This is a genomic window from Niabella aquatica, assembly GCF_054779315.1.
This window is the reverse complement of sequence record NZ_BAAGYM010000003.1, coordinates 230146-286591: the sequence shown is the minus strand read 5'-3', so window position 1 is coordinate 286591 and position 56446 is coordinate 230146. Positions and strand designations below refer to the sequence as shown.

The following is a 56446-nucleotide window of genomic DNA, read 5'->3' as shown; positions in this document are numbered from 1 at the left end:
ACCGCCAATGATACTGTCCCGGCCTATTATGGTATTTCCTCCTAAAATTGTAGCGCCTGAGTAGATCACTACATTATCTTCAATAGTGGGGTGCCGCTTTTTCGCGGCCAGCTCTTTGGTAACGCTCAATGCCCCTAAGGTTACACCCTGGTAAATTTTTACGTTTTTACCAATCACAGTAGTCTCTCCGATCACAACGCCTGTGCCATGGTCTATACTGAATGAAGGGCCAATGGTGGCACCGGGATGAATGTCTATACCGGTTTTACCATGTGCATATTCGCTGAAGAGCCGGGGCACTACAGGAACAGCGAGCTCGCTGAGCTCATGTGCCAGGCGGTGCACCGCTGTTGCATAAAATCCCGGATAGGCGGCCATCACCTCTTCCAGCGATTTTGCTGCGGGGTCTGACCGTAACAGGGCTTCAGCGTCTTTTAGCAACATCGTATAAACAGAGGGAAGCACTTCGAAATAGCGGCCGCTGATGGCATATATCCGTTCATCTTCCTGTATCACGTTGCGCAGCAGGTGCGCAAATTTATTTTTCAGGGAAATAAACTGCTCCCTCAACTGTGCTTCGCATTTGTGGTCAATATCGTTGGGTAGAAATAACAGCGTATATAATTCATCTATAAATCCTTCTACAGCACCTTTATCAGGAAAGCCTGAAAAGCACCTGGAGTTACGTTCAAAAAGCGACTTTATAAAATCTTCACTCATCCTTTATCCTATTAAAATGGTGGACAAAGTTAACTGATATACCGTGAAATGGAAAATGTAAGATTTAAAAAAAATATTTTGGATTTCGATAACAAATAGTACATTTGTTGTGTACTACTTAAATAGTACACTAAATAACTAATTATGATTAATATTAGAGACCTTCATTTTTCTTATAAAAAGAAAAAAGTGTTCAATGGCCTGTCGCTTTCTTTTGCTCCCGGCCACATTTACGGTTTGCTTGGAAAAAACGGAACAGGGAAATCCACTTTGCTAAAAAACATTATTGGTTCCTTATTTCCTGGTGAAGGAAGTATTAACGTACTGGGGTTTGAGCCAGGTAAAAGACAGCCGGCCTTTTTGCAGGATGTATTTATAGTGCCGGAGGAGTTTTACCTGCCAGATGTTCCCATTGAAAAGTTTGTGGTTTGTAATGGGCTTTTTTACCCAAAATTCAACAGGCAGCAGTTTAATAACTATTTGCAGGAGTTTGATGTTCCCTCCGGAAACAGCCTGCAGCAAATGAGTTACGGTCAGAAGAAAAAAGTGCTGATCAGCTTTGCTTTAGCTTGCAATACCTCTGTACTGCTTATGGATGAACCATCGAACGGGTTAGATATTATGAGCAAAAGCCAGTTCAGGAAAGTGATCGCTGGCGCTGTTGATGAAAACAAATGCATCATCATCAGCACACACCAGGTAAAGGACCTGGAAAGTCTGATCGATCGCGTTACGATCATTGATGAAGGAAAGATATTGTTTGACCAGAACGTTGATGCTATCAGTACCGCATTATCCTTCAAAATATCTTTTGACGATGAGGAAACCAGGGCTGCGTTTTATAAAGAAGAATCGCTGAAGGGTAATGCCATCATTGTCCCCAATGCTTCCGGCGGGGAAGGTAAGATAGATCTTGAAATGTTATACAAAGCAATTGTTACCAATGGCGATGCACTCAATAAGGTTTTCACGAAATCAGCTAATCAGTAAACGAATTCTTATGAGCAATTTTAGTTTTAAAAGAACCGGGCAGTTAATAAAAAAGCAATGGGTTGAAAACCGCAGGTTATACAGCATGTCTGTATTGGCACTGACAGGAATTTTGGGCGTTACTTTTGTTTTATGGTTAAGTATGTCTGGTACCCGCTATAATGAAGAGTCAGCATATATATTTGGCCTGATTGGCCTGTTTATTACAGGGGCCATTTTTGCAAGTACTACATACAATATGCTGAATGCAAAAGATACGGGCATTTACTGGATCAGCTTTCCTGCCAGCCATCTGGAAAAATTCCTGGTAACTTTATTTTTCAATGTGGTGGTCTTTACCGTGGTATATACGGCTTTATTTTTTGTATTGAAGTTGATCAGCGAAACCTATATTAACTATCTTATTGAAAATGGTCAGCGATTATATTCGTACAGGAAGATAGACTGGTCTCGCAGCGAAGGATTCTCAGAAGCGATTCCTGTATTCTGCTATGCTTTTTTTGTTGTTCAGGCGGCGTTCCTGTTGGGTTCAGTTTCCTTTAAAAGATTTTCTTTTATTATTACCACCATAGTTATTATCGGGACCCTTTTCCTTCTCGGCTGGTACTCTTTCAAGATCGGGAAAATAACTTTTGGGAATGAATATAATTTTAATCCATTCAGGCTTCATTCCCACTATGAAAATGGCACTTACAAAGAGTATGAGCTTAATGCCTCTTTAAAAGCATTCATAGAGCTGTTCCTTAAGTTTTTACTGGCGCCGTTTTTATGGCTTGTTACTTGGTTTAAGCTTAGGGAAAAGCAACTATAATTATTAACATACAGAAACGATATTATTTATGCAATTCAATAATAATGCACAGGCTATTTATTTACAGATAGCAGATTATGTGTACGAAAAAGTACTTTTAAAAGAATGGCCGCCGGATGCTAAAATACCCAGTGTACGGGAACTGGCCATGCAATTGGAGGTAAATCCTAATACTGTTGCCCGTTCCTATGATTTTTTAAAGCAGCAGGATATCATTTATGATAAACGGGGCATCGGCTATTTTATAACAGCAGAAGGCATTAAAAATGCATCGGCATACCGGAAACAGGAATTTCTTGAAAAAGAGCTGCCCCTGTTCTTCAGGAATATGTACCTGCTGGGTATAGAGCCAGACGACCTGAAAACGAAATACGAGAAATTTAAAAAGCAATACGGTTAAAAAATTTACTAATGAAAATTTTATACATGGTAAGTTCCATTCGACCGAGTTAAACAACAAAAAATTTACGAATGAAAACCAGCAGCAAGCTATTAATACTCTTATTGGTATTGTTATTTTTAATTCCACTGATGACAGTAATGGGATTCAAAGCAGCTATAAAAAACAATCAATATGTGGTGAAAAACACCTACGGAAATAGTGTCTCAGATTTTAAAGATCTCAGGCCTTTTAAGGTTATAAAGATGGATGGAGATTCGCGGGATAAGTTACTGAAATGTAATATCCGGTATGGTGATAAATATGGATATAAGTTTAATAATTATGATCCGCAGCGGCTTGAAGAGGGGAGGTCAGATAGCTGTAAGATAGGTTTAGCCGGAGATACCCTGGTTATCAGCTACGGAGTGAGGGCAAATGAAGCGCTAAAAGCAAACAATTACCATTATGGTGTTGAAGTTGAGATTACTATTCCTGAAACGATGCCCATAATTGCCAGTGCTGCTATGGTAAATATGGATAGCAGTGCGGCACGTTTCAGCACTTTAAACTTTTCGCTTACTGACAATACGTTATTGAACATAGTAAATGCAGATTCCCGTCGGGCAGAAAATTCAGATATTCGCAAAGCAGTATTTCCTAAAATAGTAATTGATGCAATTACTTCACAAATTGACCTGAATGAAAACAGCGCTGTCAAAAATCTGCAGGTCAGTTTAAAAGAGCAATCCAGGCTTAATATTAATGAAAAGACTGCGGTAGATACATTAAACGGCAGTATTTCTGATGAGTCGGTTATCAATGCGCCCTATAACCTTGTGAAAAAACTTAAACAGTAAGGTGGCTTTTGTTTTGGTGTTATCTTAGCTGAAACTTTTTAGCTATGATACAACTGTCCACTTTTCAATTCTTAAAAAACCTTAAGCTCAATAACAACAAACCCTGGTTCGATGAAAACCGTAAAGCTTATGAAGCGGCTAAGCAGGATTTTGCTGCGTTTATTGATACGCTGATCGAACAGTTTGGCAGAAAAGATCCGTCTGTGGCACATTTGAAAGCAAAAGATTGTATGTTCCGTATTAACCGCGACATTCGTTTTTCAAAAGACAAAACGCCTTATAAGACCAATTTTGGAGCTTTCATTAACAGTGAGGGGAAGAAATCGATGACGGCGGGATACTATTTCCATTTATCTCCCGGTGAAAGCTTTACCGGTGGCGGCATATGGCAGCCCCCGGCCGATATGCTGGCCAAAATAAGACAGGAAATAGATTATAACCTTACAGATTTTGAAAAGGTCCTCAACAGCAAAAAATTTAAAGCCACATACGGTGGGCTTGCCGTGGAAGACGGGCAATTGTTAAGCCGTGTACCTAAAGGCTATGAGCCGGATAATCCCGCTTCGGAATATTTAAAACACAAAAGCTTTATTGCTATATTAAATATTAACGATACTGAATTAACCAGCAAATTACTCATTAAAAAAGTGGTTAGCGCATTCGAAACCCTGCAGCCACTTAATACTTTTTTTAACAATGCCCTGCAGTAGCGGCAGGCATCCGGCACATCATATAAGTGCAAGCATTTTAAAAAAATTACCGGAAAATTAACCTATATTAATTGGTGTTGTAACAATGAGTAGTAGCTTTGTACTATTAAAAAAACAATAAAAATAAAATTCTTATGGCAACCTGGACAATAGACGCAATGCACTCCGAAATCGGGTTTAAAGTAAAACACCTGGTAATTTCAACCGTTTCAGGAAAATTTAAAGCTTTTGAAGGAACAGTAGAATCAGCAAAAGATGATTTTGCCGATGCAACAGTTTCTTTCAGCGCTGATGTAGATAGTATAGATACCGGTGTTGAGCAAAGAGACGGGCACTTAAAGTCTGCTGACTTTTTTGAAGCGGAGAAATACCCTAAGCTGACATTTGAATCCACTTCAATTGTAAAAGACGGTGATGATTATAAACTGACAGGAAATCTTACTATTAAAGACGTAACAAAGCCGGTTACTCTAAATGTAGAGTTTGGCGGTGTAGGTCCTAATATGTATGGTCAGACTGTTGCAGGTTTCGAAATAAGCGGAAAGATCAACCGTAAAGAATTTGGCCTCACCTGGGGTGCTGTAACCGAAGCTGGTGGCGTTGTGGTAAGCGATGATGTAAAATTGCATGCAAATGTAGAGCTGGTAAAAGAAGCTTAATCTAGCTATTATATTATACAGGAAAGGTTGCTTCAGGGCAGCCTTTTTTATTGGCCGGATACTTGTGCTGGCTAACTAAAAGAAGTAATAGGAAAATTAAGTTCTTTAAAATGACAGTAGCGGCGCTCTGCAGATTTGTCACAGTAAGCCTGTCGAGCTGTTGACGAAGCCTTTAGCGATGGATATTAATGTCCTTCTTCAGGCTCAGGGGCGGCGCTGACTTTCATTGATCTACATTACTTGTTATTAACAGCTTCGCGAAGGCTGACTTCTTGATCGTCTATATGCTGGAAGCTCTCAATATGACAATCAAAAAAGCCTTTGTGGTCAGACACTTCTATTTTATCGTTTGGCTTAATCTGCCATGCCGAATACGTACGCTTACATTATGGCAAGCTGCCCCATCGCAAATATTCTTTTGCTATCCTATCTTCGCCATAGCAGGGCCAGACCCTGTATATAAAATGAAATTGTTTTCCATCAAAGAAAATTCTTTTGTCGCAAAGCTTGCTGCGCGCCGGCTCAGCAGCAAAAGAGTAGCTATTGTTTTTGGTAGCTGTATTCATTTGTATGGAGTGCCGAAAACTGATTTTTTATCTGATAAGCGCTGGCTGCGGCACGAGTTAAAGCATATTGAGCAATACGAACGGTTAGGCTTTTTCCGCTTTATTTTTATATACCTATGGCAAAATATAAAAGTAGGATATTACAGGTGCGGACTGGAGTGCGAAGCGCGGGAGGCAGAAAATGATGAAACGATTATTGGCAGGTTTACAATTAAGTAATACAGGAAATATCCCTCTTTTTCAAGAGTAAAACGCTAACTTGCTGTTCATTTTAAAGCTTTTTTAATTATAGTAGTATATGAGCCGGATTGTATTTTTACTTTTTTGTTTTGTAATTATTTTTAGTAGTTGCCAGGTTGCAAACAAATCGACAGCCACTCAAACGCCTTTTATGAACAAAGTGATTGCACACCGCGGCGCGTTTAAGAATACCGGCGCTCCCGAAAATTCCATAGCCTCCCTGAAAGCGGCTATTTCGATGGGCTGCGGCGGAACCGAGTTTGATATTCATATGACAAGTGATGAGGTATTGGTAGTGAATCATGATGATAAATTTTTAGGAATGGCAATAGAAACCAATACTTACCGGGATCTGCTTACCAAAACACTGTCAAACGGGGAAAAAATACCAACGCTGGAGGCTTATTTAAAAGAAGGCTTAAAGCAAAATAAAACAAAGCTTATAGCAGAAATTAAAACCTCTACGATCAGTAAAGAGCGCTCTTTGAGCCTTGCAAAAAAGGTAGTGGACATGGTGCATAAATTGAAAGGGCAAGCACAGGTGGTTTATATAGCGTTTGATTACGATGTGTGTAAAAAAGTAAAAGAAATAGAGCCCAATGCGCCTGTGCAATATTTAAACGGCGATGTTTCGGCAGAAAAGCTTAAGGCCGATAAGCTGGATGCAGATTATCATTACAGCGTTTTTCAAAAAGATAAAAACTGGATCGCGGGCGCTAAAAAACTGGGAGTGCTTACCAATGCCTGGACCGTAAACGATGAAAAAATAATGGACGATCTTTTAGCGCAGGGTATCAATTTTATTACCACCAATGAGCCGGAGCTGCTGTTGAAAAAGCTGGGCAAATAAAAATTACTATGAGAGCCGATAATAAATTTTTTGTTCTGAGCAATGGCCGGGTTGCCGCAATCGATAAAAAATCGGGCGAAATAGCCTGGGAAGTAAAACTGAGGCAATATACCAAAGCAAGTCTGAGTTATGCTGTAGGGCAGATCGTGCTTGAAGGCGATAAGCTGATAATTGGTGTTTCAGGCATCCTGTTTTGCTTAAGTGCCAGGGATGGCTCGCTCATCTGGAAAAACGAATTGAAAGGGTGGGGCTATGCTTTTATCAGTATTGCCAATACAAATCCTGGTGCTTCCGCACAGGATCATACCAGTTCCGCTGCTGCAATGGCAGGCACTATAGCTGCAACCTCCGCCGCTGCTTCTTAATAAAGACCACTTTAGATATAGTTATTGAATACTGACTTTTAGTAGATGGGTTAAATACCACATTAAAAGCCTGTTACCCGGAAGCCCAGGCCCAGCTCTGCCTGTAATGGGCGGCTTTTTTCATGAACATTGGTTTTATAAAAATTGTTGAGCGGCTCTTGGTTTTTATAAAGAGAAGTGAAGATCTTTTGGCTGCTCACTCTTACATAAAAACGTTTACCCATATCGTATTGAGCTCCTAATACAGCACCAATGAGTAATTGGCTGGCATTTCCTTTAGCATCACTCACAGAAGATATGTATTGCTTACTGTTTTGGACTGACTGCCATTGCCAGGTTACTGTAGTAACATATTTTTTGCTGAGCAGGTAACTTAACTCCGGTCCGGCAATCAGGGAGAACCGGTTCCACCTTTTGGAAATATTGACCAGGCGTGTTGTAAGATAGAGCAGTTTGACATTACCCATTTTGCTGAGTTCATTATTCAGGACTGGGTCGGCAATAGTGATTCCAAAATCCGGGGTTTCATAGCTATAGGCTATTTTATTAACACCCAAAGACGCGCCGATACCCCAATTGTTTTTAAGGTTGCGTTCCATTTGCACATCCGCAAAAAAGCCAAGTTTATTTCTGGTCTTTGTATCTTTAATCTCCACGCCACGGATAAAATTATCCGTACCCATACCCGGATCGAGTTCGTAGTCGAATTCCAGGGGTTTTTGGGCATAAGTATATGCGTTAACAAACTTTGAAATAAAAGAAGTATTTCCGCCTGCCTGTACACTTACGGTATACTTTTGCGCATTGGATCCCATCGCAGTACTCATTAATCCTGCAAGCAATAAACATTTTCTCATCAGGTATTTTAATTTGGAGCAAAAGTAGGAAATCAGTCAACAAAGATGGTTTAACCGTTTATCCATTTTACTTCTCCGAAATCAAATCTTAGTTCCCTGTCTGCACGGGCTACCAGCTGACCGCCGGGCAGTACCTCTTTTACGATTGCTTCAAATAATTGACCGTTTTTTTCAAAGACCGCCTTTGCATTCTTTTTATACAAAAACCTGTTATATTCAGCTAATACACCGGCAGCATTTGCATTGTAGTTATCGTATGCCAGCAATACTGCATTTCTCAGCGTTTGGGCCAGCTCAAAACAATCCATATGTTTGCCCGTGATCTGTTTTAGCGAAACCGCTTTTTTCGTAATATCAGGTGCAAAGCCTGTCTGGTTAATATTAAGACCAATGCCTGCCACCGCCCATTTCCATTCGTTGCCGCTGATGATATTTTCAATTAAAATACCACCAGCTTTCCGGTCTCTGAAATAGATATCATTAGGCCATTTAATGCTGATATCGCTTTGCGCATACTGGTCAAAAAACTCCCGTACCGCCAGTGCAACTATTGCAATAAGAATAAATTGTTGCTGTAAACCTATTTTTCGGGCATCAAGTACCACACTTAAATGAATATTTTCTCCTTTTTTTGATTGCCATATTTTCCCACGCTGGCCTTTGCCGGCATATTGCTCATGAGCAAAAACAGCCGTCCCGTGCCCTGCAATTTTCTGCCGCTCCGTCAGTTTAGGAGGCTTTAAAAGGCTTAGGGCATAATTATTGGTACTGTCAACTGATAAAAGTTCAATTAAGGGCGGAGCAGCCTGTCCTTCCGGCAGGCGGGCGCAATTATCTGTTGATTGTTGTGCCAATATTCGTTATTTTTGAGCAAATTAAATAAGGAATTCTGATACATGAATAAAGAAAGCAGAAAATCTGCATCAGTTACCATTTGTCATATTCCGTATTTTACGTATAAATGTCTTCTTATTAATTAAAATCGCTTTTTATTTGGAACCATTAGCTTCGCTAACGAAACGCAGGAATACTGCATCTGTAAAACTTACTAAAAAATCTAAATTATTTAAGACCATTATTGCCGCCATACAGGAAAAAAAAGGCGAAAATATAGTGTCGCTTGATTTAAGAAAGATCCCTGAAGCCGTAGCAGATTTTTTTATTATATGCGAAGCCACCAGCGGGCCGCAGGTAAAAGCTATTGGGGATAATGTAATAGATAGAGTAAAGGAAATTTGCGGAGAGAACGTCTTTCATAAAGAAGGCTTTCAAAATCTGCAATGGGTACTGATCGATTTTGTAAACGTGGTAGTACATATCATGCATCCCGATATGCGCAAATTTTACAGCCTTGAGGAGATGTGGAGCGATGCTGTAGCAGAAGAGCACCAGTAATTTTATAACAACTTAACAAACAATTTACAAGGTTTTCACCTTATCATCAAACAGAAAAAATGGCGAAGCAGGAAAAGAGAAATAATCCGTTTTCTACAAATAATAAAAATACTACTCCCGGTGAGCCCAAGAAAGCTCCCAAATTTGGCAGTTATTGGGCATTTATCATTATTTTGGCCATTATGCTGGCCTTTCAGTTTTTAAATCCACTGGGTTCTGCAGGCAGGCAGGAGATCAAGCTCAGCGATTTTCAGAAAATGATCGAGCAGGGAGATGTAGATAAATACACCGTGATCGGAAATAAAGATGTCGTACGCGTATGGGTTAAAAAAGAAGCTATTTCCCGTTATCCTAATATTGATAAAACGCTGGTAGGCAATGGTGATAATGTAATGCCGCAGTTTTATTTTAAAATCATTGACGGTCCCACCTTCGTAAAGCAGATGGATGACTTTTATAAAGCGCATCCTGCCGTTGCAAAAATGGAACCTGAAGCAGATACCGATAGCGATTTCTTAGGGAAAGCCATTGGTTATTTACTTCCGTTTGTATTACTGTTAGGGGTTTGGATTTTGCTGATGCGCAAAATGAGCGGCGGCGCTGGCGGCGCCGGTGGTCCTGGTGGTATTTTTAGCATCGGCAAATCAAAAGCTACTTTGTTTGATAAAGGTACCAAGGTCAATATCACATTTGCCGATGTTGCAGGTTTAGATGAAGCGAAAGTGGAGGTAATGGAAATAGTAGATTTTCTTCGTAATCCTAAAAAATATACCAGTCTCGGTGGTAAAATTCCTAAAGGGGCTTTACTGGTGGGCCCTCCGGGTACCGGTAAAACCCTGTTGGCCAAAGCAATGGCCGGAGAAGCGCAGGTGCCGTTCTTTAGCCTTAGCGGCTCCGATTTTGTGGAAATGTTCGTGGGAGTAGGAGCCAGCCGCGTACGCGACCTGTTTAAACAGGCACGCGAAAAGGCGCCGTGTGTGATCTTTATTGATGAGATTGATGCCATTGGGCGCGCTCGTGGCAAGAATGCGATGATGAGCAATGATGAGCGTGAAAGCACCCTGAACCAGATGCTGGTGGAAATGGATGGTTTTGGTACCGACTCCGGCATTATTGTATTAGCGGCAACCAACCGCCCCGATGTATTGGATTCTGCATTGTTGCGCCCGGGCCGGTTCGACAGGCAGATATCTATAGATAAGCCAGACCTTGCCGGCCGTGAAGCGATCTTCAAAGTACATCTTAAAGAGATCAAAACTTCTCAAAATCTAGACATTCACAAGCTGGCAGCCCAAACTCCTGGTTTTGCCGGTGCGGATATTGCCAACGTATGTAACGAAGCCGCCCTTATAGCCGCCCGGAATGGTAAGGCAGAGGTTGAAATGCAGGATTTTAATGATGCTATTGACCGCATTATAGGAGGCCTGGAAAAAAAGAACAAGATCATTTTACCGGACGAAAAACGGGTGATCGCCTATCACGAAGCAGGCCACGCCGTTACTGGCTGGTTTTTGGAACATGCGCATCCGTTATTAAAAGTAACCATTGTGCCAAGAGGTACGGCCGCACTGGGCTTTGCCCAGTATTTGCCCAAAGAAAAATACCTGACCCTTACCGAAGAGCTAGAAGATGATATGTGTATGACCCTTGGCGGAAGAGCCAGTGAAGAGATTTTCTTTGGAAAGATCTCTACAGGGGCATTAAGCGATCTGCAGCAGGTAACCCGCACTGCTTATGCCATGGTGAGCATTTATGGAATGAATGAGCGCATCGGTAATATTTCTTTTTATGACCCTCAAAATGAGGGAAGCTTTCAGAAACCTTACAGTGAAGAAACAGGTAAGCTGATTGATGAAGAAGTTAAAAAGCTTTCAGATACAGCTTATGCACGTGCGAAGGCATTGATTGAAGAAAAGAAAGAAGCTGTTAGAATTATTGCAGAAGAATTGCTGGAGAAGGAAGTGTTATTTAAAGATGACCTGGAACGGCTGATAGGTAAAAGACCGTTTGAAGAAAAGAAAGCATTGAGCGATGTGGTGTTGCCGACTACCAGCGGAGATGCCGACGTAAGCGCACTGCCTCCTTACAGCAACAATGCTAATACGGCGTCAACCAATCCGGAATAAACAATAACGTGCAATCGGCAAAAGGAAATATTCTGAAAAAAATCCGGGAGGCGTTAACACAGCCAACACCGCTTCCTTTTCCTAAAAGTGAAGGACAGTCTTCCGTATTTCAGCCCCTGGAGCAGGATATTGAAGTAGAGTTTGCAGAAGTATTTACGGCCCTGCAGGGCCAATTTGCCTTTTGTTTTAATGAAAAAGACCTTATAAAACAGTTGAATCAGCTGGCTGTAGCCCGGGGCTGGAAATCGGTTTATTGCGTAGAGCCAAAGATCAGCAGCCTATTTAACGGCAGCTTCGGGTTTTTGAACGATTTAAACAGCCTGGCCACATGCGATGCAGCTGTAACGGGTTGCGAATATCTTGTGGCAAGAACAGGCAGTATCGTAATGAGCGCTGCCGGGCCCAGCGGCCGCAATACCAGCGTTTATGCACCTGTACATATTTGCATTGCCTATACCAGCCAGTTGGTGTACGAGGTAAAAGATGCCCTGGAAGCGCTTAAGGACAAATATGGAGCCCACTTACCTTCACTGATAACTTTTGCTACCGGCCCCAGCCGCACCGCAGATATAGAGAAAACGTTGGTAGTAGGTGTGCACGGGCCTAAAGAGGTATATGTTTTCCTCGTTGATGATAAAACCTTATAATAATGCCCTTCAACTCAATTTTATGCAAGCGCCAAGTAATTTTCTTTTTGTATATGGTTCCCTGCTTAGCGGCTTTAAAAGCCCTGCTTACGAATATGTTTCGAGGTATTTTGAACTAAAAGGGAGTGCCGTGGTTAAAGGTACTATTTACGATATGGGAACTTTTCCCGTAGGAGTGCCCAATGATACCGGCCGCCTTATAAAGGGGGAGCTTTACGCGATCCGTAATCCCAAAGAGCTGTCTTTTGTGCTGGCTCAGCTGGACGATTATGAGGGCCTCTACCCCGACGAAGGTGAAGAAGTTTACTATAAGCGTGAACTGGTTAATGCCACCCTGGAAAATGGGGATATTATTAACGCGTGGGTATACTGGTATAATAAAGAAATAGAAGGGAAACCGGTTGTTGAGTCGGATAATATGCTGAATTACAGGCCGCAGAATCATAATTAACCCGAACGCGGTGTAAGGTAAAACCTGTTTTTTGAAAACGCTGTATGAGGCGTCCCGGGGTGCTATCGGCCAGGCGGCTTGCCTCCTGGCATTCATCAAATATGAAAAGCAAAATTTGTCATTTCCTGGAAATATGAACCTCAATGGTTTTATCTGGTGGTTGGTTCATTATTGTTCGCAGTGTTGTTGGTGAAAAAACAATGATCGCCCTGCTGCTTCCTTTGATCAACAGTTCAATCATAAGAAATAAATTAGTGGTATAGGTATGCCCGAAACTTTAGCAGATTGTTTTCAAATAGCCTTATTTTGCAGCTATGCAGTTTAAAGACGTTATTGGCCAGTCGCATTTAAAAAAAGAGCTTACAGAACTGATGCAGGAGAACCGCCTGGCCCATGCTATGCTTTTCCTGGGGAAAGAAGGCAGCGGTGCACTGCCTCTTGCGTTAGCTTTTGCCCAGTATATTGTTTGTGAAAGAACGGGCATTATTCCGGCCTCCGATGGAGCGAACACTCTCTTCGGCGATCTTACCCCCTCTCCGGCTTCGGAGGAGGTTGGGAAAGGACCTGATTCCTGCGGTGTTTGTGCTGCCTGCCGGAAAGCTGCCGAACTCGCACACCCCGATATCCATTTCAGCTACCCGGTAGTCACTAAAAAAGCAGGTACCCCGCCGTTAAGCACCGATTATATTACCGAATGGCGGGAGTTTATAAAAAGTCATCCTTATGGAAATGTATACGACTGGCTGCAGTTTATAGGTGCAGAAAATAAGCAGGGAAATATAACTGCTAATGAGTGCAATGATATCATCCGTAAACTAAACCTCAAAAGTTTTGAGGGAGGCTACAAGGTATTGATTATGTGGTTGCCCGAATACCTGGGGAATGAAGGTAACAAGCTGCTGAAGCTGATAGAAGAGCCTCCTGAAAAAACCGTTTTTTTATTGGTAGCAGAAAATGAGAGCCTGGTCTTACAAACGATTCTTAGCCGCTGCCAGCTCATCAAAATACCACAGCCTTTAGACAGGGAGATAAAAGACGCCTTGATTACCCGGAATATGGCCGATGAGTCAACTGCAGCACGGGTAACCGCTATCAGCGGGGGTAATTATCGCGAAGCGCTGCAGGTAATGCAACATTCTGATGAGGACTGGCAGAACCTGCTGCGCGACTGGTTGAACAGTATTATGAAAACAGGCCCTATAGCGCAGGCTAAATGGGTGGATGAAATAGGACAGTTGGGACGAGAAGCTCAAAAGCAGTTTCTCAGGTATTTTGGCCACTTATTACAATTAGCGCTGCGTATAGAGGTAATGCCGCAAATGGCGGTGCAATATCCCGAAAAAGAAAAGGATTTCGCCTTGCGGCTAAACCGTATTACCAGTATCGAAAAGCAGCAGGCCATAATTGAAGAGCTGGACAAAGCGGCTTATTATATAGAAAGAAATGCTAATGGGAAGATACTTTTTATGGCACTTACCATTAAAATTTATCATATCATTCAGGACAATGTTGTACTTTTGAATGATTGAGGCGCTAGATTTTTAGTGGGGCATATTATATTTTTGGAGGGGAAGCCAGTTGTGTAAAAGAAGGTGAGAGCGAATAAATTATAACCCTGTTTTTGAAAGGGTTTTCATAATAAACTGATTAACAGTTTTTTATATTTTTATCGGCAGGATATTCTCTATCCGGCTGTCATTATACGCTGTAGATCTGCCTGCGCTTTCCGTATTTAAAGAACATTTACAAACAATGGGTTGTACAAGCTGTGGTACTGCCAATGGCGCCAAGCCGGGTGGTTGTAAAAGTAATGGTGGCTGTAGCACCGGGGGCTGTAATCGTATGAATACGTACGACTGGTTGCGCAATTTGCCGATTGCGGATATGGATAGTTATTGCAATGTAGTAGAGGTTAGCTTTAATAAAGGTACACGCAAAGATTTTTTCAGAAATACAACGGTTCACGTTTTTGAGAAGGGCGACCTGGTAACAGTAGAAGGAGTAAGTGGGTTTGATGTAGGTGAAATTTCGCTTACAGGTGAGATTGTACGCCTGCAGATGAAAAAATACGGCGTGAAGGAAACGAACGCCGATATGAAAAAAGTGTTGCGCATAGCCACTGAGCGTGATCTTGAACAAAGAACTATTAATAAACAAAGAGAGCCTGAAGCAGTAATCAGAAGCCGCGCTATTGCCCGCCAGCTTAAACTGGATATGAAAATAAGCCAGGTAGAAATGCAGGCAGACGGGCGAAAAGCCACTTTCTATTATATCGCAGATGGACGGGTCGACTTCAGGGAACTGATCAAAGTGTATGCGACCGAGTTCAAGGTAAAAGTAGAAATGCGCCAGATAGGAGCCCGGCAGGAAGCCGGTAAAGTAGGGGGTATTGGCAGCTGTGGCAGGGAGCTTTGCTGCGCTACATGGCTTACCGACTTTAAATCGGTAAATACATCTATCGCCCGGTACCAGAATTTATCGATTAACCAAACCAAGCTAAGCGGCCAGTGCGGACGCCTGAAATGTTGTTTGAATTACGAGCTGGATACCTATCTGGATGCTTTGCAGGGTTTTCCCAATGATTGCGATCAGCTGGAGGTAACCAAAGGCAGAGCCTATTTAATTAAAAAAGATATTTTCAAAAACCTGATGTGGTATTCGTTGCCCGACAGTAATAAGCAGTATCCTTTAACGATCGAACGGGTTAAAAAGATTAAATCACTTAACCGGCAAAATATTATTCCGGAAGAGCTGGAAGCGGTGGAGCTGGTATCTAAAAAGGCAGTGGAAGTGGAGGCCGAATTTGTAGATGTTGTGGGCCAAACCTCTTTGCGCGCCCTGGAACGGGCAGATAAAAAACGCAGGCAGCAGCATAAAAACAGTCCGTCACAGCCGGTGCAAACCGAAGTCCGCCAGAACCAGGGACAGCAAAAGGGGAAAAGCGGAGGCAATAACCGGCCGCAACAGATCCAGCGCAACAACGCGGGTAAAGGGCAGCAGCACAAGCGGAAGGAAAACAGGGGAAATACCGGCAATAAGCAGTCTTAACCGGCACAAAAAGATTAACCTTCTATAATTACCACGGCAGCGGCAATATTTTTAAGATGGCTGATGGATATTTTTATTTTTGAAAGATCAAGATCGTTTAAAGTCTCGGCAGTTTCACCGGTTAGATGTATTTCCGGTTTGCCTGCATCATCTCCCAGGATCAATATTTCATTGTAGGCTGTTCCGTTCATCCAGCCGGTTCCCAAAGCTTTAAATAAAGCTTCTTTAGCTGCAAAGCGGGCCGCATAATGTTCATATTTATGTGTTTTGCGCTCGCAATAGGCAATTTCTTTTTCTCCAAAAACAAGCTCCCGGAATCCCTGCTCTTTTTCTATCTTTTCCTGCACCCGCTCTACTTCAATTACGTCCAATCCAATACCCGTTATCATTATTTAATATTTAGCATTTGATATTTGTGCATACAGGATGACATTTTTTACCTCCAACCAATCATTCAGGAACGTTCAATTGATATCTGAAACGAATGCCCAATGAATATTGATTGAGCATTGGTTGTTGATTATTTAAGTTTTAAGGTACCGGGTCATACCCGCTTCCGCCCCAGGGATGGCACCTCGATATTCTTTTTACAGATAGCCAGAATCCTTTAAATATCCCGTACTTTTTGAAAGCTTCCACCGCGTAGTGCGAACAGGTAGGCGTATAACGGCATTTGGGACCTAACCAGGGGGAAATAACCCATTGGTATATCTTTATCAGGCCTATAAAAGGCCAGCTAAGTATTTTCAGCACCAGCCGCATGTAAAATTTTCAGCAATTTCTGTAAAGCTACCCCAACATTTTCATATATGGTCTTATATTCGGGCAGTTCTTTTCCTGTGTATAGGATAAATACGGAAAAAAGGAGCCCGGAATCGACTGCATAGCTGTTAAGTATGTGCTGCTGGAGCCGGTACGATTCCCTTAGCAGGCGTTTGATCCTGTTACGGTCTGCTGCCTTTTTAAAATATTTAGTGGTTAATCCTACGCCACATTTTACTTCAGGAGCCGCTGTTTTTTCTGTAAGATACACCAGCCTTACAACAGTAGTGCGCACGCTTTTCCCCTCTGCAAAAATCTGTTGTAGTTTTTTGCGGCTTTTAAGGCGTTTCGATTTGGGAAAAGTATGCTGTTGTGGCATTGGCAGAACAAAAAATAGCCCCGAAAACGGAGCTACTCAATAGTTTAAAGCTATAAAAATCTTATTTCAGTCTTCTTTCGTCAGATACTGTCAGCTTTTTACGGCCTTTTGCACGGCGGCTTGCTAATACTTTACGGCCATTAGCGGTTTGCATACGCTTACGAAAACCATGAACAGTTTTACGGCGGCGGCGATGCGGTTGAAAAGTACGTTTCATCTTATTTTAATTTTTCACTTCATTAATTGCATGGGAGAACATGCCTGTTTAATTTTTCCGGAACAGAAGATCACCACATCCCCTGTTTGTGAAAGGATGGCAAAGGTAGGGAAAAGTTTAAAAGTTTAGCCGTTTGCGGGTTTAAAAAGTTTAGGTCTCCTCCAAATTTATATGTTCGCTACGTATCGCACCCCCGAAAAACACCGACCCTTGCTCATTAAAATCCTCAACCGAATCCGTGGTGAAGAACTGTAAGCTGCTGTTTTTGCTGCATTTTTCTTCTATTTCAGGATGGCGTTGCAGGTAATCGGCAAGGCTCGCTGCTACTATTTCGCCCTGGGTTAAAAGTGTAGCCTGTACCGGTACATATTCTTCAATTTGCCTGCGCATCAGGGGATAATGGGTGCAGGCCAGCAAAACGACATCTATATTCTCTCCTTTATGAAAGAGTGCATGAAGGTTTTTCTTAATAAAGTGGTGCGTGCCGGGATTATCCATTTCGTCATTTTCAATAATCGGCACCCACATGGGGCATGCTTCCTGGTAAGTTTTGATGCCCGGGAAGAACTTGGCAATTTCTATAGGGTACGACTCTGAGGCTACAGTGCCTTTGGTTGCTAAAATGCCTACCTCTTTGGTTTCGGAGTATTGCCCTATTATTTCGGTAGTAGGCCGTATAACGCCCAAAACCCGCTTTTGTGGAGCCAGATGAGGCAGATCGTTCTGCTGAATAGTACGCAGCGCCTTTGCCGATGCCGTATTACAGGCCAGTATAACCAAATGGCAACCACGGGAAAAAAACCATTTTACAGCGTCCAGTGTATAACGGTAAACAGTATCATACGACCGGGTTCCATAAGGAGCGCGGGCATTATCGCCCAGATAGAGATAATCATACTGGGGAAGCCTGTTTACCAGCTCTTTCAATACCGTTAACCCCCCGTAACCTGAATCAAATACGCCAATAGGAGCACCTTGTTGCATTCGTTATAGTTGTTATATCAAAAATAAAAAAACCACCCCAATTTGGGGCGGTTAATATTTTTTAATGATATTTATTTATTTTCCTGCGGCCGGTACTGCTCCCTGGTGAGGTGCTGCAGTGCCCTGGCTGTTTATCTTTATACCTAATTTGGGAGCCACTGCCATGCTTATATTATCTGCGTCTGGCGCCTTATAAATATTATCAGAATGCAATACATAAGTATATCCTTTTTCTTTTATATAGGCATCTACTACATCAGTCACTTTTTTGTATAAAGGACTGAACATTTGTCCCTGCTTTTGCTGCGACCATTGTTGCGCTTCCTGCTGCCAGTTGTTTAATATCTGCAATATACGGTTTACATCGTTTTGCAAAGCACTTTTTACCGATGCATTGGTGGCTGCTTTAGCAAGACTGTCTTTTTCCTGGTATTCATTCATCAGCCTTGTATACGTTCCTCCTATTGAGTCTTGTTGCCATTTTTCAAAATCCTGCTGAACCTTTTGCGCTTCAGGCAGTGCAAATACTAATCCATCAATATTTACATACCCGATTTTTTGAGCATTACCTGCAAACGAACCTGCAATTACCAGTACTAAAGCAACTGCGAGAAATTTTACTTGTTTCATTCTTCTTTTTTAAAAAATAATTGTTTTATTGTTTTATTTCAGCCGCAGCTCTCTCAAAAGCTCTTCACTTTTATCCAGCTTTGGGTCGGCAAAGATAATGGTTTTGTCCTCACTTTTGTCCAATACCAGGTCGTATCCATTCGCCCTGGCCAGCCTGCTTACTGCGTCTGCTACTTTCTTCTGCAAAGGCTCCATCAGCTCCTGCCTTTTTTTAAACAGGTCGCCTTCAAAACCAAAGCGTTTTTTTTGCAGATCGCGCAGCTCTTTTTCTTTATTGAACAGTTCCTCCTCTTTTTTCTTTTTTAAGTCTTCGCTCATCATACTTTCTTCTGCATCATAGCTGTTATACAGTTTGTCCAGAGTAGCCTGCTTGGCATCAATTTCTTTTTGCCAGGCAGCAGCCTGCGATTCCACCTGCTTTTGAACCTGCTGGTATTCGGGCATCTTCTCAAAAATATAGCGGGTATCTACGATCGCATATTTTTGGGCAGAAGCATTTACTGATGCGAATAAAGCAATAATTGCAATAATCAAAATCTTTTTCATATCTGTTATTTATGTTTGATATGTGACGTTAAATATAAAGATTCCGTTGTCTTTATATAAATATTATTCCGGCTCAAATCCTAGCATAAAGGTAAACTTACCGGCGCCTTTCAGGCCGCCTCCAGGGGTTAACCTGTCTAAGCCAATACCGTAGTCAAACCCTAATAAACCAAACATCGGCAGGTAAAACCTCATACCCAAACCTACGCTGCGCCGCAACTTAAAGGGGTTATAATCTTTATAATCTTTCCATCCGTTTGCCGCTTCGAAAAATGCCAGACCAAAAATAGTACTGCTGGGGTTGGTTACCACCGGGTAGCGAAGTTCTGCCTGGTACTTGTTAAAAATAGTAAAGAAGTTGGTATAATTGCCGCTACCGGAATTGTCTGGATTAATAGTTGGGTCAGACGTATTGTAAATAGGATACCCCCTGTGCGCAATAATATCAAAGCCGGTGAGAGAGTAGGTATTGTTCAAACCGGCATCGCCCAGCTGGAAGCGCTCGAAGGGTGAATATTGCAGTTTGGAATTATATTTTCCCATAAAGCCGTATTTCGCCGCCAGCTTCATTACAAACTGCCGGTCTTTGTTCTCTCCTTTGCCCCTGCCCAATGGTACATACCAGGTAGAGTTGAAGCGCCATTTGTGGTATTCTACAAATTTATACTGGTCTGTATTAGAGCCCCAGAGTGAGTAAGGAGGAGTGGCCTGTACACTGAACATCAGGTCGCTGCCGCTTCGCGGGAAAATAGGATCAGATACAGAGTTGCGCTGTATGGCGATTTTCAGGCTGAGATTATTGGAAATACCGGTATTGAAAGGAAGGCTATAGATATAACCCATTTCCTTTACATTATAACGGGTTAAAGCTGCCGTATAGGTCATGTAGAAATAGTCATCGGGCCAGTTCAGCTGTTTCCCCAAACCTACAGAGAACCCGTTAACGGTAAGAGACTTATTCTTATCGTATTCATAAGTTCCGCGTGATGTGAACCCTGCCAGGTTATAATACTTGCTGTTATTATATGATAATATCAGTGAGTTTCTTTTTTTACCGCCTAACCAGGGTTCGGTAAATGCGAAATTGTAAGAGCGGAAGGCGCGGCCATTGGATTGTACGCGCAGGCTCAGCTTTTGACCATCGCCCACAGGTAGCGGGTCCCACGCTTCTTTCTTCCATATATTTTTTATAGAGAAGTTATTAAAGGTAACACCCAGGGTGCCTGTAAGGCCAATACCGCCGCCCCAACCGGCAGAAAGCTCCAGCTGATCCGAAGATTTTTCTTTGAGGTTCCAGTTAATATCTACTGTTCCGTCATTTTGATTAGGTACAGGCTGCGGGTTAATAGACTCCTGCTCAAAGTAGTTCAGTGCGTTTAGCTCACGAATGGTACGCATTAAAGAGGTTTGGCTATACAGGGCACCCGGGTAAGTACGCATTTCCCGGCGTATAACATGCTCTTTAGTGCGTTCGTTACCACGGATATTAATATTTTTAATACGCGCCTGCGGGCCTTCAATTACTCTTATTTCATGATCTATGGTATCGTTATATATCTTTGTTTCTACTGGTACTATCTGTATAAAAAGATACCCCTTATCCCTGTAAGCCGTTTGTATATCCTGGGCATCCTGGCTGGGTTCCAACCCCAAGGCTTTATTTAAGATGCTGGCATCGTACGTATCGCCTTTATTAATACTCAATATCTGGTTTAGTATAGTATCATTGTAAACAGAATTGCCTTTCCAGGTAGTGGTACCAAAATAATATTTATGCCCTTCTTTCACTTTAATGTCGATGTACATTTTGTTGTCCTTTACTACCTGGGTATCTGCCAGTATTTGTGCATCGCGATAACCTTTGGCATTAAAGTAATTCAACACTTTTTCCTTATCCTCTGTGTATTTTTTCTGGTTGAATTTTGAAGAAGAGAACTTAAAGCGGAAGTAAGGATCCAGCACTTCAAGCGATTTGGTAGGGGTAAGAAATCCCCAGTCTTTCAGGTACTCATTAAAACTGTAGGTTTTAATAGGGCCATATGTGCTTGTATAGTCAGAACGGTAAAGGGTCATCTTGGTCATTTCCTTAGTACCCTTCATTTGTTTTTTAAGTTTTACACTTCTTATATTGTCGTTACCAAAAAAATGGATCCCATCTATCTTAACTTTTTTGCCTTTGACTACTTTAATAGTAAGTGAGTTAGAGTTCTTAAAAACAGGGTCAGGTTTTTCTAGTAGTTCCACGCCTACATCATGAAATCCCTTCTCTTCGTAAAAAGCCTTAATGACATCTGTAATGTTACGCCGTGTATTTTCTGAGAGAATAGTAGTCTGCTTCGCAATAGCTGTTTTTTTAACCAGCTCTTCCTGCTCGGTTTTCTTTACTCCTTCAAACTTAAAATCACCCAGTCTGGGCATTTCCTTCACAGCCACTTCAATACTAACATTAGTACCAACAATATCGGTGATATATATCTGGATATCAGCTACTAATTTCTGCCTCCACAGGTTTTGAATGGCGCGGGCAAAAATATCAGACCCCGGATGGGTAAATTTTTGTCCTTTTTGCAGGCCGGCTACTGAAAGAATAATAGTGGAATCCAGATAACTGGCACCGCTAACTTTTAGATCGGCTATTGTATACTCCCGGGGTTGCCTGGGATTTTGCCACTCCTCCATTTCGGGAGAAAGGGGCTTGCCCGGAAGCGTATCCGTTTGAGCAAAAACATGGTTTACCGTTGTAAAAGCGATGATTGTAACGCAAAACCTGTAAAGAAAAAAACGCATAAAGGATTTAAATATCGGTAATCAATTTTGTTTTTGCAAAAGCAGGAAGTTAAATAGTTATCACCAAGCTACTGCACTATATTCCTATTGCGGCGGCAAATTAAAGGTAAAAATTGGAAAACTCATGTTAAAATAGAATGGTGAGCATATTGCGCTGAAAGAAATGATATAATTTATAATTGCAATTTTTTTCCATTTTAACGGGCTTCTTTGATCTGCTTGGAGGTTTTGCCAAACCTGCGTTCCCGTCCCTGATAATCTATCAATGCTTCATAAAGATTGTTTTTTCTGAACTCCGGCCATCTTACATTGGTAAAGTACAGTTCTGCATAGGCTAACTGGTAGAGTAAAAAATTACTGATTCGGTATTCCCCGCTGGTTCTTATCATTAATTCCGGATCCGGGAAATTGCTGGTACAAAGGTACTTCTGCAGCACTTCCTGGTCAATGGCTTCTACCTGTAACCGGTTGTTTTTTACCTCATTAGCAATATTTTTAACAGCGTTTAAGAGCTCCCAACGGCCGCTGTAGCTTAATGCCATAATCAGGTTAAGGCCGGTGTTGCATGCGGTAATTTCCAATGCCTCGCTCAGCTCCTGCTGTGCATAAGAGGGTAACATGCTTATATCCCCTATAATGTGCAGGCGAATATTATTTTTGTGCAGGGTCTCTATTTCCTTCCTGATAGTGGCTACCAAAAGCTCCATTAATCCAACCACCTCGTATTCGGGCCGGTCCCAGTTTTCAGTACTGAAAGCATATAACGTTAAATATTTTATGCCGATCTCCGCACAGCCTTCTACAATGTCTCTTACGCTTTCCACACCGTGGTAATGACCAAAAAGACGATCCTCTCCCTGATCCTGTGCCCAGCGACCGTTACCATCCATGATGATAGCAATGTGTCTGGGTAAATTCTCTTTATCTATTTGACTAATTAAGTGGTCCATACCGTTGAAAAGCGGCGACAAAAGTAATTAATATAAACAAAGTTTAAAATAAAAAGCAATCTTTGTAAAAAGCGCTGCTGTGAAAATATTATTTAACTTTTTTCCCATATCCATAAAAACAGCAATAATACCTGCTATTCTTTTGTCTTTTACAACTACGGCAGCACAAACCTTATCAGGAGAATTGATCTACAAAAACAGCCAGCCTTTTGCCATTGTAGCAGGAGGCAGCAAGGGAATTGGGTATGCTATTGCAGAAGCGCTTGCAAAAAGAAAATATAATTTAATATTAATAGCCAGGAATGAACAGCCACTGCAGGATGCAAAACAGAAACTGGAATCCGCATACGGCATACAGGTAGAAATACTTTCAGCTGACCTGACCAATGAATCCGTAGCAGCACAATTATCCCAATGGTGTATAGCCAATCAATTACCGCTCAAAATACTATGCAACGTAGCCGGCATGGGTGGCTCCAGCGATTTTTTAAAGCTGCCGGCTGATAGCCTGCGCTATATGATAAAAATCAACCTGGAATCGCCGGTAACCATGGTACAGGAGTTATTACCTGTTTTGGAAAAAAATAAACCGGCTTATATCCTGAATGTTTCCAGCATGGCAGCTTTTGGGCCCATACCCATTAAAAGTGTTTATGCAGCTTCAAAATCAGGGCTATTATTTTTTAGTTACGCCTTAAGATATCAACTAAAGGAAAAAGGCATTAGCGTCAGTTGCCTGGCCCCGGGACCTGTTTACACCAAGCCTGAGATTAAAAAAGAAACGAAAAAAAGGTTGGGCAAATTGGGCGACTGGATGGAAGTGCCTGTGAAGCGGGTTGGAGAAGTGGCTGTAAAGAAAACATTGAGAAAAAAAATGGTTATTGTGCCGGGAACCACTTCCCGCTTTGCATCTAATGTAATAAGGGCCTTACCCCGCAAATGGGTGGCGGGCATTTACCACCTGCTGGGCAAAGGAGATAATTGATAATAACGAGCAGATGAAAAAGTTATTCTTTTTTTTAGTATGTCCTATCTTTTCCATCATGGCATTGGCACAACTACCGGCTACAAAATTTGAGAGAACGAAGGGCATAGAAACCCCTGCCTATCCTGAGATTATAGATTGGTGGCAAAGAGCGGACGCTGCATCTTCAAAAATTAAAATGCTCACCATGGGGATGACAGATGCCGGTGAGCCTTTGCACCTGGTAGTGATATCAAATACCGGTTTGGCCGACTTTCAGAAAATAAGAAGAGAAAATAAGCTGGTGATACTGGTAAACAATGGCATCCATGCCGGTGAGCCTGACGGAATAGATGCCAGCATGCTTTTGGCAAAAGATATTGTTTCAGGCAAAATAAAACTGAACGATAAGGTAGTGTTAGCTGTCATTCCCGTTTACAATATCGGGGGATGCTTAAACCGGAGTGAAAAATATCGGGTTGACCAGAACGGGCCGCAGGCGTTTGGTTTCAGGGGCAATGCCCAAAACCTCGACCTGAACAGGCTGAACTGGAGGCCAAACGCAGGCAGGATACAGCCTTTGCAAAAAGCGCTGATGCCCAGTTGAATTCTGTTTTTAAAAACTCTCCCTGGATAGAACCCGATTACCTGACTTATCCGGTTTACCGGGTAAACTAATACTTAGCCGGCATTCCGGCTTTTGGAATAGCATTACTGATAAACTCGCGAAGATGCCCGGTGCTTACTTTTAGATCATCTCTTCTCAGGTACATCATATGCCCGCTTCTGTAGCCTTCCCAGCTAATGCGGTTTTTCAATTTACCTGAGGGGTCCATCTGCCATAAATTATACTTCGCGTTAAAATAATCGCAGGCCCCGTCATAGTAACCGGATTGTACCAGTAAATGCAGGTAAGGATTGATGGCCATTGCCTGGCGCAGGTTTTCACCCGTTCTGTTATTTTTGTCGTCCCAGGGCCATACATTCCCAAACATATTATACGGATAATCTGTCTTATAATTCAATTCGTTTTTAATGTACATATTAATGGGCGGCGTGAAAGCATGCAGCCATGCCGTAAGCTCTGCATTGAAATCCGGGCTAAGACCGGCATCTTTTTTATCAATGCCTTTGTATCTTGAGTCCAGGCGGCCGATGGTAAAACCTTCATCCCTTAATAATTCCTTCCAGAATAAATTAGTGCTGACAGCAAGATTGTTTTGCAAAATAATCTTTTCAGTTATTCCCGAATAGCGTGCCATTTTAGCGGCAATGGCCTGCCTGGTGGCATCATCTAAAAGGCTGCCTTTGTTAATGGCAGGAATAAGCTCATTCATAGTAAAATTTTCCACTTCGGGCAACATAGCTGTTAGATCTTTTTGCTGCAGGTCTGCCGGTTGTTTTTTATGATACCAGGCGGTTGCTGCATAATAAGGCAGCAGTAAGGCTGCTTCTGTAGCGGTACCCCGCTCAATGCCCAGATCAGTTGGAGATACCAGTATCACACCGTTCAGGTACATCCAGTGCGATTGTTGCAGCTCTAATGCAAGGCCCGAAACACGTGTGGTTCCATAGCTTTCGCCTATTAAAAATTTAGGCGAAGCCCAGCGGTTATAACGGTTTACAAAGCTGTTGATCCATTCTGCCAGGTATTTTATATCTGCGTTCACTCCAAAAAACTTTTCTTTAGGCGCATTGCCAACAATTCTGGAGTAGCCGGTATTTACAGGGTCAACATATACAATGTCTGTTGCATCTAAAATGGAATAAGGGTTTTCTTTATAGCCATAAGGCTGCACAGGATATCCTTCATCATCAATATTCAGCAATACAGGGCCCGTATAGCCAATATGCATCCATGCAGATGCAGAGCCGGGGCCGCCATTAAAAGAAATGGTAAGCGGGCGGGTACTTTTATCCTTAATATCTGTTCTTTCATAGTATGTAAAAAACAACCCGGCAATGGCTTTTCCATTTTCATCCCAAACCGGCAGCGTGCCGGTCACCGCTTTATAAGGAACCTGTTTGCCGTTAATGGTTACGGTATGGTTGGTAACAATTACTGCATCCGGATTGAAGCTGAGATCACTGGAGCCGGTCTTTTTTTCAGTACTGTTTTCCGGTTTGCCCGGATGCTCTGTTGGTTTTGGAGATTGCGCATTAACACCTGTAATAATGATCAATGCGGCACAGCTGCAAATAATATTTTTAAGCATAAATATTTTTTACAAATAAGGAATATTTCAAACCTAATCATTTTAAGAATGACTACCAAGCATTTACAGATGGACGGCAATAAAACATATTACAGTTTGTTGAGGAAGTAGTATAAACCCTGCAAATGATCAACATGGTCCGGGGCTGAATTGCCCGCAAAACCAAGTATTTTACAATTTCCTTTTGATGCTTCGCTGATCTGCTGCATACCACCAGGGCCCCATTTTAAAACAGGAGCTGTTTTCATCTGCAGCTCTTTTAGTAAATATTCAGCGGCTTCTGTAGTGCTTACAAATGTGCCGGGGAAAATTTCGGAATGCGTGAACAAAAATTTTTTCCCGTGTAGTTGATCTGCGCTTTCTTTAGCAAAATGTATAAATGGCATTAACCCGGCTGAATCGATACTACCACCATCAGCTAACACTTTTCTTTCAGGTATGTAGCTGGTGTGCAAGCCATCCAGTAGCAATACCGCATTTACCTTGCTGAAATATTCCGGCCGGGAAAGGATGCTGCGTATAGCGCCATAGCCTGCGCTGAAACCACTTAAAATAATGTTGCCTTTACGAAGTGTAGCGCCAGGTTTTGCAGCAACAGTATTCCATATTGCGCCTTCAAGCAGCGCGAATGCTGAGTCATTTTTAAAAACATCGGAATAGACGCCCGAACCGGAACCCAGGTTAACGGTTACCGCAATCAGATTACCTTTATACTTTTCTGCAGCAAATGCAACAATATTGCCGCTTCCGTGAAAATGGATCAGTAGATCGGCCTTTTTTGTTTTCTTTATTTTCCGCGATAAATAAATGACCACCGGCTTAGGCAACACAATATCCAAAGTAATAACAGTTCCATGCTTAGTGTCGAAAGCAATACGCTCGTGCCTGCGAACTATTTCTTTCATAGGCGATGGATATTGAGCCATTTGGGGCGCCGTTTGCGCAACAGACGACAAAGTTGCTGTAGTACAAACAACAAACAGCATATATTTGAAATATGTAACCATTGCATTATAAAAGAAGGTTGATGATATCTGTTAACTTGCCAACCAGTTAACTTATCAACTAACCTTCAGCACCCCCAGCTCTCTACCTACTTTAGTGAAAGCCGCGATTGCTTTATCCAGATGCTCCTGCTCATGGGCAGCGCTCAATTGTACGCGGATACGCGCCTGCCCTTTGGGTACTACCGGGAAGAAGAACCCGATAACATAAACCCCCTCATCTAACAGTTTAGCCGCGAAATTGGCCGCCAATACAGCATCGTACAACATAATGGGAACGATCGGGTGGTCGCCGGGTTTAATGTCGAACCCGGCAGCAGTCATTTTTTCGCGGAAATATTTAGTGTTGTATTCTAATTTATCACGCAAATGTGTAGACGCCGAAAGCATATCCAGCACAGCAATAGAAGCGCCTACAATGGATGGAGCCACTGTATTGCTGAACAAATAAGGGCGCGATTTCTGGCGCAGCATATCGATGATCTCTTTACGCCCGGATGTGAACCCGCCTGATGCGCCACCCAGCGCTTTGCCAAGGGTACCTGTAATAATATCTATTTTTCCCATCACTCCCCGGTACTCGTGGGTACCACGACCCGTTTTCCCTAAGAAGCCCGAAGAGTGGCATTCATCTATCATAATTGCTGCATCATATTTTTCAGCCAGCGCCACTATTTTATCTAACTGTGCTATAGTACCGTCCATACTGAAAGAACCATCGGTTACGATAATCCGGTTACGGCACCCCCCCGCTTCCTCAAGTTTTGCCTTCAGGTCTTCCATATTATTATGCTCATACCTGAAGCGCTGTGCTTTACAAAGCCTCACGCCATCGATAATGCTGGCATGGTTTAATGCGTCTGAAATAATGGCATCCTGGTCGCTAAACAGTGGTTCAAATACACCGCCATTGGCATCAAAAGCTGCCGCATAAAGTATGGTATCTTCTGTGCCCAAAAATTCAGATATCTTTCTTTCAAGTTCTTTATGAATGTCCTGTGTACCGCAAATAAAGCGCACGCTGCTCATGCCATAACCATGCGTGTCAATAGCTTCATGCGCTGCTTTTATTACATCCGGGTGAGACGATAAACCCAAATAGTTATTGGCGCAAAAGTTTAAAACGGTTTTACCATTTACTTCTATTTCAGCTCCCTGCGGACTGTTAATGATACGTTCGGATTTATATAATCCGGAAGCTTTTATTTCTTCCACTTCGCTGGCGATACGTTGCGTAAACTTTTCGTTCATAATCTTATAAATTTTGATGGTGTTGGGAGTGTATACAAAATAAATTCATTTTTGGCATACGATGCAGGTTGTTTTTCGGGCAAACGGTTGCACAAGCTTTAAGGAAAACATGAGGAGGCCTGTGAGGTCTGTTTGCCGCGGAATAAAGATCTCATAGGCCTTGCCCCTTTAAACAAAATCCCTGAAGTTTTGCCTGCTGATTAAATTGATACCTGCCTTATAAGTGTCTTTGAAAGTATGATAGGCTTTTAATTTCGCATTGGGGTTCGATTATAATTGGGGATTACGATCCCTGAAAATGATAATATTTTGGGATTATGATCCTTAAAAATCATAATAACTGGGGAACAGACAAGAAATGAAGGATGCTATTCAGCTTTTTTCCTGCTCACCACGGCTTTGGTAACAGTTTTGTCTCCGAAACGGTTTTTAATATCATCTACGGCTTTGTAGAGATTCAGCCTTGTATCCTGGCTATTGAATAGATTCATCTGCATACCGCTGTTTGTCAGCTGGCTGAAACGTACGCCGATTAATCTTACCGGCCGGCCCTGCTGGTAAAATTTATCAAAAATTTCTTTCGCCTTTTCAATCAGTTCATCGTCTAAAGACGTATAAGGAATAGTTTCCTGCTTGCTTGTGGTTTCAAAATCAGCATATCTTATTTTTACGGTAAGGCAACCTGTAAGTTTTTCATCCTGTCTCAGGCCGTAAGCATTTTGTTCGGCAAGTTTCACCAGTTGGGCATGCAAAAAATCAACATTGGTTTGATTTTCGTGAAAGGTAGTTTCGTGGCTCATACTTTTCTGGTTCCATTCCGTTTCCAGTTCCGCGCTGCCTATCCCGTTTGCTTTGCGCCACAGGTCGCGCCCCCATTTGCCTAACCTTGTTTCCAGTATCTCAACAGGAGTATTGGCAATATCCTTTATGGTATGCAAGCCTATCGCCCGCAGGCGCGGTTCCGTTTGTTTGCCGATACCATTTATTTTTTCTATACCTAATGGCCATAGAAAATCTTTTTCTTTACCATGTGGTATTGCTAAAAATCCGTTGGGTTTGGCTTCGTTAGTGGCCATTTTGCTGATGAATTTGGCAGATGATAAACCACAGGAAATAGGAAGACCGGTTTCTTTTATAATAAGCTCCCGTAGCTGGCGGGTATAGCTGCTTACGTCAAAATAACGGTCCATCCCTGTAAGGTCGCAGTAAAACTCATCAATAGAAGCTTTCTGAAACAGCGGCACTTTTGAAGCAATGAGATCAGTAACTTTTTTGGAGTAATAACGGTATTCGTGATAATTCCCCTTTAATATAATGGCTTGCGGGCAAAGCTTGATGGCTGTTTTCATGGGCATAGCGGAGTGAACGCCAAATTTTCTGGCTTCGTAGCTGCAGGTGGAAACAACCCCGCGGTTCACCGAACCGCCAACAATCACCGGTTTACCCTTTAGCTCCGGCCTTAGCAGCAACTCTACCGAAACGAAAAAAGAATCGAGATCGAAATGGGCGATATAGGATAGAGGCTGGCTCACACTTCAAAAGTAAAATTTTTATTTCGCTGCTGCGCTTTAAAAAAAATGCGGGTATCCCGGCAATTAAAAATTCAGAGGTGACATATGCACCCGCTTGTTGATCTGCCAAAACAATGAAAACTAAAGCTATGGCAATACTTTTACTGGCGTTCAGTGGCAATATACTGTTTGCGCAGGAGCTCAGGAGTTTGAACCAGCATGCTTCCGGGAGCAACCCCGCAACACCACATACGCGCATGGGCCCGCTTATCAGCTTGTCTGCAGCTGCCAGCAATTCCCAAAGCGACCTGCCCGGCAATGGTAAAAGCATACAAGCTGATGCCTTTGTTCCATTTTACCAAAAAACTGGGGCAATGATGCCTTTGCGCTTGGCGTGAAGCAGGCGAATACAAATTACGGGTAACCGTTTTCGAACCCAACGCAAAAATCATCGATCAAAAAGGCATGACTGGAAGAAAGCCTGCAAAATAGAACAAGAAAATACCGGTGGGAAAATGTATAATCATATCTATGTAAAACTTTTGGCGAAATGAAATAACAGTTGGCCCGCACCTGTACCTTGTAAAACAAAAGCAGACCCGGTAATTTTTGCCGGGTCTGCTGCAAAGATGGCTTTTCCCCTGATCGTATTTAATGTTCCGGGGTTTGGGGGGTAGCAATGGCTGTGTTTACCGCAGGCTGCCAGCCTTGTTGCGGGGTCAGCATTAGCCGTATTTCAAGAGGCTGCATTGGCACTTTTCCCTTTTTCGATTCTGGCTTTACTATGGGCTGCAGGCTTACTTCGAGATAGCTGGTCATTTCCGGGTCGTTTGTATAAAACGCTTCAGCCTGTGGCCAGTATTCATTCTCCACGGGCGGCGGCAATAAATGGGTAATATTGTTACGATCGTATAGCAACATCCCGTTTTTATGAACCCAGTTAAAAAACAGGTTGCCTTTGTTTAGTTGCTGCAGCATAAAGGCCATAGGATGAATGGTCATGTTCACCTGTCCAAAATGCGCCGTAAGCTCCTGTACTTCGGCTATCTTTTCGTGGCTGATTGGTACTGCATCGGGCGTAATGATCAGCAGGTTGCAGGTAAACTGCCGCTCTTCGTTAAGTTGCTTTTTACTGAAAGCGGTACGTTTAATTGTGCTTACGGTTTGGCAACCAAAACAGTAAATGATCTGTGCGTGCAGCTGGTTTGTAATAAGTTTTTTAATACAATGCACGGCATTTTGCTCTTTGCCTTTTAAATGGCTAATGTAGTTTTTCATGTGTTTTATTATTGAGTGAAAAAATAGGCATTCATTTTCTATATCCGGAAATTGCATAAAAGGCGCTCCCCAGCATATAAATTTTTCTACATGTTTTTTTCGGGGTATACAAATTGGCACAGCAGGTATGCGGCATACACCAGTTTACGCATATGGTCTATAAATGGAAGCAGCGTTTCAGGCTCCAGCTCATCCTTTACACTGCTGCGCGACAGGGCGTTTTCTGTCCATACCAGTAACTGTCGCTTCCATTCCGGTAAGGGTGCATGGCGGAAAAAAGATTTAATGACCCGTAGCGGGTGGCGAAACTCACGGGCTGTAAGTGGCATTGGCAGCATTTTTACCAGCAGCTTTTTAGGAACAGGGTTTTTCCTGCTTTTGAATGTTTTTTTGAGACAACCTTCTTTAACCAGGTAGCAGCATTCTGTTAGCAGCTCCAGCCTGCTAAAGTAATACAGGCAGTTTCCCGGGCTGCCTTGCTGCCAGGTGTAGGCTTCATTCATTGCTGCCGAGCAAATAAGGTTCAGCTCTTCCAGTAGTTGCTGCACGGGAGTGTATTCAAAAATATACCGTAATTTTAAAAGCGGGTTTGTTTTTGCCGGGTCTTCGCCAGTGTCCATAGCCAGCCGGTTGAGAAAATGCCGGGCAGCCGGTGTGTTGCATTGATGCATGACCAGTTATTTTATTTGTATAAGTTTCTCTTTTTCTGTAAAAAGATGCCGCGTGTAGGCGGCAGGGTATTAGCGATCGCCTGTGACAAAAGGATTAGATGACGATATGATTAACAATCACAGGTGTTAGTGGTATTTTAACAAACAGAAGTATAGAAAACCAGTACTAAAGTATAGATAGTATTTTAATATTCCAAATAAATCATGTGTTTTTTTTATATTTTAGTATCTTTAAATAGTATTATTGTATAGAAAACGCTAATAATCAATGACTAAACTTGGTTTGTACCTGGCACAAAAATCGGTGAACAAATCTGAGGTAGCCCGCAGAACCGGTCTTTCAAAAGCGCGTATGAACGAGCTTACGCTGAACGACCGCAGCCACTTAAGGGTAGAAGAGCTGTACCTGATAGCTCTGGCTATAGATGTAAACCCCGGCGATCTGTTAGAATATGTTTGTGCTGAGCTGGCATTAAGGCACCAACTGCCTATGGCTGCAGAAGATGAAACACCTTACGGAATTCAAAGAACGAAGAAACAGAAATAAGAGCGGGCACACCTATAAGGTTTTCAAAATCTTATAGATCTTAGCCTGGTCCGGCGCGGTAGCGGTTGCCGGTTGGTGCATCTCTTATAGCTATACATACGAGTAGCCCTTGTTGTTTTTTAAAAGTGTTTACAGGTGTAGTAACGGCGTGCATAGCGATGGTTTTTAGCAATTGGAAAATTAAAATACCCGACCACCCAGCGCATAAAAGAAGCGTGGGTTAGTCCTTACCGTCTCCGAGGGCTACGACACCCTGAACCAGAATAAGAACGCCCACGCAACAACGTGAGCGATTTACCTTATTTCCCGGTTCATTTCGAAGGTCGTAGTTTCGGAGAACGAGAATAAAGCAAACACGCTATAATAAAGTATGTGCTTGCAAATGTAAAGTATCGTTTATGAAGAATCCCAAAGAATCATTTCAAGTTTATTTTAGTTGAGCAAATATATGAAAAGTTTACTTAAAGTTAATTAATTAATTTTAAATATTCCAAATTTTTCTTTTTACCTATTATTGCTATTTTTTCCGTTAGTTGCTTGGGATAAATAATTCGCTTATTGAAAAAAGCTCTCATGACTGCACGAAAAAGGCGTTTCAACCGAATAAAGATTGTCCTTATTGAAAAAGAAAAAACAAATATCTGGCTTTCAGAACAGGTAGGTGTTAGTAAAGCTGCTGTTTCTAAATGGTGTACCAATGATAATCAGCCTACGGTTGAAACCTTGTTTAAGATTGCGGAAGTGCTGGGGGTGGAGGTTTGTGAGTTGTTGGTGACGGGGAAGAAAAGTTAATTATGGCGGAAAAACGAATACTCAACCGGATCAAAAGTGTACTGGCTGATAAGGATAAAACTAATTTGTGGCTTGCTGAACAATTAGGAAAAAATAAAAGCACTATCTCAAAATGGTGCACTAATGATCAGCAGCCTACACTGGAAACCCTATTTGATATTGCTGCAATTTTGAAAGTCGATGTACGTGAGCTATTAGTAAGTACGAAAAAGTAAGTGCCTGTTTTTTGTTAGTATTGTAATTACCGCTCATGGCTGCACAAAAGAAACGTTTTAACCGGATAAAGATAGTGCTGTTAGAAAATGAAAAGACCAATATATGGCTTGCCGAAGCATTAGGCGTAAGCAGAACGACTGTCTAAATGGTGTACCAATGATAACCAGCTTGCGGTTGAAACCTTGTTTAAGATTGCAGAAGTGCTGGGGGTGGAAGTTTGTGAGTTGTTGGTGGCGGGGAAGAAAAGTTAATTATGGCGGAAAAACGAATACTCAACCGAATCAAAAGTGTGTTGGCCGATAAGGACAAAACGAACCTGTGGCTTGCTGAACAGTTGGGGAAAAATAAAAGTACCATCTCAAAATGGTGCACTAATGATCAGCAGCCTACACTGGAAACCTTGTTTGATATTGCTGCAATATTGAAAGTCGATGTACGTGAGCTATTAGTAAGTACGAAAAAGTAAGTGCCTGCTTTTTTGTTAGTATTGTAATTACCGATCATGGCTGCACAAAAGAAACGTTTTAACCGAATAAAGATTGTCCTTATTGAAAAGGAAAAAACAAATCTTTGGCTTGCAGAACAGATAAGAGTTACTACCACAGCAGTATCTAAATGGTGTACTAATAGAAATCAACCTACGGTTGAAACCTTGTTTAAGATTGCGGAAGTGCTGGGAGTGGAGGTTTGTGAGTTGCTGGTGACGGGGAAGAAATGATAGGCTATACCGGATTGCTTTGACTATTGATTTGAAATATTAAGTATTTTTGAGACTAAGCACATTTCAATAGAGCTAACTTCAGCAGGAAAGCATGAATATGCAGACTATTGCGCGCCGAATACTGAAGTTACTCCACCTGTATACAGCACTCACTTTATCCCAAACAATGAAAGAGGATTTTGGACCGTTTTAATTAATGCAATACAAGATCAGATAGCAGAATATTCTTTTGGTGATAGGGTTGGTACATTTAAGGCAATATGTAAAGTTGTGCATACACCGACTAAATGGAATTTTTGGCATTTTTCGATTCGTTGGCATATCACTGATAAAAACGCCTTTTTAAATGATATTGACGATTTAAAAGAACAAAAGAAAATTATTAAACGCCTCAAAAGTGAAGCACGAGCATTGATTGCTAAGTTTGCCTCAATAGAAAAACCAACCTATAACCAGTTAGACAAAAATTGCTTCTCAGTTTAAGTATATTGATTAACAAAAAATTGCATTTGCAGAAATCTTTCTGTACATAACCTGTCTAAAATGGCAACCAATATATCCGAATTAGAAGTAAACCATGAGCATTGAGCGGTCTGGATTAATGAAAAATGCGGTCTTGGTTATTTTACCATTAGATATATTAATATTGGCGGAACTATAATCAGAAAGTGATACAGAAATATTGAGCTAAAATAATACCGAAGGTTTATAAATAGGACATCAACCTTACTTAATTTGAAATAATCATTTTTAGTTGTCTGAAATTTCAGAAAATCAATAAAATGATGATTTTCATATTTTTTCAAAACTATTGAGTACTCTTCAGAAAGTTGCTCAGATAATTTATTTACTTCTTCCGCGGTTTTAGAACTGGTCTTTAGAGATCTGAGTTTGTTATATAAATCACCAATTTCTAATGCACAATCATGGTGTTTTTCGGCTCTCAGTCTATAATCATTCGCACCTTCAAGTTGACTAAAAACCAAAATTAATATTGACAGACCTGTTGAGATAAAGGCCAATTGATCGGGTGTTATAACAACTTTAGTCTCAATCTTAAAAACGCTAAGCAAGCCAACTATTATCAAATATCCCGACAAAAAACCTATCGAATAAGAAGATAATCTGTTCATTTTCTTTAATCGGTGGCTCGCCACAAATCTGGCACCTTTTGTTGTCCAGAATTTGTAATTTAGCTCTACACTAAAATCCTTATCTAAGTAAAGTTGTCCTGATGTAGTTTTGATATCATCTTCCATACCCTTAATAAAACATTTAAGTAAAATATATTAGTTGTTAACAAAGATATTCAGCCTTGGGATTTATATACTACATAATTAATTCATCAATTTTCGATAAAAGAAATCTATCAATCAAATGTTCACCTTCCCTGCTTTTTAGCTTTAATAAGTGTTTGATATCATTATCATCTAGCACTATAATATAGGCATCTTTATCATTCAGAACATCTTTACATCGTTTAATCATCAAAGGCCGATCATCAATCGAACGGCATAGAAGCATGCCAAAATTCCCTCTCTTATTACCCAACCGCCCTAAGAGTTGATCAATTTCCGGATTTCCAACTTCCTGCCCATAATTTTTACACTCAATAAATATTTTAGGACATTTTATATGATGAAATTGATTTAAAATATGAAAAAAGCCTTTTGTATCATTGTTATCAAATACAATATCAATTCGTTTTCTTCCTTCATTAATTTTTACTTCACTTTTAGGGTGGGAAAGTCTGCTCCCCAGAATTTTGGTTAAACACTCCAAAGAAAACTTATGAAAAGCATCAGAATCTTCCCTACCGGGATTAATATTACTTAAAAAGCGTTCTTTATTGCCATAGAAAGAAGCTGGCTCCATAATGGAATTAGCGTCTTCAGAATAGTAAGTGTTTTCATCAACCTCCTGGATAACGCTATTTTTAGGCTCTGCTAACTTTGCAGATGCTTTGTCATCTAATTCTACATAATGTTTACCAAGCTTGAATGGCCTTTCTTTAAAATCAATAAGCCAAGCTAATAACTCAATGTTTCTTGGATCTGTATTGGTTACTTTTCTATTTAGATAATTTACTAAAGGCCTGAAACGGTCAACATCACAACGATTTATGGCCCTTACACAGGAATACTGCCCATCCGTTGAGCCAAAAAAATCTCTTAATATTCTTTCGTCATCCTGTTTATACCGTGATTGGCATATCTGTAAACACTCGTTCTTTATCCTGGCAGGCGTTGGGTTTACTAATGCGAGCGACAATTTATTTGCAGACCTTAGTTTTTCATACTCAGTTAGAACCAGATGAACGTAATCAATAAACATTTCTTAAAAAAATAATTGTGATATCCTGAATTTATTAAACTCATGCGGAATCGCAAAAAAATTATCGTTCTTGATCTTTTTTTTCGTAACGCCCAAACGCGCGCCAGCCTTCCGGCCTGTGCGGCGTTGTTACTTAGCTTAACCCATTTTACAGATATGATAATTACAGAAGGACTTTAGGTAGCAGCCCAATTACGGGTATACACCGGCCGGGAGGCCGGCGCAAAAAGGGTACTATTTCGGGGGACAGTAAGACCAGGGAGACAGAACATGCTATGTATGGGGCCGATGGCCCCTTTGGGTTAGTGATAGCTGATGCGTATTCCGCCGCACAAGTTGAGTGACACAACGAAGCCGCCACAAGCACTACAGCCTGGCTCATAAAAACCTTCGCCGGAGAGATCCTTCCACTTGCCCTCCTTCGCAAACTCAGGAAAACGCAATTTTTTATTCTTGTTCATTTGCTCCCTCCGTCGCGTTTATTTCGTTCAATACTAAGGTTTGCAGTTCCTCTTTAGGTAATAACAATTGGTATTCCGCCACGCCAATGGGTTTATTAATGTCCTGCAGGGCAATTTCCACATCCAAATGGTCTTTATCGGCGCAGAGGATAATGCCAATGGACGAGTTCTCATTTTCTCCTTTTTCTAATTTATCCAACAAAGAAAGATAGAGGTTCATTTTTCCTACATATTCAGCTTTGAAGCTGCCAATCTTTAATTCAATAGCCACCAACGACTGTAAACCCCTGTGGAAGAAAAGCATATCTACAAAGTATTCTTTGCCGTTATATTCCAACCGGTATTGATTGCCGATAAATGAAAAACCTTTGCCTAATTCCAGTACAAAGGATTTAATTTTTTCTACCAATCGTTTTTCTAACTCCGACTCTTTTACTTTTTCGGTAATTCCTAAAAAGCCGAGATTATAAGCATCTTTAAACACTTCAGTTGCGTAATCTGAATGGATACTGAGAAGCGTTTCGCTAAAATTGTGGGATTTGATTTGTTTGTGCGCCTGGGCGTAACTGTCCATTTTTATGGCGTTGAGTAGCCAATCTCTGCTCCAGCCTTTTTCAATGGTTTGGAGTGCATACCATAGGCGGGCATTTTTATCCTTTACTTTCTCCATCAGTAAAATATTGTGTCCCCAGGGTATTTTTGCAACCACCTGTTGCAAATTTGCCACGGTCTGCGGCAAATTTATATTTACCTCTTTATCAGTGCTTTGTAATTTTGCAACAGGTTGTTGCAAAATTGACGTTTCGGAATATTCTTGTGCAAAACGCAACATATAACCCAGGTTACGCTCCGAAAAACCTTTAAGGTCCGTAAACTCGTTTTTTAAATCTACAGCCAGGCGTGGAATTACTTTTGCTGACCAGCCTTCCTGCTGTTGGCGTTCGGCTATCATTTTGCCTGTTTGCCAATACAACAATATCATTTGGGTGTTTACAGCAAGTACAGCATTCAAACGAGCTTTTTGTATAACGGTTTTTATGTCGCCTAATAATGATTGGTATTTTACTGTTTCTATATCGCTCATTTGTCTGAACCTTGATTTGAAGGATTATTTTGATTACTTGATTTTTTGTTGTTATGAACCCGCTTAAACTGCAAGCTCTTTGATCCAAAGTTTATCAACAGTCCGATTTCTAAATTATAAGCTTCCACATAGTTCATCGCCTGTGCCAAATGCACATCTTCCAAATTGATGATGGCTTTAATTTCAACCATTATTTTATCTTCTACATAAAAGTCTACCCGTCTTGTGCCTACATTATAACCTTTGTATTGCAAAGGCATTTCGTGCTCTCTGCTGAAAGTTATGTTTTGCAACTGCATTTCTATTGCCAACGCCCGCTGGTACACTACTTCCTGAAATCCATTTCCAAGATGTTTATGTACTTCCATTGCTGCACCGATAATTTTATGTGTTAGTGCTTGTTCTATCATAATCAAGCAATCCTATCATCTTTTTAATCACGGTTTAAGACTATTCATAAGCCGCTAACCCACTTATCTTTCTGCCCTGGGCTAATTTTTTTAATTGGGGGACCAGGTCTTCCATCAATGCCAGTTCCTTTATCCTGCGTTCTTTCCAGCTCAATTCCAAAGGTTCTAGCAGGTCAGTAAGCTTTTCACCGTCAAAAATCATCCGGCTCATTATTTTTTCTACAAAGGCTTTCAGGGCTGCCGTTTGCAATCCGTTTTTATGGGCAATGGCAGCCAGCTCTTTATTGTATTTGTCGTCTTTAAAAGCGTTGAACATTGCTTTTAGTTCATCTGCACTATACCCTCTTGTCCAATCCAGCCCATTAATGAACTCCGTTAAATCTTCCTGCTCATCCATCAGGTTCGCATCGGAACTAATTAAACGGATCACCTGCGCTTTCGTCATTTGCTGCTTCGCCGGCTTCTTTTGCGTATTGTCGGCTATCAGGTTCATAATATAATCATAATCGATTATGGCGGAAGCAAAAAGCACAAATTCAAAATCCAGCTGCTGCACTTCCGGCGGTGCCTGTTCGCCTTCCTGCTGCTGTATTTGCTGGAGCTGCTTCGCCGTTTCCAGGTAAGAGCTTCTAAAGGAACGCAGCATTACCTCGGGCAATATGGCTTCTATTTTAGCCTGCTGTACTTCATCCAGATCCGTATATTGATCCAGCTGGGTTTTTAAGCGCTGTACTTCTTTAAAGCGTTTGATAAAGTTAATGCGGGCAGCATCGCCTCTCAGGTTATAAACAGCTTCCGGCTCACAAAGCAAATGACTATCCTGCATAAATAAGTCCAATGCTTCCACCGCTTTTTCAAATTTTTTAATTACCACGGGCGCCGGATCCACCATCCAAAGTTCACGGGCCTTACCGGGATCTTCGCCGGAGAACAGGGTAATGGCTTCATCCACCGCATCTTTTTGATGGCGGAAATCCAGTATGTTACCATAAGGCTTGGTATCATTCAGCACCCGGTTGGTACGGGAAAAAGCCTGTATTAACCCATGATGCTTCAGGTTTTTATCTACATATAGCGTATTCAGGTATTTGGAATCAAAACCGGTAAGCAACATGTCCACCACAATTAAAATATCAATCTTGTTTTTATGCGGATAGTCGGTATTACTGTATTTATGATCTTTAATGCGTTTTTGCACGTCCTGGTAATATAAATCAAATTCATTGATGGAGTGGTTGGTGCCATACTGCTTGTTGTAATCAGCAATAATGCTCTTTAACGCTTCTTTTTTCTCATCCGGGTTTTGTTTATTGTCCTCCTTTTCCTGTTCCAGGTCTTCCTGCAACTGCTTTATATCCGCAGCATTTTTGCCATCCTTATCTAATGCCTGAACAGGTGGCGAGAACACACAGGCGATATGGAGTGGAGTGTATTCCTTGTTTTCCAGCTGCTTCTTTTTTTGAACCTCCTTAAAGAGTTTATAATATTCAATGGCATTATTGATAGAGGCAGTTGCCAATATAGCATTGAATTTGCGGAAATTGGTGGCGGCATTGTGTTTGTCAATAATGGCTTCAACCACGGCCTGCTGCGTAATACCCGCCTGCCGGACGGGCAGGGCCTCACCGGGTTTTGCATTCACTTTACCTTCTACCTTAAAATAATCAACATGAAAACGCAATACATTCCTGTCATCTATTGCATGCGTAATGGTATATGCGTGTAACAGTTTTTCAAAAACATCTTGAGTGGTTTTATAAAAACCGGATTCGCCATCCCTTTGCGTATAAATAGCATTATCATCAAAGATCGGCGTACCGGTAAAGCCAAAAAGCTGTGCGTTAGGGAAAAATTCCTTAATAGCATCATGGTTATCACCAAACTGGGAACGATGACATTCGTCAAAAACGAAAACGATCCGGCTATCCTTCAAAGGTTCTAACCGCTCCTTATAGGTTTCTTTGCCTTCTTTTTCTTTTTTCTTATTGCGTTTACTGTTTTCATCTAATGCCAAACCCAGTTTTTGAATGGTGGTAACAATTACTTTGTCGGCATAGTCGGTAGATAGTAAGCGCCTTACCAATGTTTCTGTATTGGTATTTTCTTCCACACTGCCCTCCTGGAACCGGTTAAACTCTTCACGGGTTTGCCGGTCGAGGTCTTTACGATCCACTACAAATAAACATTTTTCAATATCCGGGTTGTCTTTTAAAAGTGTAGAGGCCTTGAATGAAGTTAATGTTTTACCACTTCCCGTAGTATGCCAGATATAGCCATTGCCCCGGTTTTGATGAATGCAGTCTACAATAGCTTTCACTGCATAAATCTGATAGGGGCGCATTACCAGCAGCCTTTGCTCGCTTTCTACCAGTACCATATACTTGCTGATCATTTCGCCCAACGTACATTTGGATAAAAATTTATCAGCAAAAGAATCCAGGTGAGAGATTTTGTTGTTTTTCTCATCTGCTAATTTGTACACCGGCAAAAATTGCTCATCTGCATTGAAACTGAAATGCTGGTTTTTATTATTAGCGAAATAGTAGGTATTGGTTTGATTACTTACAATAAACAACTGCATAAAGCAGAGGAGTGAATTGGTATAACCGTTACCCGGGTCATTTTTGTAGCTCACAATCTGCTGCATTGCTTTACGCGGGCTTATGTCCAGGCCCTTCACTTCTATTTGCACAACAGGAATACCATTAATCAAAATAATTACGTCGTAGCGGTGGCTGCTGTTTTCTGTATTAATGCGCAACTGGTTGATCACCTCAAACTCATTCTTACACCAGTCCTTAATATTTACCAGCGTATAATACAGGGGGGTGCCGTCCTCCCTTTGAAAATAATTACGTTCCCGTAATAATTTGGAAGCGGCAAAAACATCCTGATTTATAATTTCATCCCGTAAGCGGGCAAATTCAGCATTTGTAAGCCGAACCCTATTGAGTGCCTCAAATTTTTCTCTAAAATTAACTTCCAGGGCATTACGATCCCGGATGTCTCCACGATAGATGTATTTTAAATCTGTTAGCTTTTTAATTAAACCTTCCTCTATTTGTTGCTCTTTTACCATAGAAAAACTGTTACAAAAAACTCTCAGGCAATTATAATCAATAATTCGATAAGGGTAAAATGCCAGGAATTGATACATTAAAAGTAAATAAATTAATAAAGAATAGCGAATAGTATTTAGAGTATATGTTCAGCGCATTTATGGTATTAAGCAGCTAGATAATAACTATTTGCAGAAGTGCAAGTATTTTATCACAATTAAACTAAATACTCGCTATTTTATTGTTTGTGCTTTGTCATACGATTTGCCCTGTAACAATTTATTTTAGAGTAGTTACTAAAAAAATGAGACAGGAATGAACTCCGTAGCGATGTACCTTATCCAGCAGGAATTAGCCTTTCTTTTGGGTGTGCCGCTCTTCTAATGAAGGTTGCAGCAAATATTTATGGTATAATCTGTTCTATTTCTGCTTTACATAACAATAAAGACAAGGATCTCACGAATTAAAATTGCCCGGGGGTGCATAAAGTATAAAATTTAAAGCAACCACGAACTTCATAAATAGTAGTGTTTGAGATCATCTTGATAAACCAACCCTTATTGAGGTACTTCCAGCACGCAATGAAAGGCAGTTAGTATAATCACTGAGCTGGGTAAAGATAAACAGAGCAACCTTTCTTAGGCAGGGCCTGCAACAGAGCCATGTACCGGGCATACCTGTCGCTATCAGTACTGTGCCGGGCTGTTTATTATCCGCCATAACTCATTATTTTACCTAGTTTTGGCAGCTAATATTGCGCTATGAAGAAAATAATTATAGGCCGCCAGAATGAGATAGCGACCCTGAACCGGCTGCTGCAGTCGAGAGAACCGGAGCTGCTGGCCATTTACGGGCGTCGGCGTATAGGAAAAACTTACCTGATCCATATCTGTTAATAGACCGGGCAGACCAGTGTATCAATATTTGTGAAATAAAGTTTTCACAATCGGGCTTTACAATAGACAAACGCTATGCAGCAAAACTGTCCAATAAACTAGAGGTATTCCGGGACAATACCCGAACCAGGAAAACCCTGTTCCTGACACTGATCACCACCTACGGCGTTAAGAAGAATGCTTACTATACCAACCTGGTGCAAAGTGAGCTGATGATCGATGACCTGTTCCAATAAGGCGCAACATAAATGACAACTCCCGTCGAACTGTTGATGAAGCCTTAGTCGATGGATATGAGCAGGTACAAACCATATGTGGGCGGCTATTTCAATAAAATGCACACCGCTTATTATAAAATCCTTAATCTTTACCGGTATAGGTATATGGCGATTCTATTAAGAAGTAAAACGCTTTACACCGGCCGGCTATCTTTTTTTGAAGCGGAGAGTAAGAAATTTTTAATCATTACGATCTGGCCCAGGTGGTAATGCACATGCTCCACCTGCCCCTGGAAATTTTTGTAGGCGCTGGAGTGGTTAGCTAATATGGGGCTGAACAGGTTTCCCTCATCATAACCTTCAATTACAGTTGCCAGCTCATGTGCCGAAACAAGGTTGTCTTTTTTCAGCTTTTCCCATTCGGTTTCGCTGGTAATAGGAGGTACATTCATTCCGTTTTCCTTATTGATAACAGGCTGGGTACCTGTGCCTCGCTGAGCTACAGCCCTGTTCCAATAGCTGATATGGTGCACCAGCATGGCAATGCTGTTAGGTGAAAAAGGAGTAATGATTATGGCCTGTTGCCAGCTGATATTTTTTATTGTATGGCTCAGGTTTACTTCCGTCCAGTTATTGCCACTATGTACATCCATCAGGTGCTGGGCTATATATTCTTTAAGATTCATAGCTAAAAGGGTGGGGTGTTATATAAGTTATCAGGTTAAATAAATGTCCAGCAACCCGTCAGGCAGCTCCACAAAAAGTTTTTTATTTTTTGCATCTGCTTTTTTTAAAGTTTCTTCATGCAGGGGAATAAAAACCTCTTTCTGTTCAATATGTAGCCTGCATAAAACCTGGTGGGGCTGTTCTATGATTTCTTCTATTGTGCCCAGTTCTTTGTCTCCTTCAATAATTGTATATCCTAATAAGCTGATAGGTGCCGAACCGGATGCATATTTTTTAAAATCTGCCTGGGCTAGCCATACTTCTTTCTGATGAAGGGTTTTTGCCTGTTCAACGGTGTCAATACTTTCCAGCTTCAGGTAGGTTTCGGTGTCGCTTTTGATCTTTGATTCCTCGGGAAACCATGGTAAAAAGCTGCCGCTTTTATCTTTTAAAAAAATGGCCTTAAGACCCTTAAAAGCTGTTTTTTTGCCCAGGGCATGCTTTAGTACCACCTCACCTTTAAGACCGTGAGTGCCAGCTATTTTTCCGATGCTTATGTATTCCTTCATGGTGTTCATCAGCCGAAATTAATAATAATGAGGCACACCTTGATGAAGATTTAAGAAATATTGGGTCTATAGAAATTTATAAACTATTCTACCTGAACTACGAATGCTTTTTTATCGTTTAAGGAGCTTATATCAAAACCGATCCAGTAAGGGTCCTTTTGCGAAAGTTTCGGCAAATCGTTGTACACGTCCTCGTTTACATCTGCTGTATTAAACTTAAACGACAGGTATCTGTTGTGGTGGAAATTTTCATTATTGACGCAGCTCATTAACTGACTTCCTGATATGCCAATGTAAAAAGCTCCCCTGGCATTTAGCCTGATACCGATTTTAAATTTATATTGAGTTTCGTTACAACCGAAATGCTGAATGATTCCGGTATTATAATTCCAGTATACATTATACCTGGGGTCATAATAACCTGATGAAGTAGCTAACTGTAATTGTTGCGGATTGACAAACTCGCAAAATCCCCCACCAGGAACTAATGTTTGTTTAGTAAGAACTTTAAAAATAAACGGAACATTATATCCAACAGTATCAACCAGGATTTTTGTGTGATCTTTTACATTGGAGAGCATTTTATGGGGCAGGCTGGCATCTATCCAAATTGTATCGCCAATGGCATATTTTTTCTTAACCGGATCAATCTCCAGCAGCATTTCAAATATTTGAGGTTCTTCAGATTTGGCAGGCAGTAGTTCCTTGTCTTTACCACATTGAAAGTTTAACGATATAAATGAAAAGAAGATTATTGCATAAATAGTTATAGGGTATTTCATATTTGAATGATAGACGCAAAAGCAGACCTATTGGCAACAGGCAGGCATAAAAAAAGAGGCTGTTTCTGGTTTGAGACGGCCTCTTTTAATTTTTTGTTCCGTAAGCTATATTATGCTTCGGTACCTTCAGCATTTGCCTCTGGTGCCGGAGTTTCAGCTTTGGGTTCAGCTACTTTGCGTGGAACTGCACTGGCTACCCTGCGTTTAGCTCTTCTTTCGTCGATAGCTTTCTGCTGGCGCCGTTTAATATGCTCTTCGTGCTCTGCGCTCCAGGTTGTAAATTTCTGCATAGCCGCGGTTTCATCGAATAAACCCAGTTTTACACCACGCAGCAAATGCTTCAGATATAATACTCCTTTAAAGCTAAGTATGCGGCGAACAGTATCTGTAGGTGTAGCACCTTTGTTCAGCCATTCCAATGCTTTCTGACGGTCCAGCTCAATAGTAGCAGGAATAGTCAGGGGGTTGTAAGTACCCAGTTTCTGGATGAATTTACCATCACGGGGGCTTCTGGCATCAGCGACAACGATGAAATAAAAGGGCCTTTTTTTAGAGCCGTGTCTTTGCAATCTAATTTTAGCTGCCATTTTAAATAGAAATTTAAGGCGTTAAAAAATAATGTTTCAATTTTCCAAACAAGCTCATATCAGCCGATTTGGGGGGTCAAAGGTATATAAAGTTTTATGTAAATCAAGCGCAGGTGGGTATAAAATTATAATAAATGCAATTTTTACAATTTATTAAGATTTAAGTGAGGTTGCTAACTGCAAAAAACTGTTGATTGCTATTCAGCTATTTGAATACTGTAAACCCGGGTAGCGTTTTTGCGCCAGGGCCAATAGGCCAAAAAGCACTGCGCAATAAAACAGGTCGCCCAGGAAGGCATTGGCAAACATTTCTGTGCTCATGGTATTGTAAAAAGGCAGTGCCCGCAGGTACGTCATATCTAAAGTAAGCCCTGGTTCATAAGTAAGGGTGCCTGCCGCAAAATAGTTGCCTACCCAAACGCCTAAATTGGAAATGATCCAGAAAACAGCAGAACCTGTTAGGGAATATCCTAAAATATTTACGGCTTTGGGATGGTGCAGAGTAGTGCCCAGCAGCGTAACCAGGATTATGCCTGCATACACAAATGCCTGGGAAATGATAACAAATGGCTGAGAAAAACTATAAATGCCCATTTTTCCGCTTGCCAGAAGCGCTATGTCTGATATAAAATAAGCAATTACAGGAACTATAAATGCCTGCCATTTCTTATCGAACCGGGAACCGCCAAATAGTGCTATGGCTACTAACGGCGAAAAGTTATAAGGATGGGGCAGGAGCCGGCTGAATGCTGCAAGTAATATAAGGACGGCGAGTATGATTATCCGCGTATTGATTTTAGTCATATCAGATTCTGTTTGCTGCAAAAATAGACAGTTTCATAAATTTGTCCTCTTAATCATAAAGGAAATGAAAAAAATTATTACTCTTTTTTTATTAATTGCAGCTAAATTAGGCATGGCACAGCCTCCTGCAGGCCTTGCTGCACCGGGAAATATTTATGGAGAAGCCCTGACTGCTGATAACGTTACTCCGCTTGCCAGCCTGACGCGGCAGCTGTCCAAAAAAGACACGGTTGTTGCGAAGGTTAGCGGTAAAGTTTTAGCATCATGTCCTAAAAAAGGCTGTTGGATGGATGTGGAACTGGCTGATAAAAGTAAAATGTTTGTAAAATTTAAGGATTATGCTTTTTTTGTGCCAACAGATATTGCGGGCAAAACAATTGTTCTGGAAGGGATTGCTTTTAATGAAATAACTTCTGTAGAAGAACTGCAGCATTACGCTGAAGACGCCAAAAAAAGCAAGAAAGAAATAGCAGCTATCAAAAAGCCACAAAAACAAATACGTTTTTTAGCAGACGGCGTGCTGGTAGTGAAATAATTTCTTTGAAGCCGGTGCTTTTCCATTTTTAGGAATAAAGGAACTATCCCGTTCTATTATTTTGTTATAAATTACTGATATCCTACTTTTGCACCCTGAAAACAAGGGCTGTGAAAACAGCCATAAAAAAAACCATTTTTAAATTAAGTATATGCCAGAAATTAAACCCGACGAAATAAGCGCCATATTGCGGGAGCAGTTAAGCAATTTTAATGCTCATGCAGATTTAGAAGAAGTAGGAACAGTGCTGCAGGTGGGTGATGGTATTGCCCGTGTATATGGGTTAGGAAACGTACGTTATGGTGAGCTGGTTGAGTTTGAAAATGGTGTTCGCGCCATTGCGCTTAACCTGGAAGAAGATAACGTAGGGGTGGTATTGATGGGTGAAGGCAAAGAGATAAAAGAAGGCTCTAAAGTGCGTCGTACCGGCCAGATCGCTTCTATTAAAGTAGGCGAAGGTATGACCGGGCGCGTTGTAAATACTTTGGGCCAGCCTATTGATGGAAAAGGTCCTATTGCCGGGGAGTTGTACGAAATGCCTTTAGAGCGTAAAGCTCCGGGGGTGATTTTCCGTGAGCCGGTAAAAGAGCCACTGCAAACAGGTATTAAGGCTATCGATGCCATGATCCCTATTGGCCGTGGTCAAAGGGAGCTGATCATTGGAGACCGCCAAACCGGTAAAACGGCTATTGCGGTGGATACCATTATCAATCAAAAAGAATTTTTTGCCGCCGGCAAGCCGGTATATTGTATTTATGTAGCCATCGGGCAAAAGGCTTCTACTATTGCCGGTGTTATGAAAACTTTACAGGACAATGGTGCTATGGAGTATACAACTATCGTTGCCGCTTCTGCATCTGACCCGGCTCCATTGCAATTCTACGCGCCATTTGCCGGTGCGGCTATTGGTGAGTATTTCCGCGATACCGGGCGTCCTGCATTGATCATTTACGATGATCTCTCAAAACAGGCGGTAGCTTACCGCGAGGTATCTCTTTTATTACGTCGCCCACCGGGCCGTGAGGCTTATCCTGGGGATGTGTTCTACCTGCACAGCCGTTTACTGGAAAGAGCTGCAAAAGTGATCAATAACGATGAGATCGTTAAAAATATGAACGATCTTCCCGATTCTATCAGGCACCTGGTAAAAGGCGGCGGTTCTTTAACAGCACTTCCCATTATTGAAACCCAGGCAGGCGATGTATCGGCCTACATTCCTACCAACGTAATTTCAATCACAGACGGCCAGATATTCCTTGAATCGAGCTTATTCCTGTCTGGTATCCGCCCGGCTATTAATGTGGGTATTTCGGTAAGTCGTGTGGGTGGTAACGCGCAGATCAAATCGATGAAAAAGGTGGCGGGTACTTTAAAGCTCGACCAGGCGCTTTACCGCGAGCTGGAGGCATTTTCGAAATTTGGCGGCGACCTGGACGCCGCTACTAAAAATGTAATTGATAAAGGGACCCGGAACGTTGAAATTTTGAAACAACCCCAGTACGCTCCGTTCCCTGTAGAAAAGCAGGTAGCTATTATTTACCTGGGTACTAACGGTTTAATAAGGGAAGTGCCTGTGAATAAAGTGAAAGAATTTGAAGATCATTTCCTGATGGAAATGGAAAATAAATTGCCTGATGTGATGGCTGAATTTAAAAAAGGAAATCTGCCTGAAGAGGGTATTAAACAAATGGTAGAGCTGGCAAATGGGCTGATTCCCCAGTATAAAAAAGCTTAAGCAATAAAATTTACCGGATTTCATTCAAAAAGCGGGAAGGTATGGCCCCATTATATTTCCGGTGAATATTTAACTGATTTATTTACACAAGCCTTGTTCCGCCGAGCAAGGCTTGTGTTGTTCTGATTAATTTTGGAATACGTATATTAGCCATATTAAAACTGAATATGGAACGCCCCATAAATTGCCTTATTGTAGATGATAACAAAGTATCCAGGATGTTATTGCAACAGATCCTGGTAAAGATTGATGGTATTACTATTATTGAAGAGTTTGATGATCCGCTGAAGGCAAAAACTTTTATAGAGCATAATGATATTGATATTTTATTTCTCGATATCGAAATGCCGGGTCTTTCGGGATTAGAGCTTTTAAGAATGCTGCATAAGCGGCCATTAACTATTTTTACAACAGGCAAACAGGGATATGCCGTTGAAGCATTTGAGCTGAATGTGGTCGATTATATAGTAAAGCCCTTTACATTGGCCAGGGTATTGCATGCGGTAGAGCGGGCCAAAGAGCTGCTGAGCAATGAGAACGTAAAATTAGGAAAAGGGGAGTCGACCGATTTTGTTTTTGTAAAAGATAATAAGGTGATCCGGAAGCTGAACATGAATGATATTTTATGGATTGAGGCTAAAGGAGATTATATCAAAATTCATGTTCCGCAAAAGAGCTATGTAGTACATGGCAGTTTAAAGACAATTGAAGAGAAGCTGCCTTCTCAAAATTTTATGCGTATACATAGAAGCTATACTATAGCCCTGGATAAGATTGACTATATCGAAGACAGGATCGTATATGTACATGGCCAGGCCATTCCTATTTCGGAATCGAATAAAGATGCGCTTCTGAAAAGCCTGCAATTGCTTTAATGAATTTTAAAATGAGTAAAAGAGGCGTCTCATTCTTTTTTATAGTGATTTTAGCGTTAACATTGATAGCGCTGATAGTTGTCACCCAGATATTTACCAATACATCCACCACTGCATTAACTACAGGAAACCGTAAAGCGGTAGAAACCTTCCGGTTAAACAATAAGATCCAGGAATTAGTAAATCTTTCCTTTGATCTGGAAAGCAAGCTAAAAAAAAATGAGCTGCTGGGAAAATCCCGCTTTCAGTCTGTTAATGACTCTCTGCTCTTATTGGGCTATAACGCCAGCATATTAAGTACTGCTACTTTCCAGGAAGGAAGCACGTCAGAAGCTATAAATGAGATTATTGATTCGCAGGTACATATTTCTGAGCAAATAATTGCTGCCATGCGAAATGCAAATAGTGCGCAGTTAAAACTTTTCAGGGATTCGTTGTGGTCGCTGGGGCCGGGGGATAAGGTGTATAAAAACTGCCTGAAGCTGCAGGAAGCGCTCAATAATAATCTTCAGCATACTTTATATAGAAATTCTGAGCAGGCAGGTAAGTTATCAATATTAAACAGGGTGCTGGCTTTGTTTTCTATTATTGCTATTCTTGCATTGGCCACTATAATTATACGCAGGCAATCGCAGCAGCTTAAGCTGATAGAGGAACTGAAAGAGGCGGAGCTGGCAGCGCTTAAAAGTAAAAATGCCAAGGAGGAGTTCCTGGCTAATATGAGCCATGAGCTGAGAACGCCTTTAAATGCATTAATAGGATTTGGAAACCTGCTTGATAAAACAGACCTGAACGAGCAGCAAAAAGAATATGTGGAGATAATAAGATCAAGCGGTTATAACCTCCTGTATATTGTTAACGATGTACTGGATATTTCTAAAATAGAAGCTGGGAAGCTTACCATTGCGCACCGGCCTTTTAATCTGTACGATCTTTTAGGCAACCTGCAGAAAATGTTTTCTGCTTCTGTGCAGGACAAAAGACTTTCATATAAGTATAGTATTAACGAGCGTATTCCAAAATATGTAATTGGTGATCCGGACAGGTTGCAGCAAATTTTTGTAAACCTCATCAGCAACGCTATAAAATTCACAACCGAAGGAGGTATCGAGGTAAGTGCCGGAATTGTATGGATAGATGAAGAAACAAAGTACTATAAATTAAGCTTTACGGTAAAAGATAGTGGTATAGGCATTCCTAAAGATAAAATCGAAACCATTTTTGAAAGATTTGAACAACTGGAGCATGGAGCGCAACGGCAGCATGGAGGTACGGGCTTGGGACTGACAATTGTAAAAAACCTGGTAGAAAGGATGGGTGGTTCTATCTCTGTATACAGCCATGTTAATGAGGGTTCTGAATTTAATTTTACCTGTATATTGGAGAAGTCAGATGCTATTGAGCAAAAGCCGGAAAAAGCAGCAGATACGTTTTACTCGTTTAAAAATTATAAAGTGCTGGTGGTAGAGGATAATAAGGCCAACCAGATATTATTAAAGCATATTTTCAGCAAACATAATTTGCAGCCCCGGATGATGGATAACGGGAAGGATGCCGTTGCTATTTTGAGAAAAGAATCTTTCGATCTTATTCTTATGGACATCCAAATGCCCGTAATGGATGGTTATACGGCTATTAGCTTATTAAGAAACGAGCTGTATTTAAAAACGCCGGTAATTGCTATGACGGCATATGCTTCTGAAAGTGAAGTGCAGAAGTGTTTGGATGCAGGCTTTACCGATTACATGGGAAAACCTGTGGATGAACAACTTTTAATTCAGAAAATGTTGTCTTTTCTTAACAATACAGAAAATGAAGCAGTGAGCATCAGCAATAATCAAAATGGCAGCAGCCTGGATTTTTTACGGGAAATTGTGGGCGATGATCCTGAGGTATTAAACGAGATACTGCAGGAGATGAACCTGCAATGGAGTAAAGATAAAAATGATCTGTTTGCAGCCTGCAGGCTGCAAAATAAAGACGAGGCAGGGCGTATCCTGCACCGGATGAAATCTACCTTTTCCTCTTTGGGTCCCGATCACGAGGTATATAAAATATTAATGGAAAAAGGGCGTAGCCTGATACATGATAACGAAATAAACACAAATGAAGCTACAGGGTTTATTGAGGAAATGGATGTATTAATTCACAGTACTTTGCACCATGATGTTAAAGAATAAAGCATTATATGAAAAAGGGGCATCTTCTTCTTTGATTGTTTTATGGGTAGGCACTATACTCCTGCTGCTGGTAATGCTGTATGGCTGGAAGGCACCGGATACGGACCGCTCCATATCAGGCAGCCTGCTATCGATGCCAGAGAATATTTTTGCCGATGAGCTTTTATTGTCCTCCCATGACTTCCAGATTGGTGAAAACGTTAATTTAATTAATATTACATTAAACAGGAAAGGCGAGGGCAACCTGCAAACAACAGATACTGCTGTAAATACAACGCCCGAAAGGAAGCTTGTTTATTCCAGGATCTTAAAAAATAAAATCAATAAAATAAACGCAACGCCCACCACTACCCACGGATTTACAATTAAACCGCTACCCCAGTAATATATGGATAGGAAATATTTATATATCTGTTTATTATCAGGCATACTGGTGGCTTCCTGTGGCATACAAAAAAGAATGTCTGCTATCCACCAAAATGTGGAGGAAGCTAAAAATCTTGTTCGTGAAGATGCTGAATCTCTTAAAAAGTTACAGGAGAGCGTGCGGCAAAAGACTGACAATCAAACCGTTGATAGTCTGATCAGTGGCACATTTGCTGAAATAATTTCCAGTTTGCGCAGAGACCTTGAAAAAAATCAGAAAACAATTGCGGCCGTGGCGTTTTTCCTGGATAAGCGATCGAACTTTACAAAAAGTAATTACAGGAAGCATGTGCAACCGCATGTTGAAGGGCTGGATTCGTTTTATCTAAAGAACGGTACCAGAGATCGTATTTATGAGTTGTTAAGCGAAGCTGTAAAGGTCAATGCTTTTCAGAAATATGGTATGGGCGCTTTTTTCCAGCCCGGGGTGTATAAAATTTTGCCATCTGGCTTTAACCTGGTAAGCAGTGCCTTTATGCCGGCTATAGACTCAATGGCTGCACTATCTAACCGTTATACCGATATTAAGCGTACTGCACATCTTGTAATTGTTGGCTATGCAGATGGGGTTCCTGTAAATCCCTCCACGAAACTGTATACGGAACTGAAAGAGTACCTGGCACTTCCTGAGCCCGATAATGCAGCGCTTAACCTGGCTCTTTCCGATCTGCGGGCCCAGGAGTTGCTGCGCAATCTGAAAATTGTAATAAGGAACAATGCCAATAAATTTGCCAGTCCTGAACGGCTGAATATCGGCTATATCAGCTATGGCAGGGGCCAGGCATTGCCGTTTAAAAATATTACCGACTACACAGAGAATGATGAACGCAGAAGAGTGGTTGTTTTTTATTGGACCGTTTTGCCCGATATTGATGCCCTCTAAAACTCCTTAATCTAAAAAAAAGGGTCATTCATCTTGAAAACCAGCCAGTTCATCGAATATTGACCCAAAAATACCTCGTATCACAATACTTTTACAGCGGTTTAGAGGGCTTAGAGTGGGCAACGGGGCTTTTCCAGGTCATACGTTCGCCCCTCTTCTTTTTCAACCAAATTAATGTCAGTTATTACCTGGTTATGGACTTTAAAAGCCGTGTTATATTACAATTGAGTAAAGAAAATGACCTGATATCATCTGCCAGCACCTATTTTAAAGAGCCTCCCACCTATATCAGGGAAGTAATTGATTTAATTACTGAAGCAACTGTTTCGGCATTGCATGCCCAGAATTCATATCATAAAAAGGCCGATGAATTTTTCAGAATCGGAAAAGAATGCTCCTTTTTAAACTTTGCAGCAGTCTTTAACCCCGACCTGAACATCCTAGAAAAGGGAAGAGGCATTAACTCTGAGATATTCGGTGTTGGCCTGGTGCATACGATAGAGGAAATTTCCCGGAAAACCAATGTAAGAAGCAGTACCGTGCATTTCCTGATGGCTTCTGTTACCCCGGCGGTTTTGAGCGTGCTGCATACGGTAAACCAGGAAAAAAACGGTGCATTGGTTACCACAGCCAATTAAAATCATCTCCCGGTTACCCAAAAGAGGCAACAATCGTCTTTATTCTTCTATTTTTTCATCTACTAATTTAGCAGTAACCTCCGGCATTACTTTTTTAATGGGATTCATGCGCTGGCTGTTATATTCTTCCCGGTGCCTGATAATATCTACGCAGCTGTAAACAGCTTCTAAAAAAGAAAAGGGAGAGGCCGTGCCTTTACCTGCAATATCAAATGCTACACCATGATCGGGCGATGTGCGCACTACCTGTAAACCCGCTGTATAATTAATGCCTTCGCCAACAGCAAGTGATTTAAAGGGGATCAGCCCCTGGTCGTGGTACATAGCTAACACGGCATCAAATTTTTCATAATGTCCCCGCGCAAAGAAAGCATCGGCGCTATAAGGCCCGAAAACAAGCATGTTACGGTTTTTAGCTTCTTTAATGGCAGGAATGATGATCGATTGCTCTTCATCGCCTATCAGCCCCTCATCTCCTGCATGCGGATTAAGCCCCAGCACGGCTATACGGGGTTTGTTTATGCCAAAATCTGTTTGCAGCGAAGCCTGCACGAGGTTTAGTTTGCTTAAAATAGCGGCCACATTTAAATGGCTGGCCACGTCTTTAACAGGCACATGCTCAGTAACCAGCGCTACGCGCATATTTTGTGCGCACATCATCATTACCACATCTTTTGCTTCAAAAGCATCTTTTAAATAAGGCGTATGACCGGTATAAGCAAACGCGGCGCCCTGCACATTACTTTTATGGATGGGTGCGGTGACCAAACCTGCAATATGCTGTTCCTGTAAGGCTTGAACAGCGGCCTGCAGAGAAATAACGGCATACTTTCCTCCCGTTTCGTTCAATATGCCCGGGGTGATGGTAATATCCTCCTCCCAGCAATTAAAAATATTTACCTGCCTGGTGTTGATCCTTGAAAAATCTTTTAGAATATTAAAAGAAAAATTGGCGTCTCCAACAGATTTCCGGTAAAAATTAATCACCTTATTATTAGCAAAAATAACAGGAGTGCATATTTCTGAGATCCTTGTATCAGAAAAAGCTTTAACGATCAGCTCAATGCCGATACCATTAACATCTCCGCAGGAAATTCCAATTACCGGTTTATTTGTATTCATATAAAAAAAGTATTTGTAAAAATAAGCATTATTTTTTAGGCAGGTTCATACAGTTATCTTTGCGTTATGTACGTGCTAAAAAAGTCTTTGGGGCAGCATTTTCTTAAAGATGAGAATATTTGCCGGAAGATTGTGGCGGCTTTGGAACCGGATACTTTATCTCAGCTACTGGAAGTAGGGCCGGGTGGCGGTGCGCTTACCAAGTATTTAAAAAATTTTACTCATATTCATTTTAAGGCCATTGAAGTAGATGAGGAGAAAGTATCGTACCTGCTGGCTGCTTATCCCGAGCTGGCCGGTAAAATCATTCACCAAAGCTTCCTGGATGCCGAGCCGCCTTTTGAAGGAATGTTTACGGTTGTGGGTAATTTTCCCTACAATATTTCCACCCAGATCCTTTTTAAAGTGTTAGACTGGAAGGACCAGGTGCCTGTGGTTATAGGCATGTTTCAAAAGGAGGTAGCCCAGCGGGTGGCAGCGCCTTCGGGTAATAAAGTGTATGGGGTTCTTAGTGTTTTGGTACAGGCTTTTTATGAGGTGAAGTATTTGTTTGATGTACCTGAAAGCTGTTTTACACCTCCTCCCAAAGTTAAAAGTGGTGTTATCAAAATGTACAGGAAACACGATGTAGAACTGATGAAAAGCAGAAAGCATTTTTTCAACCTGGTGAAAACGGCTTTTAATCAAAGGCGCAAAACATTACGAAACGCTGTAAGGTCATTATTTGAAGAAGATATTTTAACCGATCCTCTTTTTAACCAAAGGGCTGAGCAGCTGACTGTAAAAGATTTTGCAGCGCTTACTTTTAAAATGAAATAAGAATTTCTATCAGATGAAAAAAGTGATCATTACGGGCAATGCTCATCCTGTATTACAGCAGGTATTAACCGAAAAAGGTTTGGATGTTTTGTATAATCCCAAAATAAGCTATGATGAATTGAAAACATCGGGAAACGATGTGGCGGGGCTGGTACTGACTACCCGTATAAAGGTCGACAAGGAGCTGATTGATGCCATGCCGCAGTTGGAATGGATAGGAAGGCTGGGCAGTGGTATGGAGCTGGTAGATGTTCCTTATGCAGAAAGTAAAGGCATAGTATGTGTAAGCAGCCCCGAAGGGAACCGCAATGCCGTGGCAGAGCATTTGCTGGGTTTACTATTAATGCTGCTGAATAAAATGAATATTGCCATCCCACAGGTGAAGCAGGGTATCTGGCTGCGCAATGAGAACAGGGGAACCGAGCTGAAAGGGAAAACAGTAGGTATCATAGGCTTTGGCAATACAGGTAGCTCTTTTGCAAAGCTGCTGGAGCCGTTCGGGGTAACTGTACTGGCGTATGATAAATACAAAAGTGGTTTTGCGACAGGGTATATTAAAGAAGCATCGCTGGAAGAAATATGGAAGGAGGCCGATGTAATTACTTTTTGTGTGCCGCTGACCAGCGAAACTTATCATATGCTCAACGAAGCTTTTTTGCAGCGGGTAGAAAAGAAGCCGGTTATAATGAGCGCCTGCAGGGGCAAGGTAGTTCATACAGCCGATCTTATCAATGGTTTGCATCGCGGGCAAATAGGCGGGGCCTGCCTTGACGTGCTGGAAAATGAAAAGCTAAATACTTACACCAGTGCTGAAAAGAAGCAATTAGATGAATTGCTGTCTTTCGGTAATGTGATAGTAACCCCGCATATTGCAGGTTACAGCCACGAGGCTTTCCTGAAAATGGCAACCGTAATACTCGAAAAACTGGGTTTCATATAAAGTTTCTTTAACAAATCCTTTGTTGGTTTAAACAGCAACTTTCATTATATTTGTAATAATTAATAGCAACGCTCTGGTAGCATTCCGGGGCGTTGTTATTTTTTTTGTTTAATATAAAAAGACCAGTTATGAGTGCTATTCAGTATGTAACGAAAGAGACGCTGGAACAGATGAAGGAAGAATTACAGCACATGAAGGGTGTTGAACGTCCTGCTGCCAGTAAAGCCATTGCCGAAGCGCGTGAAAAAGGAGATTTAAAGGAAAATGCAGAATACGATGCGGCCAAAGAGGCACAGGGCCTTCTTGAGGCAAAAATTGCAGCC

General features: G+C 41.4%; 65 protein-coding genes (2 of these 65 running past the window's edge). 36 read left to right on the top strand and 29 right to left on the bottom strand.

Going from position 1 to position 56446, the window contains the following annotated elements:
• A protein-coding gene (locus ACYVBM_RS02845; protein WP_460684100.1) for a serine O-acetyltransferase crosses the window boundary here: on the bottom strand, positions 1-720 show its 5' portion. The gene continues 114 nt to the left of window position 1, outside the view; only the first 720 of its 834 coding nucleotides appear in the window; it begins with the start codon at positions 718-720; its stop codon lies off the left edge, out of view.
• 144 nt (positions 721-864) lie between these two features.
• Between ACYVBM_RS02845 and ACYVBM_RS02840 the strand changes: the two genes are divergently transcribed.
• The 9 genes from ACYVBM_RS02840 to ACYVBM_RS02800 all read left to right on the top strand — a co-directional run bounded on the left by ACYVBM_RS02840 (position 865) and on the right by ACYVBM_RS02800 (position 7150).
• Positions 865-1710, top strand: coding sequence for an ABC transporter ATP-binding protein (locus ACYVBM_RS02840; protein ID WP_460684099.1), 846 nt, complete (start codon positions 865-867; stop codon positions 1708-1710).
• Between the two features lie 10 nt (positions 1711-1720).
• Entirely contained in the window at positions 1721-2521 is an 801-nt protein-coding gene (locus ACYVBM_RS02835) for a hypothetical protein (protein WP_460684098.1), read from the top strand.
• Between the two features lie 28 nt (positions 2522-2549).
• Positions 2550-2921 carry a GntR family transcriptional regulator gene (locus tag ACYVBM_RS02830; protein ID WP_460684097.1) on the top strand — a complete coding sequence of 124 codons (372 nt, stop codon included), beginning with the start codon at positions 2550-2552 and terminating at the stop codon, positions 2919-2921.
• 71 nt (positions 2922-2992) lie between these two features.
• Entirely contained in the window at positions 2993-3760 is a 768-nt protein-coding gene (locus ACYVBM_RS02825) for a hypothetical protein (protein ID WP_460684096.1), read from the top strand.
• A 44-nt stretch (positions 3761-3804) separates the two neighbouring features.
• Positions 3805-4470, top strand: coding sequence for a DUF2461 domain-containing protein (locus ACYVBM_RS02820; protein ID WP_460684095.1), 666 nt, complete (start codon positions 3805-3807; stop codon positions 4468-4470).
• 134 nt (positions 4471-4604) lie between these two features.
• Complete coding sequence (locus ACYVBM_RS02815; RefSeq protein WP_460684094.1) at positions 4605-5129, top strand: YceI family protein; 525 nt, start codon at positions 4605-4607, stop codon at positions 5127-5129.
• A gap of 464 nt (positions 5130-5593) precedes the next feature.
• Positions 5594-5914, top strand: a complete 321-nt coding sequence (locus tag ACYVBM_RS02810) for a DUF4157 domain-containing protein (protein WP_460684093.1) — start codon at positions 5594-5596, stop codon at positions 5912-5914.
• Positions 5915-6086: 172 nt separating this feature from the next.
• On the top strand, positions 6087-6785 hold the full coding sequence (locus ACYVBM_RS02805) for a glycerophosphodiester phosphodiesterase (RefSeq protein ID WP_460684092.1): 699 nt from the start codon (positions 6087-6089) through the stop codon (positions 6783-6785).
• 8 nt (positions 6786-6793) lie between these two features.
• Entirely contained in the window at positions 6794-7150 is a 357-nt protein-coding gene (locus ACYVBM_RS02800; RefSeq protein ID WP_460684091.1) for an outer membrane protein assembly factor BamB family protein, read from the top strand.
• A 62-nt stretch (positions 7151-7212) separates the two neighbouring features.
• Here the strand turns inward: ACYVBM_RS02800 and ACYVBM_RS02795 are convergent, their stop codons facing one another.
• Entirely contained in the window at positions 7213-8007 is a 795-nt protein-coding gene (locus tag ACYVBM_RS02795) for an outer membrane beta-barrel protein (protein WP_460684090.1), read from the bottom strand.
• Positions 8008-8057: 50 nt separating this feature from the next.
• Complete coding sequence (locus ACYVBM_RS02790; protein WP_460684089.1) at positions 8058-8861, bottom strand: biotin--[acetyl-CoA-carboxylase] ligase; 804 nt, start codon at positions 8859-8861, stop codon at positions 8058-8060.
• Between the two features lie 139 nt (positions 8862-9000).
• On the opposite strand from ACYVBM_RS02790, the gene rsfS reads away from it, so the two are divergent.
• The 6 genes from rsfS to ACYVBM_RS02760 all read left to right on the top strand — a co-directional run bounded on the left by rsfS (position 9001) and on the right by ACYVBM_RS02760 (position 15674).
• Positions 9001-9402 (top strand): ribosome silencing factor, encoded by a 402-nt coding sequence (rsfS, locus tag ACYVBM_RS02785; protein WP_460684088.1) that lies wholly within the window; start codon positions 9001-9003, stop codon positions 9400-9402.
• Between the two features lie 59 nt (positions 9403-9461).
• Positions 9462-11528 carry an ATP-dependent zinc metalloprotease FtsH gene (ftsH, locus tag ACYVBM_RS02780; protein ID WP_460684087.1) on the top strand — a complete coding sequence of 689 codons (2067 nt, stop codon included), beginning with the start codon at positions 9462-9464 and terminating at the stop codon, positions 11526-11528.
• Between the two features lie 8 nt (positions 11529-11536).
• Positions 11537-12175: a LutC/YkgG family protein gene (locus tag ACYVBM_RS02775; RefSeq protein WP_460684086.1), complete on the top strand. Its 639-nt coding sequence runs from the start codon at positions 11537-11539 to the stop codon at positions 12173-12175.
• 22 nt (positions 12176-12197) lie between these two features.
• On the top strand, positions 12198-12626 hold the full coding sequence (locus ACYVBM_RS02770) for a gamma-glutamylcyclotransferase family protein (protein WP_460684085.1): 429 nt from the start codon (positions 12198-12200) through the stop codon (positions 12624-12626).
• A 314-nt stretch (positions 12627-12940) separates the two neighbouring features.
• Entirely contained in the window at positions 12941-14155 is a 1215-nt protein-coding gene (locus ACYVBM_RS02765) for a DNA polymerase III subunit (RefSeq protein WP_460684084.1), read from the top strand.
• Between the two features lie 223 nt (positions 14156-14378).
• Complete coding sequence (locus ACYVBM_RS02760) at positions 14379-15674, top strand: PSP1 domain-containing protein (RefSeq protein WP_460684083.1); 1296 nt, start codon at positions 14379-14381, stop codon at positions 15672-15674.
• A 14-nt stretch (positions 15675-15688) separates the two neighbouring features.
• On the opposite strand, the gene acpS is transcribed toward ACYVBM_RS02760, so the two are convergent.
• The 9 genes from acpS to ACYVBM_RS02715 form a co-directional block, all read right to left on the bottom strand.
• Entirely contained in the window at positions 15689-16063 is a 375-nt protein-coding gene (acpS, locus tag ACYVBM_RS02755) for a holo-ACP synthase (RefSeq protein WP_460684082.1), read from the bottom strand.
• A 142-nt stretch (positions 16064-16205) separates the two neighbouring features.
• Complete coding sequence (gene yidD, locus ACYVBM_RS02750) at positions 16206-16436, bottom strand: membrane protein insertion efficiency factor YidD (protein ID WP_460684081.1); 231 nt, start codon at positions 16434-16436, stop codon at positions 16206-16208.
• On the bottom strand, positions 16411-16815 hold the full coding sequence (gene rnpA, locus ACYVBM_RS02745) for a ribonuclease P protein component (RefSeq protein WP_460684080.1): 405 nt from the start codon (positions 16813-16815) through the stop codon (positions 16411-16413). Before rnpA ends, yidD begins: the two co-directional genes overlap by 26 nt.
• A 61-nt stretch (positions 16816-16876) precedes the next feature.
• Positions 16877-17032, bottom strand: a complete 156-nt coding sequence (gene rpmH, locus ACYVBM_RS02740; RefSeq protein ID WP_114789870.1) for a 50S ribosomal protein L34 — start codon at positions 17030-17032, stop codon at positions 16877-16879.
• Positions 17033-17182: 150 nt separating this feature from the next.
• Positions 17183-18016, bottom strand: coding sequence for a glutamate racemase (gene murI / locus ACYVBM_RS02735; protein ID WP_460684079.1), 834 nt, complete (start codon positions 18014-18016; stop codon positions 17183-17185).
• Positions 18017-18091: 75 nt separating this feature from the next.
• Entirely contained in the window at positions 18092-18646 is a 555-nt protein-coding gene (locus ACYVBM_RS02730; protein WP_460684078.1) for an OmpH/Skp family outer membrane protein, read from the bottom strand.
• Positions 18647-18679: 33 nt separating this feature from the next.
• The gene (locus ACYVBM_RS02725) at positions 18680-19192 is read right to left on the bottom strand and encodes an OmpH/Skp family outer membrane protein (protein WP_460684077.1); all 513 of its coding nucleotides are present in this window, start codon (positions 19190-19192) and stop codon (positions 18680-18682) included.
• A gap of 63 nt (positions 19193-19255) precedes the next feature.
• Positions 19256-21979 carry a BamA/OMP85 family outer membrane protein gene (locus ACYVBM_RS02720; RefSeq protein ID WP_460684076.1) on the bottom strand — a complete coding sequence of 908 codons (2724 nt, stop codon included), beginning with the start codon at positions 21977-21979 and terminating at the stop codon, positions 19256-19258.
• 197 nt (positions 21980-22176) lie between these two features.
• Complete coding sequence (locus tag ACYVBM_RS02715; protein WP_460684075.1) at positions 22177-22929, bottom strand: isoprenyl transferase; 753 nt, start codon at positions 22927-22929, stop codon at positions 22177-22179.
• Between the two features lie 79 nt (positions 22930-23008).
• Between ACYVBM_RS02715 and ACYVBM_RS02710 the strand changes: the two genes are divergently transcribed.
• Together ACYVBM_RS02710 and ACYVBM_RS02705 are read left to right on the top strand one after the other, a co-directional pair.
• Positions 23009-23914, top strand: a complete 906-nt coding sequence (locus ACYVBM_RS02710; RefSeq protein ID WP_460684074.1) for an SDR family NAD(P)-dependent oxidoreductase — start codon at positions 23009-23011, stop codon at positions 23912-23914.
• A 13-nt stretch (positions 23915-23927) separates the two neighbouring features.
• A complete protein-coding gene (locus ACYVBM_RS02705) occupies positions 23928-24500 on the top strand; it encodes a M14 family zinc carboxypeptidase (protein ID WP_460684073.1) in 573 nt (190 codons plus the stop codon).
• A gap of 67 nt (positions 24501-24567) precedes the next feature.
• On the opposite strand, the gene ACYVBM_RS02700 is transcribed toward ACYVBM_RS02705, so the two are convergent.
• The 4 genes from ACYVBM_RS02700 to dinB all read right to left on the bottom strand — a co-directional run bounded on the left by ACYVBM_RS02700 (position 24568) and on the right by dinB (position 29896).
• On the bottom strand, positions 24568-26109 hold the full coding sequence (locus ACYVBM_RS02700; protein WP_460684072.1) for a S10 family peptidase: 1542 nt from the start codon (positions 26107-26109) through the stop codon (positions 24568-24570).
• A gap of 89 nt (positions 26110-26198) precedes the next feature.
• Positions 26199-27095 (bottom strand): hypothetical protein, encoded by an 897-nt coding sequence (locus ACYVBM_RS02695; RefSeq protein WP_460684071.1) that lies wholly within the window; start codon positions 27093-27095, stop codon positions 26199-26201.
• Positions 27096-27170: 75 nt separating this feature from the next.
• Positions 27171-28364 carry a glycine C-acetyltransferase gene (gene kbl, locus ACYVBM_RS02690; protein WP_460684070.1) on the bottom strand — a complete coding sequence of 398 codons (1194 nt, stop codon included), beginning with the start codon at positions 28362-28364 and terminating at the stop codon, positions 27171-27173.
• A gap of 368 nt (positions 28365-28732) precedes the next feature.
• Positions 28733-29896 (bottom strand): DNA polymerase IV, encoded by a 1164-nt coding sequence (dinB, locus tag ACYVBM_RS02685; RefSeq protein ID WP_460684069.1) that lies wholly within the window; start codon positions 29894-29896, stop codon positions 28733-28735.
• Between the two features lie 128 nt (positions 29897-30024).
• Between dinB and ACYVBM_RS02680 the strand changes: the two genes are divergently transcribed.
• Entirely contained in the window at positions 30025-30273 is a 249-nt protein-coding gene (locus ACYVBM_RS02680) for a hypothetical protein (RefSeq protein WP_460684068.1), read from the top strand.
• A 253-nt stretch (positions 30274-30526) separates the two neighbouring features.
• On the opposite strand, the gene ACYVBM_RS02675 is transcribed toward ACYVBM_RS02680, so the two are convergent.
• Together ACYVBM_RS02675 and ACYVBM_RS02670 are read right to left on the bottom strand one after the other, a co-directional pair.
• Positions 30527-31153: a hypothetical protein gene (locus ACYVBM_RS02675; protein WP_460684067.1), complete on the bottom strand. Its 627-nt coding sequence runs from the start codon at positions 31151-31153 to the stop codon at positions 30527-30529.
• Between the two features lie 86 nt (positions 31154-31239).
• Positions 31240-31824 (bottom strand): hypothetical protein, encoded by a 585-nt coding sequence (locus ACYVBM_RS02670; RefSeq protein ID WP_460684066.1) that lies wholly within the window; start codon positions 31822-31824, stop codon positions 31240-31242.
• 268 nt (positions 31825-32092) lie between these two features.
• Between ACYVBM_RS02670 and ACYVBM_RS02665 the strand changes: the two genes are divergently transcribed.
• The 7 genes from ACYVBM_RS02665 to ACYVBM_RS02635 all read left to right on the top strand — a co-directional run bounded on the left by ACYVBM_RS02665 (position 32093) and on the right by ACYVBM_RS02635 (position 34583).
• Entirely contained in the window at positions 32093-32371 is a 279-nt protein-coding gene (locus ACYVBM_RS02665; protein WP_460684065.1) for a helix-turn-helix domain-containing protein, read from the top strand.
• A gap of 558 nt (positions 32372-32929) precedes the next feature.
• The gene (locus tag ACYVBM_RS02660; RefSeq protein ID WP_460684064.1) at positions 32930-33163 is read left to right on the top strand and encodes a helix-turn-helix transcriptional regulator; all 234 of its coding nucleotides are present in this window, start codon (positions 32930-32932) and stop codon (positions 33161-33163) included.
• Positions 33164-33165: 2 nt separating this feature from the next.
• Positions 33166-33378 carry a helix-turn-helix transcriptional regulator gene (locus tag ACYVBM_RS02655; protein WP_460684063.1) on the top strand — a complete coding sequence of 71 codons (213 nt, stop codon included), beginning with the start codon at positions 33166-33168 and terminating at the stop codon, positions 33376-33378.
• Between the two features lie 138 nt (positions 33379-33516).
• The gene (locus ACYVBM_RS02650; RefSeq protein ID WP_460684286.1) at positions 33517-33630 is read left to right on the top strand and encodes a hypothetical protein; all 114 of its coding nucleotides are present in this window, start codon (positions 33517-33519) and stop codon (positions 33628-33630) included.
• Positions 33631-33632: 2 nt separating this feature from the next.
• Positions 33633-33845, top strand: a complete 213-nt coding sequence (locus ACYVBM_RS02645) for a helix-turn-helix transcriptional regulator (protein ID WP_460684063.1) — start codon at positions 33633-33635, stop codon at positions 33843-33845.
• A gap of 36 nt (positions 33846-33881) precedes the next feature.
• The gene (locus tag ACYVBM_RS02640) at positions 33882-34097 is read left to right on the top strand and encodes a helix-turn-helix transcriptional regulator (protein WP_460684062.1); all 216 of its coding nucleotides are present in this window, start codon (positions 33882-33884) and stop codon (positions 34095-34097) included.
• 273 nt (positions 34098-34370) lie between these two features.
• Positions 34371-34583 (top strand): hypothetical protein, encoded by a 213-nt coding sequence (locus ACYVBM_RS02635; RefSeq protein ID WP_460684061.1) that lies wholly within the window; start codon positions 34371-34373, stop codon positions 34581-34583.
• Between the two features lie 137 nt (positions 34584-34720).
• Here the strand turns inward: ACYVBM_RS02635 and ACYVBM_RS02630 are convergent, their stop codons facing one another.
• The 5 genes from ACYVBM_RS02630 to ACYVBM_RS02610 all read right to left on the bottom strand — a co-directional run bounded on the left by ACYVBM_RS02630 (position 34721) and on the right by ACYVBM_RS02610 (position 41468).
• A complete protein-coding gene (locus tag ACYVBM_RS02630; RefSeq protein ID WP_460684060.1) occupies positions 34721-35359 on the bottom strand; it encodes an SLATT domain-containing protein in 639 nt (212 codons plus the stop codon).
• Between the two features lie 70 nt (positions 35360-35429).
• On the bottom strand, positions 35430-36434 hold the full coding sequence (locus tag ACYVBM_RS02625) for a hypothetical protein (RefSeq protein WP_460684059.1): 1005 nt from the start codon (positions 36432-36434) through the stop codon (positions 35430-35432).
• A 447-nt stretch (positions 36435-36881) separates the two neighbouring features.
• Positions 36882-37979, bottom strand: a complete 1098-nt coding sequence (locus tag ACYVBM_RS02620) for a PDDEXK nuclease domain-containing protein (protein WP_460684058.1) — start codon at positions 37977-37979, stop codon at positions 36882-36884.
• Positions 37976-38389, bottom strand: coding sequence for a GxxExxY protein (locus ACYVBM_RS02615; protein ID WP_460684285.1), 414 nt, complete (start codon positions 38387-38389; stop codon positions 37976-37978). The genes ACYVBM_RS02620 and ACYVBM_RS02615 overlap by 4 nt, the downstream gene beginning before the upstream one ends.
• Before the next feature lie 40 nt (positions 38390-38429).
• Positions 38430-41468, bottom strand: coding sequence for a type I restriction endonuclease subunit R (locus tag ACYVBM_RS02610; protein WP_460684057.1), 3039 nt, complete (start codon positions 41466-41468; stop codon positions 38430-38432).
• Positions 41469-42209: 741 nt separating this feature from the next.
• On the opposite strand from ACYVBM_RS02610, the gene ACYVBM_RS02605 reads away from it, so the two are divergent.
• Complete coding sequence (locus ACYVBM_RS02605; RefSeq protein ID WP_460684056.1) at positions 42210-42344, top strand: hypothetical protein; 135 nt, start codon at positions 42210-42212, stop codon at positions 42342-42344.
• Positions 42345-42756: 412 nt separating this feature from the next.
• On the opposite strand, the gene ACYVBM_RS02600 is transcribed toward ACYVBM_RS02605, so the two are convergent.
• From ACYVBM_RS02600 to ACYVBM_RS02580, 5 genes are all read right to left on the bottom strand, one after another.
• On the bottom strand, positions 42757-43248 hold the full coding sequence (locus ACYVBM_RS02600) for a DinB family protein (RefSeq protein WP_460684055.1): 492 nt from the start codon (positions 43246-43248) through the stop codon (positions 42757-42759).
• Positions 43249-43278: 30 nt separating this feature from the next.
• A complete protein-coding gene (gene rimM / locus ACYVBM_RS02595; RefSeq protein WP_460684054.1) occupies positions 43279-43806 on the bottom strand; it encodes a ribosome maturation factor RimM in 528 nt (175 codons plus the stop codon).
• Between the two features lie 74 nt (positions 43807-43880).
• Positions 43881-44579, bottom strand: coding sequence for a hypothetical protein (locus tag ACYVBM_RS02590; RefSeq protein WP_460684053.1), 699 nt, complete (start codon positions 44577-44579; stop codon positions 43881-43883).
• A 110-nt stretch (positions 44580-44689) separates the two neighbouring features.
• Complete coding sequence (rpsP, locus tag ACYVBM_RS02585; RefSeq protein ID WP_460684052.1) at positions 44690-45166, bottom strand: 30S ribosomal protein S16; 477 nt, start codon at positions 45164-45166, stop codon at positions 44690-44692.
• A 201-nt stretch (positions 45167-45367) separates the two neighbouring features.
• Positions 45368-45970, bottom strand: coding sequence for a DUF6580 family putative transport protein (locus tag ACYVBM_RS02580; RefSeq protein ID WP_460684051.1), 603 nt, complete (start codon positions 45968-45970; stop codon positions 45368-45370).
• Between the two features lie 64 nt (positions 45971-46034).
• On the opposite strand from ACYVBM_RS02580, the gene ACYVBM_RS02575 reads away from it, so the two are divergent.
• From ACYVBM_RS02575 to ACYVBM_RS02545, 7 genes are all read left to right on the top strand, one after another.
• Positions 46035-46505 carry a DUF4920 domain-containing protein gene (locus ACYVBM_RS02575; RefSeq protein ID WP_460684050.1) on the top strand — a complete coding sequence of 157 codons (471 nt, stop codon included), beginning with the start codon at positions 46035-46037 and terminating at the stop codon, positions 46503-46505.
• A 151-nt stretch (positions 46506-46656) separates the two neighbouring features.
• Positions 46657-48240, top strand: a complete 1584-nt coding sequence (gene atpA, locus ACYVBM_RS02570) for a F0F1 ATP synthase subunit alpha (RefSeq protein ID WP_460684049.1) — start codon at positions 46657-46659, stop codon at positions 48238-48240.
• A gap of 167 nt (positions 48241-48407) precedes the next feature.
• Positions 48408-49115: a LytR/AlgR family response regulator transcription factor gene (locus ACYVBM_RS02565; protein WP_460684048.1), complete on the top strand. Its 708-nt coding sequence runs from the start codon at positions 48408-48410 to the stop codon at positions 49113-49115.
• Between the two features lie 11 nt (positions 49116-49126).
• Positions 49127-51295 carry an ATP-binding protein gene (locus ACYVBM_RS02560; protein WP_460684047.1) on the top strand — a complete coding sequence of 723 codons (2169 nt, stop codon included), beginning with the start codon at positions 49127-49129 and terminating at the stop codon, positions 51293-51295.
• Positions 51279-51680 carry a hypothetical protein gene (locus ACYVBM_RS02555; protein WP_460684046.1) on the top strand — a complete coding sequence of 134 codons (402 nt, stop codon included), beginning with the start codon at positions 51279-51281 and terminating at the stop codon, positions 51678-51680. The genes ACYVBM_RS02560 and ACYVBM_RS02555 overlap by 17 nt, the downstream gene beginning before the upstream one ends.
• 3 nt (positions 51681-51683) lie before the next feature.
• A complete protein-coding gene (locus ACYVBM_RS02550; protein WP_460684045.1) occupies positions 51684-52604 on the top strand; it encodes a hypothetical protein in 921 nt (306 codons plus the stop codon).
• A 194-nt stretch (positions 52605-52798) separates the two neighbouring features.
• The gene (locus tag ACYVBM_RS02545; protein WP_460684044.1) at positions 52799-53242 is read left to right on the top strand and encodes a hypothetical protein; all 444 of its coding nucleotides are present in this window, start codon (positions 52799-52801) and stop codon (positions 53240-53242) included.
• A 39-nt stretch (positions 53243-53281) separates the two neighbouring features.
• Here the strand turns inward: ACYVBM_RS02545 and pdxA are convergent, their stop codons facing one another.
• Complete coding sequence (pdxA, locus tag ACYVBM_RS02540) at positions 53282-54364, bottom strand: 4-hydroxythreonine-4-phosphate dehydrogenase PdxA (protein ID WP_460684043.1); 1083 nt, start codon at positions 54362-54364, stop codon at positions 53282-53284.
• 66 nt (positions 54365-54430) lie between these two features.
• Between pdxA and rsmA the strand changes: the two genes are divergently transcribed.
• The 3 genes from rsmA to greA all read left to right on the top strand — a co-directional run.
• Positions 54431-55183 (top strand): 16S rRNA (adenine(1518)-N(6)/adenine(1519)-N(6))-dimethyltransferase RsmA, encoded by a 753-nt coding sequence (rsmA, locus tag ACYVBM_RS02535; protein WP_460684042.1) that lies wholly within the window; start codon positions 54431-54433, stop codon positions 55181-55183.
• Between the two features lie 13 nt (positions 55184-55196).
• Positions 55197-56123, top strand: a complete 927-nt coding sequence (locus ACYVBM_RS02530; RefSeq protein ID WP_460684041.1) for an NAD(P)-dependent oxidoreductase — start codon at positions 55197-55199, stop codon at positions 56121-56123.
• A gap of 128 nt (positions 56124-56251) precedes the next feature.
• Positions 56252-56446: the beginning of a transcription elongation factor GreA gene (gene greA / locus ACYVBM_RS02525; protein WP_460684040.1), read on the top strand. The gene runs 279 nt beyond the window's last position; 195 of the gene's 474 nt are visible here — the first part of the coding sequence; it begins with the start codon at positions 56252-56254; its stop codon lies beyond the right edge, outside the window.

Excerpts from the sequence above, each read along its gene's own strand:
- rpmH (WP_114789870.1), bottom strand. The coding sequence starts at position 17,032 with ATGAAACGTACTTTTCAACCGCATCGCCGCCGCCGTAAAACTGTTCAT.
- ACYVBM_RS02600 (WP_460684055.1), bottom strand. The coding sequence starts at position 43,248 with ATGAATCTTAAAGAATATATAGCCCAGCACCTGATGGATGTACATAGT.
- ACYVBM_RS02825 (WP_460684096.1), top strand. The coding sequence starts at position 2,993 with ATGAAAACCAGCAGCAAGCTATTAATACTCTTATTGGTATTGTTATTT.
- ACYVBM_RS02615 (WP_460684285.1), bottom strand. The coding sequence starts at position 38,389 with ATGATAGAACAAGCACTAACACATAAAATTATCGGTGCAGCAATGGAA.
- ACYVBM_RS02630 (WP_460684060.1), bottom strand. The coding sequence starts at position 35,359 with ATGGAAGATGATATCAAAACTACATCAGGACAACTTTACTTAGATAAG.
- ACYVBM_RS02695 (WP_460684071.1), bottom strand. The coding sequence starts at position 27,095 with ATGCTGTTTGTTGTTTGTACTACAGCAACTTTGTCGTCTGTTGCGCAA.
- ACYVBM_RS02715 (WP_460684075.1), bottom strand. The coding sequence starts at position 22,929 with ATGGACCACTTAATTAGTCAAATAGATAAAGAGAATTTACCCAGACAC.
- murI (WP_460684079.1), bottom strand. The coding sequence starts at position 18,016 with ATGCAACAAGGTGCTCCTATTGGCGTATTTGATTCAGGTTACGGGGGG.
- ACYVBM_RS02795 (WP_460684090.1), bottom strand. The coding sequence starts at position 8,007 with ATGAGAAAATGTTTATTGCTTGCAGGATTAATGAGTACTGCGATGGGA.
- ftsH (WP_460684087.1), top strand. The coding sequence starts at position 9,462 with ATGGCGAAGCAGGAAAAGAGAAATAATCCGTTTTCTACAAATAATAAA.
- ACYVBM_RS02590 (WP_460684053.1), bottom strand. The coding sequence starts at position 44,579 with ATGAAATACCCTATAACTATTTATGCAATAATCTTCTTTTCATTTATA.
- ACYVBM_RS02655 (WP_460684063.1), top strand. The coding sequence starts at position 33,166 with ATGGCGGAAAAACGAATACTCAACCGGATCAAAAGTGTACTGGCTGAT.
- rsmA (WP_460684042.1), top strand. The coding sequence starts at position 54,431 with ATGTACGTGCTAAAAAAGTCTTTGGGGCAGCATTTTCTTAAAGATGAG.
- ACYVBM_RS02565 (WP_460684048.1), top strand. The coding sequence starts at position 48,408 with ATGGAACGCCCCATAAATTGCCTTATTGTAGATGATAACAAAGTATCC.
- rpsP (WP_460684052.1), bottom strand. The coding sequence starts at position 45,166 with ATGGCAGCTAAAATTAGATTGCAAAGACACGGCTCTAAAAAAAGGCCC.
- rnpA (WP_460684080.1), bottom strand. The coding sequence starts at position 16,815 with ATGCCACAACAGCATACTTTTCCCAAATCGAAACGCCTTAAAAGCCGC.
- ACYVBM_RS02580 (WP_460684051.1), bottom strand. The coding sequence starts at position 45,970 with ATGACTAAAATCAATACGCGGATAATCATACTCGCCGTCCTTATATTA.
- ACYVBM_RS02760 (WP_460684083.1), top strand. The coding sequence starts at position 14,379 with ATGGGTTGTACAAGCTGTGGTACTGCCAATGGCGCCAAGCCGGGTGGT.
- ACYVBM_RS02625 (WP_460684059.1), bottom strand. The coding sequence starts at position 36,434 with ATGTTTATTGATTACGTTCATCTGGTTCTAACTGAGTATGAAAAACTA.
- ACYVBM_RS02830 (WP_460684097.1), top strand. The coding sequence starts at position 2,550 with ATGCAATTCAATAATAATGCACAGGCTATTTATTTACAGATAGCAGAT.
- ACYVBM_RS02545 (WP_460684044.1), top strand. The coding sequence starts at position 52,799 with ATGGACTTTAAAAGCCGTGTTATATTACAATTGAGTAAAGAAAATGAC.
- ACYVBM_RS02620 (WP_460684058.1), bottom strand. The coding sequence starts at position 37,979 with ATGAGCGATATAGAAACAGTAAAATACCAATCATTATTAGGCGACATA.
- ACYVBM_RS02530 (WP_460684041.1), top strand. The coding sequence starts at position 55,197 with ATGAAAAAAGTGATCATTACGGGCAATGCTCATCCTGTATTACAGCAG.
- ACYVBM_RS02665 (WP_460684065.1), top strand. The coding sequence starts at position 32,093 with ATGACTAAACTTGGTTTGTACCTGGCACAAAAATCGGTGAACAAATCT.
- yidD (WP_460684081.1), bottom strand. The coding sequence starts at position 16,436 with ATGCGGCTGGTGCTGAAAATACTTAGCTGGCCTTTTATAGGCCTGATA.
- ACYVBM_RS02835 (WP_460684098.1), top strand. The coding sequence starts at position 1,721 with ATGAGCAATTTTAGTTTTAAAAGAACCGGGCAGTTAATAAAAAAGCAA.
- ACYVBM_RS02610 (WP_460684057.1), bottom strand. The coding sequence starts at position 41,468 with ATGGTAAAAGAGCAACAAATAGAGGAAGGTTTAATTAAAAAGCTAACA.
- ACYVBM_RS02800 (WP_460684091.1), top strand. The coding sequence starts at position 6,794 with ATGAGAGCCGATAATAAATTTTTTGTTCTGAGCAATGGCCGGGTTGCC.
- ACYVBM_RS02770 (WP_460684085.1), top strand. The coding sequence starts at position 12,198 with ATGCAAGCGCCAAGTAATTTTCTTTTTGTATATGGTTCCCTGCTTAGC.
- ACYVBM_RS02550 (WP_460684045.1), top strand. The coding sequence starts at position 51,684 with ATGGATAGGAAATATTTATATATCTGTTTATTATCAGGCATACTGGTG.
- ACYVBM_RS02670 (WP_460684066.1), bottom strand. The coding sequence starts at position 31,824 with ATGCATCAATGCAACACACCGGCTGCCCGGCATTTTCTCAACCGGCTG.
- ACYVBM_RS02605 (WP_460684056.1), top strand. The coding sequence starts at position 42,210 with ATGAAGAAAATAATTATAGGCCGCCAGAATGAGATAGCGACCCTGAAC.
- ACYVBM_RS02815 (WP_460684094.1), top strand. The coding sequence starts at position 4,605 with ATGGCAACCTGGACAATAGACGCAATGCACTCCGAAATCGGGTTTAAA.
- rimM (WP_460684054.1), bottom strand. The coding sequence starts at position 43,806 with ATGAACACCATGAAGGAATACATAAGCATCGGAAAAATAGCTGGCACT.
- acpS (WP_460684082.1), bottom strand. The coding sequence starts at position 16,063 with ATGATAACGGGTATTGGATTGGACGTAATTGAAGTAGAGCGGGTGCAG.
- ACYVBM_RS02810 (WP_460684093.1), top strand. The coding sequence starts at position 5,594 with ATGAAATTGTTTTCCATCAAAGAAAATTCTTTTGTCGCAAAGCTTGCT.
- ACYVBM_RS02840 (WP_460684099.1), top strand. The coding sequence starts at position 865 with ATGATTAATATTAGAGACCTTCATTTTTCTTATAAAAAGAAAAAAGTG.
- ACYVBM_RS02680 (WP_460684068.1), top strand. The coding sequence starts at position 30,025 with ATGGCAATACTTTTACTGGCGTTCAGTGGCAATATACTGTTTGCGCAG.
- ACYVBM_RS02820 (WP_460684095.1), top strand. The coding sequence starts at position 3,805 with ATGATACAACTGTCCACTTTTCAATTCTTAAAAAACCTTAAGCTCAAT.
- pdxA (WP_460684043.1), bottom strand. The coding sequence starts at position 54,364 with ATGAATACAAATAAACCGGTAATTGGAATTTCCTGCGGAGATGTTAAT.
- ACYVBM_RS02675 (WP_460684067.1), bottom strand. The coding sequence starts at position 31,153 with ATGAAAAACTACATTAGCCATTTAAAAGGCAAAGAGCAAAATGCCGTG.
- ACYVBM_RS02730 (WP_460684078.1), bottom strand. The coding sequence starts at position 18,646 with ATGAAACAAGTAAAATTTCTCGCAGTTGCTTTAGTACTGGTAATTGCA.
- ACYVBM_RS02725 (WP_460684077.1), bottom strand. The coding sequence starts at position 19,192 with ATGAAAAAGATTTTGATTATTGCAATTATTGCTTTATTCGCATCAGTA.
- ACYVBM_RS02705 (WP_460684073.1), top strand. The coding sequence starts at position 23,928 with ATGAAAAAGTTATTCTTTTTTTTAGTATGTCCTATCTTTTCCATCATG.
- ACYVBM_RS02560 (WP_460684047.1), top strand. The coding sequence starts at position 49,127 with ATGAGTAAAAGAGGCGTCTCATTCTTTTTTATAGTGATTTTAGCGTTA.
- kbl (WP_460684070.1), bottom strand. The coding sequence starts at position 28,364 with ATGAACGAAAAGTTTACGCAACGTATCGCCAGCGAAGTGGAAGAAATA.
- ACYVBM_RS02555 (WP_460684046.1), top strand. The coding sequence starts at position 51,279 with ATGATGTTAAAGAATAAAGCATTATATGAAAAAGGGGCATCTTCTTCT.
- ACYVBM_RS02575 (WP_460684050.1), top strand. The coding sequence starts at position 46,035 with ATGAAAAAAATTATTACTCTTTTTTTATTAATTGCAGCTAAATTAGGC.
- ACYVBM_RS02640 (WP_460684062.1), top strand. The coding sequence starts at position 33,882 with ATGGCTGCACAAAAGAAACGTTTTAACCGAATAAAGATTGTCCTTATT.
- ACYVBM_RS02765 (WP_460684084.1), top strand. The coding sequence starts at position 12,941 with ATGCAGTTTAAAGACGTTATTGGCCAGTCGCATTTAAAAAAAGAGCTT.
- ACYVBM_RS02700 (WP_460684072.1), bottom strand. The coding sequence starts at position 26,109 with ATGCTTAAAAATATTATTTGCAGCTGTGCCGCATTGATCATTATTACA.
- ACYVBM_RS02645 (WP_460684063.1), top strand. The coding sequence starts at position 33,633 with ATGGCGGAAAAACGAATACTCAACCGAATCAAAAGTGTGTTGGCCGAT.
- atpA (WP_460684049.1), top strand. The coding sequence starts at position 46,657 with ATGCCAGAAATTAAACCCGACGAAATAAGCGCCATATTGCGGGAGCAG.
- ACYVBM_RS02720 (WP_460684076.1), bottom strand. The coding sequence starts at position 21,979 with ATGCGTTTTTTTCTTTACAGGTTTTGCGTTACAATCATCGCTTTTACA.
- ACYVBM_RS02805 (WP_460684092.1), top strand. The coding sequence starts at position 6,087 with ATGAACAAAGTGATTGCACACCGCGGCGCGTTTAAGAATACCGGCGCT.